Source organism: Xinfangfangia pollutisoli, assembly GCF_020179405.1.
Lineage (GTDB): Bacteria > Pseudomonadota > Alphaproteobacteria > Rhodobacterales > Rhodobacteraceae > Pseudogemmobacter > Pseudogemmobacter pollutisoli.
In genome coordinates, this window is sequence record NZ_JAICBZ010000008.1 from 1 (window position 1) to 55406 (window position 55406).

Genomic DNA, 55406 nt, shown 5'->3' on the forward strand with positions numbered 1-55406 from the left:
GCGCATTGGGCGCGGGTGGACGCCCTGCCGCGCACCAGCGTGGGCAAGCCCGACAAGGCGGCGATGCGGCGGATGCTGGCCGCCGGAGAATTGCAGATCGAACGGACCGGCCAGTCTGCGCCGGCCTGACGCCGCGCCGCCCCGGGGCGGCCGGCTCCACGGGTTTCAAGGGAGGAAAACATGAGTGCCAAGGCAGAGGCGGCGGATGTCGTCACATGCGAAATCCGCGACACGGTCGCCTGGCTGACGATCGACCGGCCGAAGAAGATCAACGCCCTGTCCTCGACCGTGGTCAAGGCGCTGACCGGCCATGTCCAGGCGCTGCAGACCGATGACCGGGTCAAGGTCATCGTGCTGCGCGGGGCGGGGGCGCATTTCTCGGTGGGTTACGACATTGCCGAAGAGGTCGAAGTCGGGTTGGCCCGGCCGGAAGACTGGCATGGCGCGCTGTCGAACAATGTCGGCCTGTCGATGGCGGTCTGGGCCTCGCAAAAGCCCACGATCGCGGCGGTCGATGGCTGGTGCCTGGCCGGCGCCTGCGAGCTGGCCATGGCCTGCGACATGATCATCGCCACCGACCGCGCCCAGTTCGGCGAGCCGGAAATCCGCTTCGGCTCGGGCCCCGTCACCCTGCTGATGCCCTTTGTCCTGGGCCAGAAGAAGACGATGGAACTGCTTCTGACCGGCGACACCATTCCCGCGGCCGAGGCCGAACGTCTGGGCCTGGTGAACCGCACCGTCGCGCCCGAGGCGCTGGACGCCACGGTCGATCAGCTGGCCCAGAAGATCGCGCTGACGCCGCTGATCACCCTGCGCCTGACCAAGATCGCGCTGACCCGCGCCTATGAGGCGATGGGCCTGCGCAACGCGGTGAATGTGAACCTGGATCTCGCCGCCACGCTGAACGCAGCCCAGGCGCCGGAAAAGACCGAATTCGTCACGCGCGTGCGTGAACAGGGCCTGCGCAAGGCGCTGGATTACCGCGACAGCCGCTATGGCGCTTTGACCTGAGGGGGCGGCAATGAAGGATCAGAAAATGGCCGAGACCGCGACCAGCCTGCATATGGGCGACATGCTGACCGAGATGCTGATCGCCTATGGCGTCGAGGTGGTGTTCGGCATGCCGGGCGGGCAGACCTGCGGCCTGTATGAAGGCATCGCCAACCGGCGCGACCGGATCAACCATGTGCTGGTGCGCGACGAGCGCAACGGCGTTTATGCCGCCGATGCCTATGCGCGGCTGACCGGCAAGCCCGGCGTCTGCGACGTGACGGTCGGCCCCGGCGCGACCAAGCTGACCGATGGCTTCGTCGAGGCGCTGAACGCCTCGATCCCGCTGATCGCCATCGTCGGTGAATTGCCGCGCGACTGGCTGCCCTTGAAGGCCAAGGGCGTGGCCAGCCAGGGCTTTGACCAGCTGAGCTATCTGAAGTCGATCTCGAAAGAGGCCTTCCTGGTTCCCACCCCGCAAAGCTTCCCCGAGATCATCCGCACCGCCTGGCGCATCGCCACCTCGCCGCGGCCCGGGCCGGTGGCGATCATCGTGCCGCATGACATCATGGATCACCCCTGGGACCCGGAAACCCAGCCGATCCTGATCGACGACCGCTATATCCGCGCCCCCGCCCATCGCGCCCGCGCGCTGCAGGCCGATCTGGCGGCGGCGGCGGCGGAACTGGCGGCGGCGGAACGGCCGCTGATCGTAGCCGGCGGGGGCGTGCATGCCTCGCTTGCCTATGACGAATTGCGCCAGCTGGCGCAGGTCAGCGGCGCGCGGATCGTCACCTCGCTGTCGGGCAAGGGGGTGATCGACGAACATGACCCGCTGGCCATGGGCGTTTTGAACCCGATGGGGTCGAAGGCCGCGCTGGACATCGCGCCCGAGGCGGATCTGATCTTCTGGTGCGGCTCCAAGGCCAGCCAGAACACCGCCAACAACTGGACGCTGCCGACCGCCAGCCAGGCCACGATCACGCTGGATGACGACCCGCAGGAACATGGCCGCACCTTCCGGCCCACGGTGGCGCTGTTCGGCGACATCCGCGAAACGCTGCGCGATCTGATCCCGATGCTGACGCCGCGCGAAAACCCGGCCTGGGTGGCGCGCTGCAACGAGGTGCGGGCGGCGCAGCAGGCGATCATCCGCGCCGACTGGGAGAATGAATCGACCCCGATCCATCCCGGCCGGGTCCTGCGCAGCGTGGCGCAATTGCTGAAGCCCGAGGATATCGTGATCTCGGATGCCAGCTTCTCGTCCGGCTGGATCGGGCAATATCTGCTGGCCCAGGGCGCGGGGCGGCATTTCCTTTATGCCCGCGGCCAGGGCAGCCTGGGCTATTCGGTTCCGGCCTCGCTGGGGGCTGCGATGACCCGGCCCGAGGCGCGGGTGCTGACCGTGGCGGGCGATGGCGGATCGTCCTTCTATATCGGCGAATTGGCGACCCAGGCGCAGCACAAGATGCGGGTGGTGAACCTGATCTTCAACAATGGCATCATCGCCTGGCTGCAGATGTGGGAGCAGATCTATTACAACGGCACCCGCCTGTCGGTGGATCTGGAATCGAACCATGCCAAACCGTCCTATGCCGCGGCCGCGGCCGGGTTGGGGCTGAAGGGCATTCTGGTGGAACGCCCCGACCAGATCGAGGCGGCGCTGGCCGAGGCCTTCGCCTATGACGGGCCCTCGGTCGTCGAGGTGCGCAGCGATCCGGTGGCGACCCCCATCCACAGCCTGCGCCGCCGGCTGCAGAACCCGGCCAAGGAAATTCGCCGCCCGGGCAGCGTCTACCAGTTGCGGCAATGGAAGGTTTCGCCTTCTCTGGCGAAAAAGCAGGACTGAGACCATGGTGATCAAGAAGGCTATCAACGATCCCGAAAACCTGGTGCGCGAGATCGCCGAGGGCGTGGTCTTCGCCGCGCATGGGCGGGTGCGGCTGCTGGAGGATCTGCCGGTGCTGGTGCGCACGGCGATTGAACCCGGCAAGGTCGGCATCGTGGTCGGCGGCGGCTCGGGGCACGAGCCGATGTATCAGGGGCTGATCGGCCCGGGCTATGCCGATGCGGTGGCCTGCGGCAACATGTTTGCCGCCCCCACGCCCGATGTGATCCTGGCCGCCACCCATGCGGCCGATCAGGGCAAGGGGGTGCTGTATCTGCAGGCCAATTATGCCGGCGACAACATGAATTACGAAATCGCCGCCGAACTGGCCGCCGATGACGGGATCGTCACCCGCACCGTGCGGACGGGCGAGGATGTCTCGATGGCGCCGGAACTGGGGCGCCGCGGGCTGGCGGGGTCGTTCTTCACGCTGAAACTTGCCGGCGCAATCTGCGGCACCGGCGCCGATCTGGACCAGGCGGCCGACCTGGCGCAGCGCGTGGCTGACAATCTGCGCTCGCTTTCCGTGGCCTTCTCGCCCGGCTCCTTGCCCGATACCGGCGAGAAGACCTTCGAGATCGCCGAGGACGAGATCGAGGTCGGCATGGGCGTGCATGGCGAGAAGGGCGTGGCCACGCTGAAGATGGCCAAGGCCGATCCGCTGACCGATCTGATGATCGACAAGCTGGCCGGCGACTACCCGCTGGCCGCGGGCGACCGGGTGGCGCTTCTGGTCAATGACATGGGCGCGACCACGCTGATGGAACTGTATGTCGTCACCCGCCGCGCCCATCAGCGCCTGGCGGAAAAGGGCATCACGGTGGTCGATACCTGGATCGGGCCCTATTGCACCACGCAAGAGATGGCGGGCTTCTCGCTGACGCTGTTACGCCTGGATGCCGAGATGGAGGCGTTGCTGGCGCGGCCGGCGGCGAATGAAAGTTTCCTGCGACCCTGAGCGGGCGCATGAGGGAGGATGGAATGGAAGCGACGCAGAAGGCCGGCTTCAAGGCCGGGCTGGCCGCCGCCGCCGAGGCGGTGGTTGCGGCCAAGGATGTGCTGACCAAGGCCGATCAGGCGATTGGCGATGGCGATCATGGCCTGGGCATGGCGCGCGGCTTTCGCGCCTTTGCCGAGGCGCTGGCGAAACAGGAAGGCGGCGATGCCGCCGCCAGCCTGCAGGCGGGGGGGCGGGCGCTGATGATGTCCAGCGGCGGCGCCTCGGGCGCGATCTTCGGCACCTTCTTTCAGGCCGCCGGCAAGGCCCTGCCGCCGGGCGATCTGCCCGAACCCGCCGCTCTGGCCGCGGCCTTCGCGACCGGGCTGCAGGCGGTCCGCGATCGCGGCAAGGCCAAGGCCGGCGACAAGACCATGATCGACGCCGCCGAACCCGCCATCGCGGCCCTGGCCGCCGGACCGCAGGATCTGGCCCTGGCCCTGACCGGCATGGCCCGGGCGGCGCGATCCGGCATGGATGCCACGCGCGACATGGTGGCGACCACCGGCAAGGCGCGGGCGCTGGGCGAACGCTCGCTGGGCCATCCCGATCCGGGCGCGATGACCTTCACCCTGTGGTGCGAGGCGCTGGCCGCGCGGATGGGCTGACGCCCGGTCCCGCCCAGCGGAACTGCCGCCCATGCTGCGCCTGCGCGCCATGGCATGGGCGGGTCGGGCGCAAGCTGCTATCATGACGCCCGGATGACGGAAGGGGCGCTGCAGTGGATGTATCGGTGAAACCTGAAACCGAAACCGAAGCCAAGCCGGGCGCGCGGGGGCGCGGCCGGCCGAGCTATGATCTGGAAGATCAGGAAGCGGCCGAGAATTTCCGCGCGCTTTGCGCGGGCTTCGTGCTGGACCGCACCGCCCCGGCGCCGCTTTGGGTGCAGCTGAAGAACCAGATCGGTGCGGCGATCCGCGAAGGCAACCTGCCGCCCGAATCCCGCCTGCCCTCGGAACAGGCGCTGTGCAGCCTGCTTGACGTCTCGCGCCCCGTCGTGCGCGCCGCGATCCGGGCGCTGTCAGACGAAGGCAGCGTGGTGAAACTGCCGCGCAAGGGCATGTTCGTCTCGCCCGAACGGCGCCAGACCGACTTTCTGAACGCCAATATCAGCGTTTTCGGCGATATGGCCGCCAAGGGGATCAGCGTTTCCACCGATACGCTGGAATTCTTCCGCGCCCCCGCCAATGCGCGCGAACGCCAGGTCTTCAACCTGCCCGAGGCCGGAACCGTCATCCGCCTGCGCCGGATGTACCGGATGGAAGGCCATCCGATCACGCTCAGCTGGATCTCGCTGCCTGGCCATCGCGTGCCGGACATGGAGAAGCTGGATATGACCAACCGTTCGCTTTACGAAACCCTGCGCACGGTCTTCGGCATCGAGGTCCGCCGCGCCGAACGCTGGTTCACCGCCGAAATGCCCTCGCCCGAGGCGGTGAAGCTGATGAAGGTCGATGCCCATCAGCCGATCATCGTGATCGAATCAATCGCCTATGATCAGGCCGGCGAGCCGGTCGAATTTTACACCGCCTATTACGATTCCAACCATGCGCGGATCCATATTTCCGTTTGACGGAACTTTCCCGTCAGGCGGAACCCTCGGGGGAAGGAAAGCACGCAAAACCGCCTGTTTCTGGTAATAACCAGATTGACTTTTGGGCCCATGCGCCTAACCTCGATCTCAACCGGGAAAACCCGGACGCAGACCCGCCAAGGGCCCGCCCGGTCAGGGCACCCTCAGAACATAACGTCGACGCGCGAACAGGGAGGAGCGCCGAGATGCCGATCGCACCACCGTCGCAGCCGCGGCGCCGATCCTTGATGCCCGCAGAACGGCCAGAAGACCGGCCAGAAGACCAGATCATCGCCGCCTGCCGCGCGATGAATGCCTCGGGTCTGAACCAGGGCATGTCGGGCAATATCAGCCTGCGCCAGGGCGATGGGCTGCTGATCACGCCCACCTCGCTGGACTATGACCGGATGCAGCCCGAAGACATCGTCCGGCTGGATGCCGAAGGCCGCCCGCAGGGCCGCCGCCGGCCGTCAAGCGAATGGCGCTTCCATTACGACATCCTGCGCCAGCGGCCGGATGTGGCGGCCGTGGTGCATGCCCATCCGATCCACGCCACCGCGATCGCGCTGCATGGCAGGCCGATCCCGGCGGTGCATTACATGGTCGCCATCGCCGGCGGCCCCGAGATCCGCTGCGCGCCCTATGCGCGCTTCGGCACCCAGGCACTGTCCGATGCCGCGCTGGCGGCGCTGGACGGGCGCATGGCCTGCCTTCTGGCCCATCACGGGCTGATCGCGCTGGGGCGCGACCTCGATCAGGCGCTGTGGCTGGCGCATGAGGTTGAAACCCTGGCGCGGATGTATCTGGCCAGCCTGGCGATGGGAGAGCCGCCGCGCCTGCCGGATGCGGAAATTGCCGGCGTGCGCGCGGCCATGCAGGGTTACGCGCAGGTCTGAGACAGGGCTGCCGCCCCGCAGGGGGCGCTGGCCACAAAGTTCCGGTCGGAGGAGCCGGGGCGAATGGGGGCGGCCCCCGGGCCGCGAAAACTGGGAGGAATGAATGTCAGGACTGAAGATTCTCGCCTTCGGCGGCGCGGCCTTCGCCGCGATGCTGTCGGCCTCGGTCACCATGGCCGAGGAACTGTCGCTGGAAGGCAAGGTGATCGGCATCACCACCATCCGCTCGGACAACCAGGCCGACCGGCTGTTCTACCAAAGCGCCATCGCCGAGGCCGAACGGCTGGGCGCCGAGGTCATCGCGCTGGACGCCCAGTCGAATGACCAGACCCAGGTCAGCCAGATCCAGACGCTGATCGCGCAGAAACCCGATGCGATCATCGAGATTCTGGGCAATATCGAAGTGCTGAACCCCTGGCTTGCGCGGGTGAAAGAGGCGGGCATCCCGCTGTTCACCATCGACACGACCACGCCTTCGGCCACCAATGTCGTGGCCTCCGACAATTACGGCATCGGCGAACAGCTGGCGCTGAAAATGGTCGCCGACATGAATGCCAAGGGCAATATCCTGGTCTTCAACGGCTTCTACAGCGTGCCGCCCTGCAAGATCCGCTACGACCAGATGAAATACGTCATCTCGAACTTCCCGGATGTGAAGGTGATCGAGCCCGAGATGCGCGACGTCATCCCGAACACCGCCCAGCGCGCCTATGCCGACACGTCGGACATGCTGACCAAATATCCGAACGAGGGTGACATCTCGGCGGTCTGGGCCTGCTGGGACGTGCCGCTGATCGGCGTGACCCAGGCGATCGACGGCGCGGGCCGCACCGGCATCCGCACCTATGGCGTCGACGGCTCGGCCGATTTCATCGCGATGATCGAAGATCCAGCCAGCGCCGCCGGGGCGGTGGTGATCCAGGATCTGGTCGGCATGGGCAAGGCCTCGGTGCAGAATGTCGCGGCCCATCTGGCCGGGCAGAAAGTGCCGCCCTTTACCTATGTGCCGCATCTGATCGTCACCAAGGAAAACGCGGCCGAGGTGATCCCGACCCTGCCCTCGACCGACTGAGCCGCGCAGGCGCACAAGCCGACCGGCCGGGCGGCCCGATTGCCGCCCGGCCCGATCGCATCACCGGGCAGAGGGAGAAACACATGCCGCTGGACACACAGTCCGCGATCATCGAGATGCAGGGCATCTCGAAACGCTTCGGCCCGGTGCGGGCGCTGGAAGAGGCGAGCCTGACCATCCATCGCGGCCGCATCCACGGCCTCGTGGGCGCGAACGGGGCGGGGAAATCCACCATCATCAAGGTTCTGGCGGGCATCCTGCGCCCCGATGCCGGCACGATCCGCATCGACGGGCAAGAGGTCACCCGCCTGACCCCGGCGCTGGTCGAAAAGCTGGGCGTGCATTTCATCCATCAGGACCGGCTTCTGGTGCCGACCGCCACCGTGGCCGAGGCGATCTTTCTGCGGCATGAGCCGCGCATCGGCCCCTTCCTGAACCTGCGCGCCATGCGCCGCCGCTCGGCCGAATTGCTGAAACACTATTTCGATCTGGATCTGCCCGCCGATGCTTTGGTGCAGGATCTGACCACCGCCCAGCAGAAGATCGTGCAGATCACCCGCGCGCTGGCGCAGGAGGCCAAGGTTCTGGTCCTGGACGAACCCACCGCCGCCCTGGTCAAGCGCGAGGTCGACAGCCTGTTCCGCGTGCTGCGCCGGCTGCGCGATGACGGGATCTCGGTCATCTTCATCTCGCATTACATGCAGGAAATCGAAGAGATCTGCGACGAAGTCACCGTGATGCGCAACGGCACCGATGTGGGCGTGGTCGATCCGCGGCAGTCCGGCATCGACGAGATCGTCGCCATGATGATCAACCGCGACATGGGCGAGATGTACCCCGCCCGCAGCGTCGCCATCGGCGCCCCGGTGCTGGAGGTGCAGGGGCTGAGCCGCGATGGCAGTTTCCGCAATGTGTCGCTGACCCTGCGCGCGGGCGAGATCGTCGGGCTGACCGGGCTTCTGGGCTCGGGCGTCAAGGAGTTGGTGCAATGCCTGTTCGGGCTGGACCGGCCCGATGCGGGGCGCGTCGCCATTGACGGGCAAGAGGTGGCCTTGGGCAGCCCGGTGCAGGCCGTGGGCCGGCGCATCGCCCTTCTGCCCGAAGACCGGCGCGCCCATGGCGTGGCGATGGGCCTGTCGATTGCCGACAACATCGCCCTGGCCTCGATGCAGCGCTATGCCAAGGGCGGGCTGGTCTCGGCGGCCAAGGAGGCGGCGATCGTCGACGGGCTGATCCGCGACCTGTCGATCAAGACGCCGCACCGGCACAATCTGGTCAGGAACCTGTCGGGCGGCAACCAGCAGAAAGTGGCCATCGCGAAATGGCTGTCCTGCCAGTCGCGCATCTATGTGCTGGATGAACCCACCGTCGCCGTGGACGTGGGCGCCAAGGTGGAAATCTACAACCTGATGAACCGGCTGGCGGCCGAGGGGGCGGCGATCCTGCTGATGTCCTCGGAACTGGAAGAGCTGGTGGGCATGTGCGACCGCACGCTCGTCATCTACCGGGGCGAGCTGATCGACGAATTCACCCGGGCCGAGGCCGATACCGACAGCTTGCTGGCGGCCGCCTCCGGCGCCGCGCGCAAGACCGCGAGGGAGACCGCATGACGATGACCATAGCCGCAGAAACCGCCGCAAAGCCGGCCCGCGCCCGGGGCGCGCTGCGCCGCCAGGGCACCCTGGTCCTGCGCCTGGGCGCCCTGGCGATGTTCGCGCTGATCATGGCCTGGTTCGCCTTCACCACCCGCGGCTTCGTCTCGCCCGCGAACATCTTCAACGTGATCGAGCAGACCGCCGTCATGGGCGTTCTGTCCTTCGGCATGGCGGTGGTGCTGATCGGCGGCGGCACCGATGTGCAGACCGGCGGGATCGACCTGTCGATTGCCGCCAATACCGGGCTTTGCGCCGCGGTCTATGCCACGCTTCTGGCCGGCGGCTCGGGCGATCTGGCGGCGGCCGCGGCGGCCATCGGCACCGGCATCGCGGTCGGGCTGCTGAACGCCTTCGCCGTGGTGCGGCTGGGCATCCTGCCGCTTCTGGCGACACTTGCGGTGATGAACATCGTCGCGGGGCTGGAGCTGACGGTGACCGAAAACCAGGTGATCGGCGCCAATTCCACGGTCACCCAGCTGATTGCGACCGGCCGTTTCCTGGGCCTGTCGGTGCTGGCCTGGATCTTCATCCTGTTCTCGGCGCTGATGACCTGGGCGATCCATTATTCGCGCATCGGCCTGCGGCTTTACGCCGTGGGCGGCCACCCCGAGGCCGCACGCGCCGCGGGCATCAATGTGGGCGCCTATGTCGCCGGCACCTATGCCTTCTCGGGCTTCTGCGCGGGCTTTGCGGCCATCCTTCTGGTGGCGCGGCTTTCGGCCTCGACCACGGCCACCGGGCAATTGCTGCTGGCCATTCTGGCCGCGGCCCTTCTGGGCACCGTCTTCTCGCGCCGCTTCGTGCCGACGGCCGGGGGCACGATCCTGTCGACCCTGTTCATCGGCTTTCTGGCCAACGGGTTCCAGCTGTCGAACGTGTCCTATTACTGGGTCAACGGCGTGCAGGGCGTGCTGATCCTGATGGTCGTGGCCGTCACCACCTTCGCCAAACCGCAGGGGAAATGAGATGCTGAACCTGTCCACCCCCATGCCCATCGAAGAGCGGCTGAAGGCGATTTCCAACTATGCGGTGATCTTCGCCCTGGTGGTGATCGTCGCGGGCTTTGCCATCGCGGCGCCCAGCTTCCTGACCGGGGCGAACCTGTACAACCTGATCCTGAACAATGTGGTGATGCTGGCCATCGTCGCCATCGCCATGACGATCGTGGTCAGTTCGGGCGGGATCGACCTGTCGGTCGGCGTCTCGGTCGACATGGCCTCGATGGCCTTCATCATGCTGCTGAAAGCGGGCGTCTTCGTCGGCACGGCGCTGTTTGCCGGGATCGGCGCGGCGCTGGTCGTGGGGCTGATCAACGCGATCCTGATCACGCGGCTGCGGATCAGCCCGTTCCTGGCCACGCTGGGCATCCTGTTCATCGGCCAGTCGGTGCAGAAGATCGCCTCGGGCGGCGGCAAGCCGGTCTACCTGGCCAATGCGAAATTCGCCCCCACCTTCAACGCCATCGTGAAATCCGAGGTCTTGGGCATTCCGACGCCGATGCTGATCCTGGCCGCGATCGCGATCGCCGTCTATGTGCTGCTGCACAAATCGGTCTTCGGGCGCTATATCCGTGCGCTGGGCGCGCAGCCGGGCGTGGCCTGGTATTCCGGCATCCGGGTGCCCTTCCACACCTCGCTGGTCTATATCATTGCCGCGGGCCTGTGCGGCGTGACCGGGATCCTTCTGTCCTCGACGGTGAAAAGCTATGTGCCGCTGTCGGGCGACGGCTATCTGCTGGACGCGATCGGCGCCTGTTTCATCGGCACCACGATTTCGGCGCAGCGCCGGCCCAGCGTTCTGGGCACGCTGATCGGCGTGCTGCTGCTGGCCGTCACCCGCAACGGGCTGTTGCTGGTGGGCTGGAACTTCTACTGGCAGCAGGTGGGCATCGGGCTTCTGGTCTTTGCCGTGCTGGCGCTCAGCTTCGGGCTGCGGGGCAGGGGGCATTGATGGCCAGCTTCGACGTCTCTTGCGTGGGCTTCTATGTCGTCGACATCCTGGGCCGGCCGGTGACCCGGATTCCCGAAGGCGGGCGGGCGGATTACATCGAGGAAATCCGCATGACCGTGGCCGGAACCGCCGGCGCCACGGCGCTGGATTGCGCGATCCTGGGGCTGAAGACCCGGGCCGTGTCGCTGGTCGGGCAGGATGCGATGGGCGATTTCCTGGTCTCGACGCTGGAAGGGCGGGGGGTCGATTGCCGCTGCATCGCCCGCACCGACCAGGCCCAGACCTCGGCGACGATCCTGCCGGTCCGGCCGAATGGCGAACGCCCGGCGCTGCATGTGCCGGGCACCGCGGCGCTGTTCAGCCTGACGCCGGCCGATCATCCGGCCGTGCTGGATGCGCGCATCCTGCATCTGGGCGGCACCGGCCTTCTGCGCCGCTTCGACGGCCGCCCTTCGGTCGATCTTCTGGCGGCAGCCAAGGCCAGGGGTCTGGTCACCACCTTCGATCTGATCCAGGCCACGCCCGCCGTGGCGGCGCTGGTGGCGCCGATGCTGCCTTTCGTCGATTGGTTCGTGCCCTCGATCGAAGAAGCGCGCGAGCTGACCGGCCTTTCGGACCCGGCCCAGGTGGCACAGGCGTTGCACGATCAGGGGGCTGCCAATGTGGTGCTGACGCTGGGGGCCGAGGGCGTTTATGCGCGCGCCGCCGATGGCGCGACGCTGCGCCTGCCCGCGCATGACATTCGCGTCGTCGACACCACCGGCTGCGGCGATTGCTTCACCGCCGGGGTGATCACCGGCCTGACCAAGGGCTGGGATCTGGAACAGACCCTGCGCTTCGCCACCGCCGCCTCGGCGCGCGTTGCCATGGCGCTGGGCTCGGAAGGCATGCTCACCTCTTTCGCGGATACCTGGGCGGCGATGGAGATGCTCCCGCTTCGTGCCGCCTAGCCGCGCCGGCGATCGCAGGCGATCCCGGCGGGGCGGGAAAGGGCGGGCCGTGGGAGCCCGCCCTTTTCCTGTCACGAGGCCAGCGCCGTCTCGGCCGCAGCGTCCAGCGCCGGGCCAAAGCGGTGGAACTGCGCCCTGAACCGCTCGACCGCATCGGGCAGCGCATCGGGGCCGGTCATGCGGAACATGATCGCCGTGGTGGCCGAGGCCGCCAGCATCCGTTGCAGCGCCGCATCGCCCACCCCGGCCGGATCGGTGCCGCACAGCCGGGCAAAGCGCAGCGCCATCTCGTTCTGGTCGCGGTAATCACCGAACTGCGCCTCGGCGGTGCAGGCCGCCAGCCCCGCCTCAAGCCGCGCCCGCGACGGGGCCGGGATCGCGCCCGACCAGGCATAGGCGATATAGCGCGCCTGCTGTTCCAGCGGCACCGGATAGGGGCCCTGCTGCGGCCACAGCCCCATCAAGGCCAGCCCCGGCAGATCGGGGTGAAAGGTGAAATCGGCGATGCACAGGCCCTTGGCATCGGCCTGCAGCGTGCGGGCGATCTCGGGCGACAGGAAGGGCAGGTTCAGATCGAAGCCGGTGCCGATGATGATCGCATCGGCTTCAACCGCGCTGCCATCGGTGAAGGTGACCGTCTGGCCCTGAACCCGGGCGATCCATGGCCGCACCGCCAGCCGGTTTTCCGCCACCAGATTCAGGTAGTGCTGGCTGCCGGTGAAGCCGGCCTTGCGGATATCGGGATGCGGCTTCGGCGCGCCATAGCGAGCCGGATCGCCGCCATAGGCCAGCACGAAATCCTGTTGGGCGCGGTCCAGTTCCTCGGCAGTGGCATGGTCGCGCATCAAGGCGCCGCCGCGGGTGAAGGCGTAATATTCCAACGGCACACCGCGCACCATCTTGGGCATCACATAGCGTTGCCGCCGCTGCGACAGCACCACCGCGCGGCTGCCCAGCATCGCCAGGTCCGAGGCGATCTCCAGCGCCGAGATCGACCCGCCCGCCACAACGACGCGCTTGCCGCGGAACGCCTCGGGCGATTTGTAATGAAAGGCGTGGCGGGCGCCCAATTCGCCGGTAAAGCCCGCAAGCCCCGGAATCGCCGGGATGTTCGGCTTGTTGTAGCGCCCCGAGGCGATCACCACCCGCGGCACGGTGATCTCTTCGATCCCGTCCCTGCTTTCCAGCCGCAGCCTGTAGCCCCCCGGCACCTGATCCAGCGCCTGCAGCCTGCTGCCCAGCCGTGCCCCGTCCAGCAGGCCGAACATCTGCGCATAGCGGCGCAGATAGGCCAGAACCTCTTGATTGCGGGGGAAAACCGCCACATCGGCCGGATAATCCAGATCCGAGAATGAGGTGGTGATCCGCGCCGTATTCGTCCGCATCTCGGGCCAGACGCCCGACAGCGGATTGCTGCCATCCCATTGCCCGCCGATCCCGTCATGCGCCTCGATCAGCACCGGCCTCAGCCCGCGCTGCTTCAGCCAGCGCGCCGCCGCCAGCCCGGCCGGCCCCGCCCCGATCACTGCAACCTGTTCCGTCATGTCCCCTCCCTCTTTGCGCAAAAGATGCCGGCTCCTCTTCCGGCCCCGATCCTTGGCCCGCCTTCGGGCCTTGGGATGACTGTTCCCGAGCCGGCTCTGCCGGTCAAATGAATTCTGAGTATAATCAGAAATTGCACGAGGCGCGACCGCCGCCCCCCGGCACATCGCCGATGCAATCGCGCCGCGCGCCGCCTAGGATGACGCCGTACCCAGCGGAGATCCCGATGACAGCCGATCCGATCCTGCCCTTCGTCCAGATGGCCCGCAACAATGCCTGGGCGAATGAAACCCTGCATGCCGCCCTTCGCGGCCTTGACCCGGCCGCCTTTGCCGCGCCGCGGCCCGGCTTCTTTCCCACGCTCGGCCAGACGCTGAACCACATTCTGGAAGTCGACCGCTACTATCTGGCCGCGCTGGAAGGCCGCCCGCAGCCCTATGCGCAGATCGCGCGGCCCGAAATCACCGACCCCGCCGCGCTTGCCGCCGCCCAGGCGGCCGAGGATCGCCGCTTTCTGGCGCTGTGCAAGGCGCTGACCCCGGCGGCCCTGGCCGAACCCCGCAGCACGATCCGCCGCGACGGGCCGGTGGAGGAGCGGGTCGACCATCTGCTGCTGCATCTGGTGCAGCATCAGATCCACCATCGCGGCCAGGCGCATGTGCAGCTGCACAGTGCCGGCATCGCGCCGCCGCAGCTGGACGATTTCTATCTGGAGTTCGGCCGCGTGCCGCGCGCCCGGGCCTGGCTGGAGACCTAGGCCCTATTCAGGCCGCAGCGCCACGCGCCCGGTCTCGGTCAGCAGAAAGGCCTCGCGCCCCTCGATCACCACAGCGCTCAGCGGGCCGCCATAGGCGGCCGAACTGTCGATGTTCAGCCGGTTGCCATGGTGATGCGGCGCGGGAATGGCGGTATGGCCATGCACGACCAGAAAGCCATGGTCGCGCATGTCTTCCAGAAACGGCTGGCGGATCCAGACCAGATCGTCCTCGACCTGATCCTCCATCGCCACGCCGGGCCTTATGCCCGCATGCACGAAGACCACATCGCCGATCCGGTGCCAGCAGGGCCGCGCCGCCAGAAAGGCCTGATGCGGCTCGGGCACCTTCTTCAGCGCCTCGTCATGCACCGGCGCCACCGGCCGGTCGCCGGCATGGCGCACCCCGTAGGAGACCAGCGTCTCGGCGCCGCCCAGCCGCGGATGCAGCCAGGAATATTCCGAACGCAGGCCCGGCTCGGGCTCGGTCGGGTCGCGCAGGAAGCGGCTGAACATCCGGTCGTGATTGCCCTTCAGCACCACCCAGTCGCGCCCGTCCTCGATTCCCTGCCGCAGATGCTCGACCACGCCGCGGCTGTCGGGGCCGCGATCGACCAGATCGCCGACATGGATCACCGGGCCCGGCCCATGGATCGCCATATCCGCCGCGATCCGCGCATGGGCCGCCTGAAGAAGGTCAAGATGACCGTGGATATCGCCGATGGCATAGCAGTGCATGCCGCCTGCTTAGGCCCGTGCCGATGCGGTGACAAGCGCGAAGCGGCGGTTCAGCCCGGCGCCCGCCTGTGCTATGTCAGCGCAAACAGTCGGAAAGGATGCGGCGATGGAACCTGCCCGGATCGGCCTGATCGGCCTTGGCACCATGGGCGCCGCCTTGGCGCTGAACATCGCGGAAAAGGGCCACCGCATCGCGGTCTGGAACCGCACCGCCCAGGTCACGCGCGATTTCCACGCCGCGGCCGGCGCACTGGCCGACCGCATCCTGCCCACCGATTCGCTTCCGGCGCTGGTCGCCGCCATCGCGCCGCCGCGCGCGATCATCCTGATGGTGCCCGCCGGCCCCGTGGTCGACAGCCAGATCGCCGCGTTGCGCCCTCTTCTGGCGCCGGATGACCTGATCATCGACGCCGGCAACGCCAATTTCCACGACACCGAACGCCGCAGCGCCGAGGCGCAGGCCAAGGGGCAGGCCTTTCTGGGCATGGGCGTGTCGGGCGGGGAAGAGGGCGCGCGCCACGGCCCCTCGATCATGGGCGGCGGCCCGCGGGCGGCCTGGGACCGGGTGGCTCCGGTGCTGGAAACCATCGCGGCCCGGCATGACGGCACGCCCTGCGCGACCTGGATGGGCCCGGGCGGGGCGGGGCATTTCGTCAAGACCGTGCATAACGGCATCGAATATGCCGATATGCAGATGATCGCCGAGGCCTACGGGCTGATGCGCGATGGGCTGGGCCTAACCTCTGCCCAGATCGCGCCGGTCTTTGCCGGCTGGAACGCGGGCCCGCTGAAATCCTACCTGATTGAGATTTCCGCCGCCGTCGCCGCCGCGACCGACCCCGAAACCGGCGCCGCGATGCTGGATGTGATCGTGGATGCCGCCGGCCAGAAGGGCACCGGCCGCTGGACCGCGATCGAGGCCCAGCACCTGGCCGCCCCGATCCCGGTGATCGAGGCGGCGGTCTCGGCCCGCAACGTCTCGGCCCGCCGTGCCGAACGGGCGCAGGGCCAGGCCGAATTCGGCGCTGGCCCTCAGCCGCTGGACCTGCCGCTTGCGGATCTGGAAGGCGCGCTGATCGCGGGCAAGATCCTGTGCTACGCGCAGGGCTTCACCATGCTGGCGGCGGCGTCCGAAAGCTTCGGCTGGGGCGTGCCCCTGCCCGAATGCGCGAAAGTCTGGCGCGCCGGCTGCATCATCCGCTCGGCCATGCTGGACGACATGGCCCGGGCGCTGGCCGAAACCCCCGACCGCAACCTGATCCTCGCGCCTGCCTTCGCGGCGCTGCTACACCAGCACCATGGCGCGCTGCGCCGGGTGGTGGCAGCGGCGGCGCTCCATGGCCATGCCCTGCCGGCCCTGTCGGCGGGCCTGGCCTGGTTCGACGCGATGCGCACCGCGCGCGGCACGGCGAACATGATCCAGGGCCAGCGCGATTTCTTCGGCGCCCATGGCTTCGACCGGCTGGACGGCAAACCCGTCCATCACGGCCCCTGGGGCGACCACGGCTAAGGGGCTTCGGGGGGCGCTTCCGGGTCGGGCAGCATCGTGTAGGACTGAAAGTTCACATCGCCCGACCAGCGCCAGGCCGCCAGCAGCCCCTGCGGCCCGGCCTGGAACGCATGCGGCATCCCTGACGGGTGGTGGATCATCTCGCCCGGCCCCCGCCGGCGCTTGTCCGCGCCCGCCCGCCACACGGCCCCGCCGGCCAGGATCACATAGGTCTCGTCGGCATCGTGATTGTGAAGCGCGTAATAGCTGCCGGGCCGCTGCCAGAACAACCCGACCAGCAGATCCTCGCAGCGGATCGGATCGCCTGGCCCCAGCAGAGTGGCCGAAGCGGTGGCCGCCGCCGCCTCGGCGCTTAACTTGCCATCCGCCGGATTGGTCCCCCAGGGCAGGCAAGGCTGCGCCGCCGCGACCAAAGCCGCCGCCGGATGCGCGCCCGGCGCGGATGCCGTGGCGAAAAGCTCGGCCTCAAACCCGCAGTTCGGCTGTGCCGCCCAAAGATCGCCGCCCATCGCCCCGCGCAGCAGCGCCGCCGACCGTAAGGCCGCCTCCCGCCCCTCGCCCGCAAAAATCCCGGCCAGGGCCGCCAGCAAAGCATCCATATCCGCGTTGCGCATGCTCACCCCTGCGATGCCCGCCGCAGCCTCCCGCAACCCGGCGCAAAAGAAAAGGGCCAGGAAAATCCCCTGGCCCCTTCCTCTCTGCAAAAATATCCCACGGGGGCCCGGGGGTGTGAAACCCCCGGCGCTTGCCGCCCCTCAAGCCCCTTCGAAATGCAGGGGCTTCACCTGCTGGAACATCCCCGTCGCGTTCAGCGTCTCGACCACTTTCGGGTCGATCTGCTGGTCCAGATACAGGATCGCGATCGCATCCTGCCCCACGCCCGACCGGCCCAGGGTAAAGTTCGCGATGTTCACCCCGTTCTTGCCCATGGTCATGCCCAGAAGCCCGATGATCCCCGGCACGTCCTCATTGGTGGTGTACAGCATATGCTCGCCCACCTCGGCGTCGATATTGATGCCCTTGATCTGGATGAAGCGCGGCTTGCCATCCGAGAAACAGGTCCCCGCGACCGAACGCTCGCGCTTGTCGGTCACCATCGTCACCTTGATATAGGCGTCGAAGACCCCGGTCTTGTCCTGCCGCGTGGTCGAGATCTGGATGCCCTTGTCCTTGGCCACGACCGGGGCCGAGACCAGGTTCACATCCGGGTTCTGCGCCTTCAGCACCCCCGCGATCACCGCCTGGTTCAGCGCGGCAATGTTCATGTCGGCGACCTTGCCGTCATAAAGGATGTTGATCGCGCGGATCGGCTCGTCCGTCATCTGGCCGATGAAGCTGCCCAGATGGCCCGCAAGCTTGATCCAGGGGCCCATGACGGCCGCCTCTTCCGCTGTCACATTCGGCATGTTCAGCGCGTTTTGCACCGCACCCGTCAGCAGGTAATCCGACATCTGCTCGGCCACCTGCAGCGCCACATTCTCCTGCGCTTCGGTGGTGGACGCACCCAGATGCGGGGTGACGACGACATTCGGCAGCCCGAACAGCGGGCTTTCCGTCGCCGGCTCCACCTCGAACACGTCGAAGGCCGCGCCCGCGACATGGCCCGATTTCAGCGCCTCGGCCAGGGCCTTCTCGTCGACCAGCCCGCCCCGCGCGCAGTTGATGATCCGCACGCCCTTCTTGGTCTTGGCCAGGTTTTCCGCATTCAGGATGCCGCGGGTCTTGTCGGTCAGCGGCACATGCAGGGTGATGAAATCGGCCCGCGTCAGCAGCTCGTCCAGCTCTACCTTCTGCACGCCCAACTGCTTGGCGCGCTCTTCCGACAGGAAGGGATCATAGGCCACCACCTTCATGTGCAGCCCCACCGCGCGGTCGCAGACGATGCCGCCGATATTGCCCGCGCCGATCACGCCGAGCGTCTTGTTGAACAGCTCGACCCCCATGAATTTCGACTTCTCCCATTTCCCGGCATGGGTGGAAGTCGAGGCTTCGGGCAATTGCCGCGCCACCGCGAACATCATCGCGATGGCATGTTCGGCCGTCGTCACCGAATTGCCGAACGGCGTGTTCATCACGATCACGCCCTTCTTCGAGGCCGCCGGAATATCGACATTGTCGACGCCGATCCCGGCGCGGCCGACAACCTTCAGCTTGGTCGCGCCTTCCAGCAGCTTTTCGGTCACCTTGGTCGCCGAGCGGATCGCCAGGCCATCATATTGGCCGATGATTTCAGCCAGCTTTTCCTTGTCCTTGCCAAGTTTCGGCATGTAATCGACCTCGACGCCACGGTCGCGGAAGATCTGCACGGCGGTTTCGCTCAATTCGTCGGAAACGAGAACGCGAGGGCGGGCCATCATGGGGCTCCTGTATGGGGGAATTGGGGGGGGGTAGGGGGCGGGGATCACCCCGCCGCCCGCAAATCAGGCCGCTTGCGACAGCGCCGCGATCTCGGCGTTGAAGGCGTATTCGACCCAGGGCATCAGCGCCTGCACGTCCGAAGTCTCGACCGTCGCACCACACCAGATCCGCAGACCGGGGGGGGCGTCGCGATAGGCGCCGGCATCCAGCGCCACGCCGTCCTTCTCCAGCCGCTTGGCCACGGCCTTGGCGAAGGCCGCCCCGTCGGTGATGCGCGGATCGGTGAACTTCAGGCACACGCTGGTGCAAGACGCCGTCGCCGGATCCACCGCCAGATTGGCGATCCAACCCTTGCCCTTGATGAAATCGGCAATCGCCTTGGCATTGGCTTCCGACCGGGCAATCAGCCCCTTCAGCCCGCCAATCGTCTTGGCCCATTTCAGCGCGACCAGATAGTCTTCCACGCACAGCATCGAGGGCGTGTTGATCGTCTCGCCGACGAAGATCCCTTCGGAAATCTTGCCCTTCGAGGTCATGCGGAAGATCTTCGGCAGCGGCCAGGCGGGCGTATAGGTTTCAAGCCGTTCCACCGCGCGCGGCGACAGGATCAGGACGCCATGCCCGCCCTCGCCACCCAGCACCTTCTGCCAGCTGAAGGTCACAACATCCAGCTTGGCCCAGTCCATGTCCATGGCAAAGGCCGCGCTGGTCGCATCGCAGATCGTCAGGCCCTGGCGATCGGCCGGGATCGCATCGGCATTGGGCAGCCGCACGCCCGAGGTCGTGCCGTTCCAGGTGAAGACCACATCCTTGTCGAAATCGACCGTCGCGAAATCGACGATCTCGCCATAGGGGGCCTTCTTCACGGTGGCATCCAGCTTCAGCTGCTTGACCACATCGGTCACCCAGCCTTCGCCGAACGATTCCCAGGCCAGCATTTCCACCGGGCGCGCGCCCAGCAGGCTCCACAGCGCCATCTCGACGGCGCCGGTATCCGAGGCGGGCACGATGCCGATGCGGTATTCCGCCGGCACGCCCAGAATGTCACGGGTAAGGTCGATCGCCTCTTTCAGCTTGGCCTTGCCGATGGCGGCACGGTGCGAACGCCCAAGGGGCGCATCAGCCAGCATGTCGAGCGAGAAACCGGGGATCTTCGCGCAAGGGCCCGAAGAGAAACGCGGATTGGCCGGGCGCGTTGCCGGGGCGGTCAGTGCCATGTCTGGTATCCTTCCAGATATATGCCCTTCGTTGGGGAAGGGTGTCCCGCCGCCGGGACTATCCGCCCTGAGAAAAGACTGCAAGGAAAAAAGGAAGCTGCGCGAATATGGGGGAACGTCCGTGCAGATCGACGCGGAACGATGCACGAAGCGCCGCGGGCAAGCCGCGGAAGATCCGCAAAACGGCCTGCGTGGCTTCCGGGATGGCCTTGGCCGGTTCCACCTCGCGGTCGCGGCTTTCCTCCGCTGTCCCAAGCGCGTGCGGGTGCGCCTCTTGCGGCGGCGCGGGCTGCGAGCGTTGTGGTGGCACCGGTGTCGGGCGGCGGGACGTGCAGGCGGAACGGCTGGCGTTCTAACCGCCGGGCTTCTCGAAGCGCAGCTGCACGCGGGTGATCTGCTCGCCTTCGCGCGGGCCGGGTCGCAGGACTTTGGCGCGCGGGCGCAGGTCTTCGGGCAGGGTGGAAAGCCGCAAAGTGCCGGTGCGGCCGGATTGGGTAACCAGGCCGGCGGCCTGTGTCGGGTCGATCCCGAACCGCGCGAGCGCCATCGCCAGCGTCGGAAACCGAGTTCCAGGCGGCAGCGCGGCAAGCGCCGCCTCGCGTGCCCGGGCATCGGCGGGCAGCAGGGCAAGCGTCTCGGGCGCGGCGAGGTAAAGTTCAACCAACCCCTCGACATCCTGCACCCGTACCTGCCAGCTCTGCCCGGCCCAATCCATCGCGAAGGGGGTGCCGTCAAGCCGCGGCCGTCCGGGCAGCGGCGCGGGGCTGGCCATCGCATCGCCGACCAGCCCGCGGAGCCGATCCGTCAGCGCATCCTGCGCGGCGCGGTCGTGGAGGTCGGTGGTGAGGCGCGAGAGAAGGCGCAGGGAAGTCTGGCTGCGGGATTGCAGGGCGAGGGTGATCGCGGCGAGGAGGAGGAGAAGGGCGAGAGTGGGGAGGAGAGCGAAGCCGTGTCGGTTTGAAGGCTCCGACGGACCATTGCCGATTTCCAAAAAATGGAATGACCCATTTTGACTTGATTTAGGTGACTTTATAGAATCGCGCAAGTCTGTCAATAGAAAGTCGGTACAAGCATCGCAACTCCTCCATGTGACAAGAGCTCGAAGTCCCCGAAGCCGGTATTATGGATCAACCTCCCGCCCATCCACGTAGCGATGAACAGATTGCCACCGCGGCTCCCCCAAGAAATTCCTCAAAAGTCGCTCTGTATTATCATGAACTTTATTCCTGTCATGAATTTTAAATACAACAGCGAGCGTCCACACGCGGAACACAGACGCCTCACCCTCAAATTTCACCCGTATCGTTGAGAGAAGATCTCTTCCTGATTTCTCATGACAACTCAAGCCTGGCGCCTCCCCATACGCCTCGCATGTCATATTACTCTTTTCAAGATAATTTTTTAGGTCGGACGATATGGTGTAAGCAGAAGCGCCCGCCCCGAATTCTGAAATTGGTACGGTTAACAACGTCTCGAAGCTCTGCTGGGTACAAGCAGAAACGCCCAACATTAAGGCAATTATCGCAATGCACCATTTTTTCATCATAAGTGCACCCTTCGGAATGGCTCAAACAAGCCATAATCTATGGCGATTCGAACGGCAATCATGCTATGCCGGTATCCCGGACGCCATGAGCTGCCTGGACGCATGTGCATCAAAGTGGTGTTCTTCAAAACGCCACCGATTGCTGGTGTAGTTGTCAATGGATATCCAACTACTGCGTAATTCTGGACGTCGATAACAGGGTCGAAGACTCGTCTGGCCGTACGCAGGGAAGTGATAAGTGATTCTCCTGCGCTATTGTGCAATTTTGCCTCTCTGTAAGGTCCGTAACTCAATCCCCATACTGCCGCCTGAGCGAGCCCCCCTCCTAGAGAATGGCCGGTGAATGAGAGGTCGCCCCCCTGATTATAAACGGCTTTTGCTACTCTTCTACCAAGATTTACTGCTTGAACGTACTGCTCGGATGCCCCTGAGAGCTCTTTTCCATTTTGGCGCCAATCAGTACAGGAGAGGCAGCCCTCAGTTCCGGCGAAAGCGAGTGTATATTCCCCAGTTTCAGTATTCTGATACAGTCTAGCCTTCAGTCCAGTTTCCTCATCGACAAACTGGTCCGGATTTAGGCCCATCTCTTTAAGCCCCAACCATCGATAACTCCGAAACCTTCTGGTGCGTCAGTGTCGTTGTCATAGACATCTTCTAAGAGCTTCGCCCCGTCCTTGTACGTAAGGTTCCCACCCGGATCCATCTTATTAACCGGATCATTGTGGGAATACGCATACCTGTTTGTCCCGACGCCTGGCATGGTCACTTCAAACCAGTCGGGCTGGACGAACATGCCCAGCACCGGATCATAATACCTGGCGTTCAGATACTGCAGCCCGGCATCGGCGTCGTAGCGCTCGCCGATCCAGCCCTTGGTCTCGGGTGCGGTCTGGCCGGGCGAGAGCCATTCTGACTGCGCGCCGAAGGGCATGTAGACCGCCTTCTCGATGACCTCGGCCGCGGGCGTGGTGATCGCGCGGACCGAGCCCAGGTGGTCGCGGTGCAGATAGGTCGCCTCGGCCGGGGTCCTGCCGTTCACCAGTTTCACATTCGGATGCGGGTAGGTGATCACATGTTCGGTGGCCAGCTTCCAGTCCCGGATCTCGACCACGCCAAAATAGACCGTCGCTGGGGCGCTGGCCGGGATCGTCGCGCAATCCTGCGTGGTCGCAAGATTGTCGATCTTCTTCAGCCGTTTGCCGTCGGCGCCATAGACATAGCAGGTCTTCTTGCCGGCGAATGTCACCGACAGCGGCCGGTTCTCGCCATCATAGGTTATCACCTTGCCGCCCAGCCCGGTCAGCATGTTGCCATTGGCGTCATAGGTGAAGTCACAAGCGCTCGCGCTGTCGCCCCAGGTGTCCTGCCGCTTGATCCGCCCAGTGGCGGACCGGGAAAAGCCCACGCCATAGAAGGCGGTCGTGGTGCCGGGCCGCAACCCTGCGATCTGATTGATCCAGCCTCTGCCTGCGGCGTATTGAATGCTTTCCGTGACCCGATTGGCGTAGGGGGGCAGGGGGGCCGCTTCCTTGCGGAGGCGGAATCACGCCGCGCGCGGTTGATGAGCGGGTCCTTGACCCTCGTCTCCTGACCCTGCCGCGCCTTCTGGTCTTCGCCGCGGTTTGGGCGGCCGTGCCGGCCGCCCCTCTGCCTGTGATCGGCGTCTCGCCGCTGCCGGAAGGCCCGTTACTGGACCTGGGCGATTTCCGCATCCATCCGCGCGCGCGCCTTCTTCGGCAGCTTGGCGGTCTGTGCGGCATCAAGATTGGCCGGCGCATCGCCGACCTGGATCAGCGCCACCATGCCCATCGCGAAATGCGGCGTGCATTTCACCCCGTACAGCCCGGCCTCGGTCACGGTCAGCGTGTATTCCTCGTTGATATTGCTTTTGAACGGCTCGACGCCCGCGGGCAGGATCTCTTTGATCGCCTCGACATTGTGGCTCTTGTCGGTCGGGATGAAATGGATCGTGTCGCCGGGTTCCGCCTTCACGAAGGCCGGCTCGAACACCATGGCGCCCGCCTGGCCCTTGTTCAGCATGTGAACTTCATGTTCGGCGGCAAATCCGGCCCCGGCCAGGGCAAGCACAAGGGCAGGAGCGGCGAGAAGGGTGGCAAGTTTCATGTCTGATCTCCGATGATGCGGATCGTGGCTTTGATCCGTTGCAGGCATCTCTAGGCCAAAGTCGCGGCCCTGACTTTGCGCGAACGCAAAGACCAGGAAACATCTTTGCCCGTCCAGGGGCGCGGCCGCGGCAACGGCAGGGGGCGCTAGCCCTGTGGATCGGCGATCCTGGCCAGGCCCGCGGCATCGATCACGGTCAGCTTCTGCCGCCCGCCCTCGACCAGCCCCTGACCCTCCCAGGCCGAAAGCAGCCGCGAGACGGTGTGCAGGGTGGTGCCGGTCATTTCCGCAATGTCCTGCCGGGTGATCGGAAAGTCGATGCGCGTACCCGCGGCCTCGACCCGGCCCGCCTTCTCGGCAAGCCGCAAGACGGCATGGGCGACGCGGCGCTCGACCTCTTGGGTCGACATCTCGCGCAGGCGGGTATGCGCCTCGTCCAGCCGCTGGCCGATGGTCTGCATCGCGTTGATCGCAAGGCGGGGATTGGTCTCGACCACCGCATCCCAATCGGCCATTGGCCAGGAAATCACCAGCGATTCCACCGCAGCCTTGGCCGTGCCCGGATAATCGGGCCGGGCCAGCGCGCGGGCAAAACCGAACAGATCGCCGGGATGGACGACCCGCACCATCACCTGCTGACCATCGGCCGTGACCTGGCTGACCTTCAGCCTTCCATGCAGCAGCAGATAGAAGGCCACCGCCTGGCTGCCCTGCTCGAACACCGTATCGCCCTGCAAAACCCGGACCGGCGTGGCACGCGCCATCAGACGCGCCAGCGCCGCCGGCTCCATCTGGCGGAACAGCGGAAGATTTCGCACCAGGGAGATGTCGATCGCCACGCTTTGCGCTTTCACTCAGGCCCTTCCCTTCGGTGCCGCAAAACGGGGCAGAATCAAAGCATTGATATTCATCCCGGCGCAAATACGCGCGCCAGGGTGTTCTTATGGCGCCCTGGGGGGGGCGAAAGGCGGCCGGGCAGGTCCTAGCCCCGCGCGCGAACCAGCCGAAACCCCAGATTGGCGGGCGGCACGCCCACCGAGCAGCCGCCCGATTTCGGATCGCGGACAAAGTCGATCATCGCGGCGCGGTGCAGCCCCTCGGCGATATAGATGCCGCAGCTTTCCGCTTCGCGCAGGATGCGGCCTTCCGCGTCGATCTCGCCCCGGCGCAGGCAGGTCGAGGTCCATTCCCAGACCGCGCCGCCAATGTCATGCACGCCCAAAGCGTTGACATTCAACCGGCCCACCGGCCGCAATGCGCGGTCCAGATCGCGCGACCGCGCCGATTCGCGCTGATATTCCGCCAGCCAGCGTGTGGCCGGGTTCGCGGGGTCGCTTTCGACGCCCAGCGCATCGTCGCGGAACAGATCGGCCGCCGCATAGGCCCATTCCACATCGGTGGGCAGCCGCCAGGTCTGGCCGGTGCGGTCCGACAGCCAGGCCGCATAGGCCTGCGCATCATACCAGTTCACCGCGGTGACCGGCAGATCGGGATCGGCCGCGATCTGGCCCGGGGCCGCGCAGGCGCCATCGGCCACGCAGGCCATCCAGTCGCCATGGCTGACCGGCAGGGCCATGATATCGACCGGCGCCGGGATCGAGACGACAACCCGCGGCGCATCCGCCGGCAGCCCGTCCCTTTTCCATTCGCCGTCAAGACGATGCTCGAACGGGGTGGGATCAAGCCGCACCACTTGCGGCGCCAGCGGCCCGCCAGCCGGCGGCGCGTCGGCCCAACCGGGCAGCTCAATCTGCACCAGTCCCGCCAGCGCCGCAACGACGACCGAGACGAAAACAAGGCCGGTCTGCATGGCCGATCTCCGGTGAAAATCGCCCGCTGCGCGGAACGGCCCGCGCAGCGGTAAGGGTCAATCGCGGATCTGATCAGATCGGGCTGGGCGCCAGGACCTGCATCATCAGATCGTCATTCCAGTCGCCCTCGACCACCACATGCGCGGCGGCGCCAAGTTCGAACGCCTCGATCAGATTGTGGTTCACATAGGCGTAGATGCCAGGCTGTTCGAAGGTGTAGACCATCAGGCCCGCCGTGCCGCCGGGGATGAACCAGGTTTCCAGACCGCGCTCGGGCGGGTTGTTGAACTTGCCCGTCGCCCAGACGTAATTGCCATGCCCGCCGATCAGGTGGGGGCGCGTGTCGCGGTTCGCCTGGCCATGGATGAAGGCCACCGTCTCGCCGACCTTCGCCTTCATCGCATTGTCGCCGGTCAGCGCCCCCACCGCGCCGTTGAACACGACATGGCTCGGCGTCAGCGTCCGCATCACCGCCAGCACATCTTCATAGCTTTCGCCGGGGCTGTCATATTGCTTCCAGTTGCCCGCCTCGTCGCGCGGCACGTAGAAATCCTGCTCGCCGATGTAGAAGACCTTGTCATAGGTCACCGGCTCGCCCTCGGGGCCTTTCAGCCCGTCGCGCGGCAGCACCATGATCACGCCATTCATCCCCGAGACGACATGCCAGGCCACCATGCCCGGAGGGGCGCAGTGATAGACGAAGACGCCCGGTTTCGTGGCCTTGAAACGCAGCACCGTCTTTTCGCCCGGATTGATCTGGGTCAGCGCCCCGCCGCCAAGCGCCCCGGTCGAGGCGTGGAAGTCGATGTTGTGCATCAATTCGTTGGTGTCGGGGTTGATCAGCGTCAGTTCGACATAATCCCCCTCATGCACCACCATCAGCGGGCCGGGCACCGTGCCATTGAAGGTCGAGGCCCAATAGGTGGCGCCGCTGTCGTCGAGGGTGATCTTCTTCTCGACGATCGTCATCTCGAATTCGACGACTTTCGGGCCGCCGGTGGCCACCTGTTCATGCTCATGCACGAAGGGCGGATCGACCAGCTTCACCTTCACGCGCGGCAGGCTGGAGATATCGGTCGCGGCGGCCGGGGTCAGAACCCCTTTGGTTTCCGCGGCGGCCTGGCGGATCTGGGTCATCGCGCCGGCAATGGCGGCGCCGGCAAGCAAGGTACGACGGCTGACGGGCAGGGTGGTCATGGCAGGGTCCTTTCGCTGATCTTTCTGAAGCGGGTCCGGTTGCGATCCGGTTAACGCAACCATGGCCGAACCCGGCGCCTGCTTCGTTGCGCAAGATCAAACGCGGGGGGGCGAAAGGCCCCGTTGCTTGCGGCAGCACAAAGAGCGGGGCGATTTCCGCACTAGCTGTGGGGGGAAAGCTGACATCGCACAGAAAGAGTCCCAGCCATGACCTTCTCCAAACGTCCCCGTATTCCGCGCGGCCTGAACCAGCAGGGGCCGGCGCTGTGGTCCTATGGGTTCCGGCCGTTTTTCCTGGGCGGTGCGGTCTGGGCGGTGGTGACCATGCTGCTGTGGATCCTGGCGCTGGCGCGCGGCCTGCCCCTGGGCGGCGATTTCGGCGCCGCGCTGTGGCATGCGCATGAGATGGTGTTCGGCTTCGCGCCGGCGGTTCTGGCCGGGTTCCTTCTGACCGCGATTCCGAACTGGACCGGCAGCCTGCCGGTGTCGGGGCGGCCGCTGATCGGGCTGGTGGCGCTGTGGCTGGCCGGCCGGCTTGCCATGGCCGCGGCCGGGGCGATGGGCACGGTCCTGGCCTCGGTCCTGGATGCGGCCTTCCTGCCCGTGCTTCTGGGTCTTTGCGCGCGTGAGATCGTGCGGGGCCGCAAATGGAAGGATCTGAAAGTGCTGGCCGGGCTGCTTGCCATCAGCCTTGGCAATCTGGGCTTTCATCTGGCCCTGCATCTGGGCGGCGCGCCGCATCTGTGGCTTCGGGCGGCGGTGGCGGGCTATGTGGCGCTGATCCTGATCATCGGCGGCCGCATCCTGCCCAGTTTCACCCGCAACTGGCTGAGCCAGCGCGGCGCCGCGCGGCTGCCTGTCGCCTATAACCGCTTCGACATGGGGGTGATCGTGGTATCGGCGGGCGCGCTGGCGGCCTGGGTCGCCGCACCCGAGGCGCGGCTGATCGCGGCCCCGGCGCTGGTCGCGGCGGCGCTGAACGTCGCAAGGCTGGCGCGCTGGTGCGGGGCCTTGGTCACCGGGGAAGGACTGCTCTTGGTCCTGCATCTGGCCTATGCCTTTGTCCCGCTTGGCTTTCTTGCCATCGCCCTGGCCGCGCTTGGGCTGGTCCAGCCGGTCTCGGCGCTGCATGTGCTGACCGTGGGGGTGATCGCCACGATGATGCTGGCGGTGATGACGCGGGCGACGCGGGGCCATACCGGCCGGGCGCTGACCGCCTCGGCCCTGACCATTCTGGCCTATTTCTGCCTGTTCGCGGCGGCGCTGGCGCGGCCCCTGGCCGATCTGACCGGCGTGCCGGGGCTGATGGAGGCGTCAGGGGCGCTGTGGATCCTGGCCTTCGGGCTGTTCCTGCTGGAATATGGCCCGATGCTGGTCCGGGATCGGCGCAAGCCGCGGGCCGCGGCGGGCTAACCGGCGCCATGGGCCCAATCGCATGAAACAGGCCCGCATCTGCGGGCCTGTTCCGGTTCAGAAGGCCTGCGCCTCCATCCGGTCTGGCGTCCAGGGCGGATCCCAGGTCAGACAGACCTCGGCCCGGTCGATCCCCGGCACCGCCAGCACGGCGGCCTCGACGCCCTGGCGCAGCATCTCGGTCAGGGGGCAGCCGCGGCTGGTGGTGGTCATGGTGACCTGCGCGAAGCCGCCCGAAAGCCGCGCCTCGTAGATCATACCCATCGCCATCAGGTCGCGCCCGGTTTCCGGGTCGACCACCCCGCGCAGCGCCTGCAGCAGTCCGTCGCGCGGATCAGTCATCCTGCGCCCCCGCCCGCACCATCAGCCGGTAAGTCTGCCCGTCGCCCGCATAATTCCCCGCCCATTCATGGCCGCGCTGCGCCAGTTCGGGAAACAGGAACATCGGCTCGCGGTCGAGAAGGGCAAACAGCACCGCGCCGGGCGGCAGCAGGCTGATCTCTTCCAAGATCCGCACCATCGGCTGCGGCGGTTCCAGCCCCAGCAGGTCCAGCTCCAGCACCGGATCGGGCCAGAACCCCGCCCCGGGGGCCGAGCCGGGCGCCATGCCCAGATCCGCCAGCCCCGCGCCCTGCGGCGTGAAGGTCACCTCCCAGACCCCATCCGCGCGCTGTCGGTCGGCGCAGTCAAAGCCGCGATTGGCCATGACGTTGAACAGCGGCGCCGGGCGGAAGGGCGCCAGCATCCGCAGCGCCTGGCCGCGGCGCAGCCCATCGACCGCCGCCATGATGGCGCCGAACGGCTCTTCGCCGCGGGCCAGCAGGGGGCGGACATCAAGTTCAAAAGGCGGGTGTGTTGTCATCTCTGGGTCTCAGTCTGAAGCGAGGGTTTCAGGAAAACGGGAAGGATCAGGGGCGGCAGACGGGCCGGCCGTTCGGATTTGGGCAGATGCGACAGGCTGCGGATCGCCACCAGCTCGGACAGGATCAGCAGCGCAGCGATCAGCAAGCCGCCCAGCGCCAGACGAAAGCCGACATGCGCCCCCGCCAGCAGGCACAGCGCGGCCGCGCCGGCAGACAGGCTCCACAGCGCCAGCGCCCAGGCGGCGCGGCGCGGCTGGGTCAGCTGCTGCACCAGCGGTACTTTGCGCCGACCGATCAGCGGCGCGAACACCTGGATCCAGGTCAGGAAGGCGGTGATGCGGATCATCTGCGACAAGGTCAGCGTCGACAGCCAGCCGACCAGCGCGGCAAATACGCCCGCCTCGGCCAGCGCGCCGCCCTGCAGCACCGCCAGCGGCATCAGCAGCACCGCCAGCGCCAGAAAGCCCAGCGCCACCCGGCTCCAGGCCATGTTCACCTCGGGCACCGGGCGCCGCCTTGCGCGCCAAAGCCGCCGCACATCGTGCAGATACAGCCCGCAGCCCGCCACCGACACTGCCGAGACGCCGATCAGCACCGGCATCACGCGGCCCCCCGCCGCCAGCAGCGCCAGACCGCCAAGCAGCAGCCCCGCCATCAGCGCCGCCAGGGCAAAGACGGCATGGCGCTGCCAGCTGGCGCCTTCGGGGGCGATCAGGAACATCGCGAACAGCTTGTAGCTGACCCCGAAGGCCGCCACGGTCAGAAAGCCGCCGATGCCGAACAGCAGATGCAGCGGCAAAGCCTGGCTCAGATCGACGACGACGCCGCTGCCTTCCAGCGTCAGCACCATTGCGACGCCGCTCAGCCACAGGCCCGCCAGCCCGACCAGCGCCAGCATCACCATCCGCACTTCGGCCAGCCGCAGGGTCTGCCGGGTGACCAGGGTTGCAAGGATCATGACCGTCAGCATGGCAAAGCCCGCGCCCAGAAGCGCCGGCCCCAGCAGAAAGAACGGCCGCAGGGTCGCCAGCCCGTTCAGGCCAAGAAACCCGCCCGCCAGGGCCAGCGTGCCGCAAGAAACCGCCAGCAGGGCTGGCAAGGCAAGCCGCGCATGGGCCAAAGGCCGGGCCGCCAGCACCGGCACGAATTGCACCAGCGCCCCCAGCATCACCTGCGCCAGCCAGCCCAGGGCGAAAAGATGCACGACGGCCAGCGCCTCGGGCCGGTCAAAGCCGCCGGGGCCAATATCCAGCGCCAGCGCCAGCACCAGGGCCAGCACAAGCGCGATCATGGCGCTGCCAAACCAGCTGAGCGTCCAGGGCGAAAGCGTTTTTCCCGGCATCCTCATCCCTCGGAAATCCGGTCTTGAAGATACAGCGATGCGAAATCCTGTCCTTGTTCCGCATCAAATATCGGCGCACCCGGCCGGACCGATTTGCAAGGGGGCCACGCGGATCTTCGCAAGCAGATCCGCCCGAGTCGCGATCAGGGTTAACGAATGCCCTGCGCCGCGCGCGTAGAGACGGAAGGAAGACCGAAGGAAGACGCGAAAAAGACCCGTCCACCCCGGCATATCCCGCGGATTAACCCAGCGTTCCCAAGCGTTTGACGGGCTCAGCCCGCGCGTCCCGCCCGCACCACCTCATGGACGAAGCCAAGCTTCGCGATCACCGGCTCGGTCAGGGCGAAAGGATACAGATCGGGCTGGCCCATGGATCGGTTCATCGTGTTCAGCGCCACGGTCAGCGGCGGCCAGGCATGGATCAGCCGCCCCATCCGCCGCACCCGGTAGGGGTCGAAATCCACCTCGGTGGTCAATTCGCCCTCATCGTCGATGCCCGGGTCGATCTTCATCCCCAGGGCCGCCGCCGTCTCCAGCGTGTCGACCATATGCAGGTAATGCGCCCAGGTCTCGGCCCAGTCCTCCCACGGGTGCATCGTCGCATAGGACGACACGTGATCGGCCTGCCAGCCGGGCGGCGGGCCTTCGGTGTAATGGCGCTGCAGAGCGGCCGAATAATCGGCGGTCTCGTCGCCGAACAGGCCGCGGAACTGCGCCAGCCGGTCATGGCCGCTTACCAGCAAGTCCCAGTAATAATGGCCGATTTCATGCCGGAAATGGCCCAGAAGCGTGCGATAGGCCTCGCCCATGTCGGCGCGCATCTTCTCGCGCACGGCATCGTCGGCCTCGGTCAGCGAGATGGTCACCACGCCATCGGCATGGCCGGTCAGCACCCGCTCGGCCCGGCCCGGATCGTCGGCCAGAAAGTCGAAGACCAGCGGTTCGGGATGGCCGGTGCCGGGCAGGGGCAGCGGCAGGGCCAGGGCGCGCAGCGTGTAGATCAGCCGGCGCTTCGCTGCCTCGATCTTCTGCCAGCGGGCATGGTTTTCCGGGGCCGACAGATCGGGAACGGTGCGGTTATGCGCGCAGGCCGGGCAGAAATCGGCCCCGGCATTTTCATGCGGAATCAGCCAGTTGCAGGCCGACAGCTCCCAGTTTCGGCAAAACCGCCAGCGGCCGGGCCCCTCGGCCCCGCCCTGGGGCTGCGCGCGATACCAGGCCGCGCCCTCGGCCTCGACGGCGATCATCTCGGCCGTCTCGGGCAGATAGCCGATCGTCCGCCCGCAGCGCAGGCAGACCGTGTTTTCGAAATGCAGGACTTGCCCGCAGCATTGGCACTGGAACAGTTTCATCGCGGCCTCGGCTTTGCGGGGGCAGAACGCGCCCGCATCCTTTCCGTTCCCGGCCCGCTTGACCAGCACGATCCGCACTCTGGCGCTTGGCCGGCAAATTCCGTATCCCTGCGCGGCATTGACGAAGGGGTTTGCCATGTTCGCCGTCACGCTTCTGACCAATCCCGAAACCCCGGTGCTGGACCGCGCCACGGTCGATGCGCTGTGCCGCGATTGGGGCGGGCAGGGGCTGCGCTGGCTTGAGGCCGGGGTGGCGGCCGAATTCCTTGTGGACGCGCTGCCCCAGACCCAGGCGCAGGCCTGGCAGGATCTGCAGGCGCGGCGGATCGACCTGGCGGTGCAGAAGGCCGAAGGGCGGCGCAAGCGGCTGCTGATCGCCGATATGGATTCGACGATGATCCGGCAGGAATGCATTGACGAATTGGCCGATGAGGCCGGGGTCGGTGCCCATGTCGCGGGGATCACCGCGCGGGCGATGAATGGCGAGCTGGATTTCGAAGCCGCGCTGCGCGAACGGGTCAACCTGTTGAAAGGTCTGCCGGAAAACGTGATCGACCGGGTCTTGCGCGACCGCATCACCCTGATGCCGGGCGGGCCGGTCCTGCTGGCCACGATGCGGGCGCAGGGTGCCTATGCCGCGCTGGTCTCGGGCGGGTTCACCGCCTTCACCGCGGCCATCGCGGCGCGGCTGGGCTTTCACGAGAACCGCGCCAACACGCTTCTGGTCGAGGGCGGCGTGCTGACCGGCACCGTGGCCGATCCGATCCTGGGCAAAGAGGCCAAGCTGCAGGCGCTGGAAGAGATCACCGCCCGGCTGGGCATCACGCCCGAGGATGCGGTGGCGGTGGGCGACGGGGCGAACGATCTGCCGATGCTGCAGCGCGCCGGCATGGGCGTGGCGCTGCATGCCAAGCCGCGGGTGCAGGCCGATTGCGACATCAGGGTGAATCACGGCGATCTGACCGCGCTGCTGTACCTGCAGGGCTATGCGCGCGAAGAGTTCGCGGCATGATCCTGCGCCCCGCCCGCCCCGAAGATGCGCCCGCGATGGCGGCGCTGCTGAACCAGATCATCCGCATCGGCGGCACGACCGCGCATCAGCGCGAAAAACCCGCCGCGCAGGTCCGCGGCGATTACATCGACGGGCCCGGGACGCTGTGCTGCCATGTCGCCGAAGATCAGGGCGATCTGATCGGCTTCCAGGCGCTGGGCCGGAACGCGGCCCTGCCCGAGGATTGGGGCGATATCGGCACTTTCGTGCGCCCGGGCCTGCAGGCGCGCGGCACGGGTGCGGCGCTGTTTCAGGCGACGCTGGCGGCGGCCCGCGCGGCGGGGCTGCGGGCGATCAACGCCACGATCCGCGCCGACAATGTGCCGGGCCTAGCCTATTACGCGCGGCTGGGTTTTGTCGATTACGCCCATGATCCCGACTGGGCGCTGGGCGACGGCACCGTCACCGGCCGCATCAGCCGCCGCTTCGATCTGTAACCGATGTTCGAGCTTGCCGGTCATCTGGTGCTGCTGCTGGTTCTGGCGGCGTTTCTGGCGGGCTTCGTCGATTCCATCGCCGGCGGCGGCGGGCTGATCACGCTGCCGGCGCTGCTTCTGGTGGGGGTCGATCCGGTGCAGGCCCTGGCCACCAACAAGCTGCAGGGCAGTTTCGGCTCGGGCACGGCGGCGCTGGCCTATGCGCGGGCCGGCCAGGTGCGCCCGCGCGAGCAGCTGGTGATGGCGCTGATCGCAGGCCTGGCGGGCGGGCTGGGCTCGGCGCTGGCCTATCTGATCCCGCCTCAGATCTTCCGCGCCGCGATGCCGATCCTGTTGATCGCCGTCGCCGGCTTTTTCGCCCTGCGCCCCGGCCTGACCGATCAGGACCGCGCCCGCCGCCTGTCGCCCGGTCTGTTCGCCGTCACGCTGGTGCCGGCGGTGGCGCTGTATGACGGGCTGTTCGGGCCGGGCACGGGCAGTTTCTTCATGCTGGGCTTCGTTCTTCTGGCCGGGCAGGGGCTGCTGAAGGCCACCGCGCATACGAAACTGCTGAACTTCGCCTCGAATCTGGGCTCGGTCCTGGTCTTTGCCAGTTCGGGCGCAGTGCTTTGGGCGGTGGCGCTGGCCATGTCGGTCGGTCAGGTCGCCGGCGCCGCCCTGGGCGCGCGGCTGGCCATGCGGGTGGGCGCCCGGGTGATCCGGCCGCTGCTGATCGTCAGTTCCACCGCGATGGCGCTACGGCTGATCTGGCAAAGCTGGGGCTGAGCCCTCGGCCTCGGCGCGGCCCCAATCCGCCCCCTGCATCTCGCGCAGGCGGCTGGCGGTCCGCTCGAATTCGAAGGCGCCCTCGCCTTCGACATACAGCCGCTCCGGCTCATCCGCGGCCGAGCAGATCAGCCGCACCTTCGCCTCATACAGCGCGTCGATCAGGGTGACGAAGCGCTTGGCCACGTTGAAGTTCGACGAGGAAAGCTGCGGGATTTCCTCAAGGATCAGCACCCGCACCGCCTGGGCGATGGCCAGAAAATCGGCCGGCCCCAAGGGTTTGGCACACAGTTCCCAAAAGCTTGCCCGACCCACGCCATTGGCGAAGCGCGGCAGAACCACATCGCGCCCGTTCACCGGCAGATGCAGCGGCCGGCCCGCATCGGCGCCGGTCAGATCATCCCAGATCGACTGGATCGCGCCGCGCGCCTTGCCCGCGGGGTGGAAATAGACCTGCGCGCCCTGCAGCCGGTGCTGGCGATAATCGTTCGGGCTTTCCAGCGCCACCACCTGCAGCCGCTCGCGCAGCGTGGCGATGAAGGGCAGGAACAGCGCCCGGTTCAGCCCGTTCTTGTACAGATCCTCGGGCGGCCGGTTCGAGGTGGTCACGATCACCACGCCCCCCGCCAGCAGCTTTTCGAACAGCCGGCCCACGATCATCGCATCGGTGATGTCGGTGATCTGCATCTCGTCAAAGGCCAGCAGCCGCACCTCGCGGATCACGGCGGCCGCTACGGGTTCAAGCGCATCCTCGACGCCTGTCTTGCGCGCCTCATGCATGCCGTGGTGGATTTCCTGCATGAAGGCATGGAAATGCACCCGGCGCCTGGCCACGCCGTCCAGCGCGCCCACGAACAGATCCATCAGCATCGACTTGCCGCGCCCGACGCCACCCCACAGATACAGGCCCTTGGGCGGCTGCACCGGCCGGGCGAACAGCCCCGCGAACAGGCCGGTGCGGCGGGTGGGATTGGCCTCAAGCCACAGCCGCAGCGCCTCCAGCACCGGCAGCACGGCATGTTGCGCGGGGTCGGCCCGCAACTGGCCCGCGGCCACCCGGGCCTCGTAAATCTCGGAGAGTGTCTGTCGCATACTGTCGTATACCGCTGGCCGCGCCCGGTGGAAAGCCGACCCGCTGCAGAGGGAATCGTGCGGAATCGAACGAATTCGGCCCGGCGCTAACGGAATCTACACGCGGCGGGCCCAGTCTGCGGCAACCCGTGCCATCCATGAGGCCATCATGTCGCGTCTCCGCTCGCTTAAACTTGCCACCAAACTTTCGCTGATCTCCATTGCCATGTTCGTGGTGATCGGCCTTGCCGGCTCTCTCGTGGCCGACCACTTCATCGCGAAATTCGCAACGGAACAGTACAGGTCGCAACTCTTCGGTGCGGCCCGGGTCTCTGCGGAAGTGATGAAAGATCGATATCCGCAGATGGAATTCGCCTTTTCCCATGAAGGCGATCTCGACATTGTCAAGTTCGAACAGCTGCCGGACAACGTGCCGCAGGACGTGTCCGACTATATTCTCGAAATCTCCGAACAGGACTTCACGCTGTTCAAATACGATCCCTCGGTCGAAGATTTCGTCCGCACGGCCACGTCGATCCGCCATCCCAACGGCGATCCGATCCTCGGCACCCATCTCGGCAAGGACCATCCTGGCTACCCGCATCTGATCAAGGGCGAATCCTATGTTGGCCCCGCCATGGTCGACGGCATCCCGCATGAACTGGACATGACGGTCGTCAAGAACAACGAGGGCCAGATCATCGGCGCCTTCGCCTCGGCCGTGTCGCATGAACAGCTTTATGCCAGCCTCAATTCGGCCCGCATGGCCTTTGCCGGCGTCATTCTGACGGTCTCGCTGATTGGCGGGCTTATTCTCTATGTGACAAACGGCCGGTTCCTGAAGCCCCTGGTCGGGCTGACCGCGGTGATCGAAAAGGTGCGGACCGGCGATACCAGCGGCGCGGTGCCGGGTTTGGGGCGCAAGGACGAAATCGGCGAATTTGCCGGCGGTGTGCAGGCCTGGCGCGAATCGATCGAAGAGGCGAAGCGGCTTGCCGCCGACGCCCAGGCGCGCGAGGCGGAACAGACGCGGGTCGTGCGCGACATTTCCACCGGGCTTGCCGCGCTGGCCGGGCTGGATCTGACGGCCAAGATCGAAAGCCCGAAATCCGATCCCTTCCCGCAGCGCTATGAAGAACTGCGGCAGAATTTCAACGATGTGGTCGATACGCTGGCCGAGACGATGCGCATGGTGCGCGAAATCGCCCAGTCGATCGACGATGGCGCCGCGGCGTTCAACGGCATTGCGCAGGACATGTCGAACCGCACCGAAACCCAGGCCGCGACGCTGGAGGAAACCGCCGCCGCGCTGGATGAGCTGACGGCCAGCGTGCAATCCACGGCCGAGAATGCCGCCAATGCCGATCGCCAGATGGCCGAGAATGGCCGCCAGGCCGAAGAAAGCGGCCAGGTGGTGCGGCGCGCGATCTCGGCCATGGAACAGATCGAGCAATCCTCGCGCCAGATCACCCGGATCACCGATGTGATCGACGACATCGCCTTCCAGACCAACCTTCTGGCCCTGAATGCCGGGGTCGAGGCCGCGCGGGCGGGCGAGGCGGGCAAGGGCTTTGCCGTCGTCGCCTCGGAAGTCCGCTCGCTCGCGCAGCGCGCCTCGGAATCCGCGAAAGAGATCAAGCGGCTGATCAACCAGTCCTCGGTCCAGGTCGAAGCGGGCAGCGCGCTGGTGCATGAAACGGGTGATGCGCTGAACAAGATGATCGAAAGGATCGCCGGGGTCACCGCGATGATCGGCGACATTGCCGGATCGGCCAAGGAACAGTCGCTGGGCCTGTCCGAGATCAACTCGGGCGTGAAGCAGCTGGATGAGGTGACCCAGCGCAACGCTGCCGTGGTGGTGCAATCGACGACATCGGCCGATTCGCTGCACGGCGATGCCGGGCGGTTGACCGAAAGCCTGGCGCGCTTCACCGTATCCGGCCTTGGCGGGGGGCGCAGTGCTGCCGCGCCGCGCCCGGCCGAGGCGCATCGTCCGCCGCCAGCCGCTGCGGCTGGGCTGGATTTCCAGCCCATGCCGGCCCAGGTGCCCGCCCGCGCGACCGGCACCGATGGCGCCGCCGGTTGGGAAGATTTCTGACCTGCGGCCCGGCTTGCGGCCGGGCCGGGCCGCGACGCGGCCCCCGCCCCCGGGCCCGCCCCATGGCGCGGCGTCGCTGGGTGGGTCCTTCGCTCAGACGGGCGGCAGCAATGCCGCCAGTCGCTGCCGCAGCGGATCCGGCCAGGGTTCGGGCCCGCCGGGGAAACCTGCAAAGACCACGGTCTTTTCCAGGGTGAAGCGGTGTTCGCCCGCGCCATGCGCCTCGATCCGCAGCGCCAGCGAACTGCGGCCCAGCCGCTCGGGCCAGAGCCGCCAGTCCAGCATCTCGCCCAGCCGCGACGGGCGCAGATAGCTGGCCTGCAGGGCGGCGGTGGGAATGCCGCGGCCTTCGGCCATCATCGCGGCATAGGAACTGTCCAGGATGTCGTGGAAAAAGCTTTCGGTGACCGCGCTCGCCATTTCGATATAGCGCGGATAAAAGACGATCCCCGCCGGATCGCAATGGTTCATCTCTACCCGGATCTCGCGCCGATAGACCGCATCCCGCACGGCAAACTCCTGCCCTTTTCGCCGCATCTGGCGGCATCCGCGGAAGAAGACCCCGGGCGCCGCGGCAAGACAAGGGCCGAAACCGAGGCGGCCCAAGCCTGGCGCGAGGCATCGCGGTCGCGGCCGGCCCGCTGCAACCCGGCCGTGAAGCCGCGTGCTTCCAGGCCGCGGCGGTCTCGGTCACCGGCCCTTGCGGTTGCGCGCGGCTGCCCTGGCGGGCGACCTGCCTGTGGCCTGGGCAAAGCCCGGGTGTCGCGGACCACCCGCCGCCTGGGCCCGGGTTCGGTCGGGTCTGGACGTTTGGTCCCCCCGCGGCGGAAGTGTTGTTTCTGCCCGCGCGGCGGGGGCTGCCGTCGAACTGGGTCGCGGGATGACCGGCAGAGCGGCGCCTGGCGAGGAAACACCGCCGCGATCATCGTCTTCGCGCCCCTGGCCTGTCGCCGGTACAGCCACCAGCCCCGACCCATCGCACCGGCCGCCACCCCGCCCCGGCGCCGAGGCGTTCCGTCCGGCCGTGGCGGCAAGGCCGGAGGGTCTGCCGGATGCTTAGCCGCGCTGCCAGTCGGGCAGATATTCGACCCGGTCGCAGCCGGCAAAGCGGGCCAGCCGCTGCAACTCGGCCTCCAGCCGGCGCAGCCGCCCTGTGCCGAACCCGACGCCCGGCTCGGGCCAAAGGCCGCGCACCCGCAGCGCCCCGGCATCGCGATGCGCCTTGACGTCCAGCCGCCCGATGAGGCGGTCGCCTTCCAGAAGCGGGAAGACGTAATAGCCATATTGCCGCTTCGGCTCGGGCACGAAGACCTCGATCCGGTAAAAGAAGCCGAACAGATGTTCGGCCCGCTTGCGATCGCGCAGCGCCGGGTCAAAGGGCGACAGGATCCGCAGCCGCGTGCCGGGTTCGGGCGGGGTCTCGTCCAGCAGGCCGGGCCGGCAGAAGACGCGCCGCCGCGCCCCGGTCCAGCCTTCGACCTCGGCCTCGACCAGATTGCCCCGGGCCAGCGCCGCCCGGCACCAGTCTTTCGCCGCCTCGGGGCCGATCAGCGCCCAATAGCCGGCGATTTCGCCCGAGGTCGCAAATCCCAGCCGGTCCAGCGCCGAACCACAGGCCCAGTCCAGCGTTTCCTCGGCCGCATGTGCCGCGCCGCGCGCGGCTTCGGGGATCACCCGTTCGGTCAGGTCATAGACCTTCTTGAACCCGTCGCGCCGTGTGACGGCCAAATCCCCCACCCGCCACAGATATTCCAGCGCGGCCTTCGACGGGTGCCAGTCCCACCAGCCGCCCTTGCCGCGGGTTTCGCCTTCGCCCACATCGCCGCTGCTGACCGGCCCGCCCTCTTGCACGCGCTTCAGCACCTCGTCGAACTTGTGATGAAACCCGTCGCGCTGCCAGCCGGTCCAGCGTTCGACCAGCCGGTCGCGGTCGCGGGCGAACCGGTGTTTCCAATGCCCATAGACCGAGACCGGCAGGATCGAGGCGTCATGCGTCCAGTGTTCCCAGACCAGCCGGTCCTGGTCATGCAGCCGTTTCAGCGCCGCCGGACGGTAGCTTTGCCGCCGTGACCACAGGATCATCTGATGCGCCCGTTCGACCGTGTTGATGCTGTCGACCTGCACGAAGCCGATCCGGTCGATCAACTCGGCCAGCGCGGCCCCCTTCGCCTCGCCCTGGGGCGCTTCGGCCAGGGCATGGCGGTCAAGGAACAGGCGGCGGGCGGTTTGGTTGGGGATCAGCGTCAGCATCTGCTTAGAACGGGGGTTTCGCGGGGAAAGATCAAGAGGCAGGCTCTGGCATGGCGCCGGGCAAAGGCGCTAGGGCCGGGCTGCAAGGATCGGAAGGACACGGGCATGCAGGCCTTGGAACGGCGGTTGCAGGCGCTGCGGGCGCCCGGGGTGGCGGCGCTTTTGCTGGCGGTCACGCTGCTGGCCTATTTGCCGGGCTTCTTCAGCCTGCCGCCGGTCGACCGCGACGAGACGCGCTTTGCCCAGACCACGCGGCAGATGCTGCAGACCGGCGATCTGATCGACCTGCGCTTCCAGGACGGGGTGCGCTATCGCAAGCCCGTGGGGATCTACTGGATGCAGGCCGCCGCCGTGGCCGCCACGGGGGAGACCGAGGGCGCGGCGATCTGGCGCTATCGGCTGCCCTCGCTCGCGGCGGCGATTGCGTCGGTCCTGCTGATGGCGGGGCTGATGCGGCGGCTGGGGGCGCCGCAGGCGGCGCTGGCGGCGGGGCTGCTGATGGCGACGGTGTTCATTCTGGGCGCGCAGGCGCGGCTGGCCAAGACCGATGCGGTGGTGCTGCTGACGGTGGTGCTGGCGATGGGGCCGCTGATCTCGGCCTTTCGCGATGACAAGGTCTCGACCGCGCGGGCGCTGCTGTTCTGGGCGGCGCTGGGCGTGTCGCTGCTGGTCAAGGGGCCGATCGGCCCGATGGTGCCGGTGCTGGCGATCCCGCTGCTGGCCTTGCCACGGCGCGGCTTTGGCTGGCTGGCGGCGTTACAGCCGTGGCGGGGGCTGTTGCTGCTGCTGGCGATCGTGCTGCCCTGGTATGTGGCGATCACGATCAAATCGGGCGGGGCCTTCTGGTCCGAGGCGCTGGCGCGCGATCTGATCGGCAAGGTGCAAGAGGTGCAGGAGGGCCATGGCGCCCCGCCGGGTTTCTACCTGTTGACGCTCTGGTTCAGCTTCTTTCCGGCCTCGGCGGCGCTGGCGCTGGCGCTGCCGCAGCTTTGGGCCAGCCGCAGGACGCAGGTCTTCCTGATCGCACTGGCCTGCGCCCTGCCGGGCTGGCTGATCTTCGAGCTGACGCCGACCAAGCTGATCCATTACACGCTGCCCTTCTACCCGGCGCTGGCGATCGCGCTGGCGGCGGTCTGGGCCCAGGCCGTGGCCCAGCCGCGACGCTGGGCCATGGCCCTGGCGGGGCTGGTGCTGCTGTTGCCGCTGGCGCTGGTGATCGCCATCGCGGTCAAGGCGGGCGAATTGGGCCCGCACCCTTGGGAGCCGCTGCTGCTGGCCTTTGCGCTGCTGCTGGCGGGTACGGCGCTGGCGCTGCGGGCCCTGCGAGCGCATCTGCCGCTGGTCACGCTGCTGGCCCTGTGCCTGTCGGGGATCGGGCTGCAGGTGGCGCTGTTTCCCACCGCCGCGGCCACGCCGGCCTTGTGGCTGACCCGCGATCTGGCCCGGGCGATCCCGGTGACCGAAGCCTGCCCGACCCCCACGCTTTACGCCGTGGGGATCCGCGAAGCCTCGATGGTGTTCGAATCGCCCGGGCGGGTGGTCTGGGCCTCTCCGGACGAGGCCGCGCGCGCCCTGGTCGAAGACGCCTGCGCCGTCGCAGCCGTCAGCGCGGCCGAAACCTTCGTGGCGCCGCCGGGCGTGGTGGCGCTGCGGCCCCTTGCCGGAATGAACCTGGGCACCGGCAAACGGATGGAGCTGGTGCTGTGGGGCCGGGCGCCGGGTTAAAGCCCGGCTTCCGCCGCGATCTCGGCGCGCGATTTGCGGGCGCGTTCGGTGGCCGATTTCAGCTGGCCGCAGGCCGCCATGATATCCTCGCCACGCGGGGTGCGGATGGGCGAGGCATAACCGGCCTTGTAGACGATGTCGGCGAAAGCCTCGATCCGCTCCCAGTCGCTGCGCTGATAGGGGCTGCCGGGCCATTCGTTGAACGGGATCAGGTTGATCTTGGCCGGAATGCCGGCGATCAGCTTGACCAGACGGCGCGCATCGGCATCGCTGTCATTCACGCCTTTCAGCATGACATATTCAAAGGTGATGCGTTCGCTGTTCGACAGGCGCGGGTAGTCGCGCAGCGTGTCCAGCAGCGTCTGGATGTTCCAGCGCTTGTTGATCGGCACCAGAACGTCGCGCACCGCATCGGTGGTGGCGTGGAAGCTGATCGCCAATTGGCAGCCGATCTCGGTCGCGGCGCGGGCGATTTCCGGCACCACGCCACTGGTCGACAGGGTGATCCGGCGGCGGCCCAGCGCAATGCCTTCGCCATCCATCACGATCTTCATCGCATCGCGCACGGCATCGAAATTGTACAAGGGCTCGCCCATGCCCATCAGCACGATGTTCGACACCAGCCGCCCCGCCTCGGCGCCTTCGCCCGGTTGCGGCCATTCGTTCAGGTCGTCGCGCGCCAGCATCACCTGGCCGACGATCTCGCCGGCGGTCAGGTTGCGCACCAGTTTCTGCGTGCCGGTATGGCAGAAGGAACAGGTCAGCGTGCAGCCCACCTGAGAAGACACGCACAGCGTGCCGCGCCCGTCTTCGGGGATATAGACCACCTCGACTTCATGCCCCCCGGCGATGCGCACCAGGTATTTGCGCGTGCCGTCGGCGCTGATCTTGCGGGTCACCACCTGGGGAAGGGCGATCTCGAACCTCTCGGCCAGCAGGGCGCGGAAATCCTTGGCCAGGTTGGTCATCGCCGCGAAATCGCGCACGCCCCAGTAATAGACCCATTGCCAGATCTGCCCGACCCGCATCTTGGCCTGCTTTTCCGGCGTGCCGGCCTCGATCAGCGCGGCGCGCAGCGCCTCGCGCGTCAGGCCGACAATGTTGATCCGCCCGGTCTCGGGCAGCTTGCGCGGCACGGTCAGGACGTCGGGCGTGACGGGCGCCGCAGAGGCAGGGGCATTGAAAGCGGGCGCCGGGGCGGCGGTGGGACGGTCGGTCATGGCAGATCCTTGGGTCGGGCCTTGCTACAGGCGATCTGAGTATCCGGCGGATATAGACGATCCCGCCGCAAAAGAAAACGCCCCCCGAAGGGGGCGCCGGGTCGCGCGGCAGCGGCGCTTACTTGCAGCGCTTGCCCGCGTCTTCCATCGCTGCAGTAAAGCCGCGCAGCGAGAAGGTGTCCTTGGTCTGGGTGCCCTTGCCCGAGCGCGCGGTGATGACCGCATCGGCCCCGGCCTTCAGCGCCGCCAGCAAAGCGCCGTCATCGCCCGGCCAGGCCCATTCGCCATCGGTGAACAATTCGAAGGTCTGCCCGCCGACCTCGACCTTGACGGTCGAGCCCGCGGCGAAAGGATAGCCGCCGGTGAAGCTGACCTCGCCGGGCTTGCCCGGGCGGAAGGTGACGAACAGAAGGATGTCGCCGCGGCGCACCGAGACCGGCTTGCCATCGCGCGAATTCACCGTCTCTTTCGGCTTCGAGACGCCCCAGCATTCCTTGGGATTCTCTTCGACAAAGACATTCCAGTCGGTGATCGTATTGACCCGATTGGTCGATTCCTGTGCGGATGCGGTGCTGGCGGCTGTGGCCACGATCGCGGCAGCCCAAAGGGCGCGGCGGAAGAAGGAAGTCATGTCAGACGCAGCCTCCAAGCTGTCTTTTGCCTCTGCGCCTTCGCCCGGCAGGTCCGCCCTGTCGGCGGCATTTTTTCGGCTGGCGGGGGCGCTCTGAACCCGATACTCCAGCTTTACGCAAAAACGCCATTCTGCGAAAGCCCTCTGGGCAGAAAATCGCACATCTGTGAGGGGGGCACGCATGGCCAGAGTCGATGCAGGCGCGGTTCCGGTGGCTGAACTGTGGCGCGGGGGCGTGCTGGAAAGCACCCATCTGGGCCATGCGGTCATCTGCGATGCCAAGGGGATCGTGGCGCAATGGGGCAACCCGCAGGCGGTGATCTTCCCGCGATCGTCCTGCAAGATGATCCAGGCCCTGCCGCTGATCGAGACCGGCGCGGCCGATGCGCGCGGCCTGTCCGAGGCGCATCTGGCGCTGGCCTGCGCCAGCCATCAGGGCGCCGACCTGCATGTGGAAATGGCGGGGCGCTGGATCACGGATCTGGGGCTCAGTGAAAGCGATCTGCGCTGCGGCGCGCATGAGCCGCTGGATCACGAAGAACGCGACCGGCTGATCCAGGCCGGAAAATCGCCCTGCCAGCTGCACAACAACTGCTCGGGCAAGCATTCCGGTTTCCTGACCGTGACCCAGCATCTGCGCGCCGGCCCCGAATATGTCGAGATCGACCATCCCTTGCAGCGCGCCATCCGCGCCGCGACCGAAGAGGTGACGGACGAGACGATTGCCGGCTGGGGCGTCGATGGCTGCTCGGCGCCGAATTTCGCCATGTCTCTGGCGGGGCTGGCCGGCGCGATGGCGAAATTCGCCACGGCGCGCGAAGGCCAGGGCGCGCGGCAGGATGCGATGGCGCGGCTGGCGCGCGCGATGGCCACCTATCCCGAACTGGTCGCGGGCGAGGGCCGGGCCTGTACCGAGCTGATGCGCGCGATGGGCGGCAAGGTGGCGATCAAGACCGGGGCCGAGGCGGTTTTCGTGGCGATCCTGCCGGAAAAGGGCCTGGGCATCGCGCTGAAGGTGCTGGACGGCAATTCCCGCGCCTCGGAAGCGGCGATCACCGCGCTTCTGGTGCGGCTGGGCGTGCTGGAGGCGGGCCATCCGGCCACGGTGAAGCGGCTGCATCCGGTGCAGACCAACTGGCGCGGCATCGAGACGGGCGAGGTCCGACTGGCCGAAGGCTTCGGCGCCGGTCTGTAACGGCGGTGTTACGCCGCGCTTGATTTGCCGGGCGTTCCACGGCACGATTCTGCCATGAATATGGAAGCGCCTGTTCCCATTCAGGCGGGGCAGGGGGCCGCCGATCCGGTGGCCTTCGACCGCCGAGAGTTGTCGGTGATCCTGCGGCTGTACGGCCAGATGGTCGCGGCCGGCGAATGGCGGGATTACGGCCTGTCGCATGGCCGCGAGGCCGCGGTGTTCGCCGTGTTCCGCCGCACCGCCGAGGTGCCGCTGTACCGGATCGAAAAGCGCCCCAAGCTGCGCGCCAAGCAGGGCATCTATGCGGTGATCGGCGCCGCGGGTCAGGTGCTGCGCCGCGGCCATGATCTGGCCGCCGTGCTGAAGGTGCTGGAACGCAAGCTGATCCGCCCGATCGACTGATCGCCGCCAACGGACTTGTGCCGGCCGGACTTGCCCCCCACCGGGCTTGCGCAGGCGGGCAAATCGGCCTCTGATCGCGGGGCCGTGGTGCCCTGAGGGGGAGCGTTCCTTGTCTTACGATGATGTGCCGGCGCAGTGCTTCTGGGGCAAATGCCAGCGCGATGCCGATTTCCTGCTGGATCGGCTTTATGCCCCGCAGATCGCGCTGACGCCGCAGACCCGGATCGCCACGGCGGGCAGTTGTTTCGCGCAGAAGATCGGCGGCGCGCTGAAGGCCACCAACGCAACCCTGCTGGATCTGGAGCCGCTGCCCCTGGGCATGCGCCCCGCGACCGGGCAGCGCTATGGCTATGGGCTGTATTCGGCGCGCTACGGCAATATCTACACCAGCGCGCAATTGCTGCAGCTGGCCGAAGATGCCTTTGCCGCCCGGCTGCGCGACGAGGCGATCTGGCAGGCCGATGGGGCCTGGATCGACGGTCTGCGCCCGCGGATCGAGCCGCTGGGCTTTGCCAGCCGCGCGATCCTGGAAGAGGCGCGGCTGTCGCATCTGCGCAAGGTGCGCGAGATCTTCTGCACCGCCGATCTGCTGATCTTCACCCTGGGCCTGACCGAGCGCTGGCAGCACCGCCAGACCGGAACGGTGTTTCCGATCTGGCCCGGCGCGCTGTCCCCGCCCCATCGCGATCCTGCGCATGTGTTTGAAAACGCGCGCGTTATGACTGTGGTGGATGAGCTGGACCGCTTCCTTCGCCTGGTGCGCGGTCCCAATCCGGGCCTGCAAGTGCTGTTCACCGTCTCGCCCGTGCCGCTGATTGCCACAGCGACCGGCGGCCATGTTCTGGCCGCGACCCAGCGGTCGAAAGCGGTGCTGCGCGCGGCGGTGGACGAGATCCTGCATCTGCATCCGGGCTGCGACTACTTTCCGTCCTACGAGATCGTGACCGCCAATCCCCGCGCGCGGTCGGCCTTTCTGGGCGACGAGCGCGAGGTCCGCCCCGAGATCGTCGCCCGGATCATGGATCTGTTTCTGGCGGCCCACCCCACGCTGCAGCGGCAGACACCGGACGCGGCGGCCGAAGCGCTGGATCCGGTCTGCGAGGAAGTGCTTCTGCAGGCGGCCCGGACATGAGGCTGCTGGTCATCGGCAATTCCCATGCCGCCTGCCTGATCGAGGCCTGGCGCGGCGCCGACGGGGCCCATGGTGCGACCGAGGTCGATTTCTTCGCCCGCGCCGGCACGGCCCTGGGCGAATTCGCGATCGAGGGCCGCAGGCTTTACGCGCCCACTGCCGAAGGTCGGGCCTTTCAGGCCCAGCTGGGGCAGAAGGCGGAATTCGATCTGGCCGGTTACGATGCGATCCTGGTCGTTGGCCATGAGCTGAGCGGCTTTCGGCTGGTGCGCATCCTGAACCGCAATCACGTTCTGGGCTGGCCCTATCGCAACCGGCTGGACATTCCGGTGATCACCGAGCCCTGCCTGCGCGACGCGCTGGACGATTCGCTGGAAGACATCACCGCGACGCGCCTTCTGCGCCAGATCGCGCCCGCGCTGTCGGCCGACCGGCAAAGGCTGATCGCGCTGCCGCAGCCCTATCCGTCGCAGATCATCCTGCAGGGCAAGGCCAAGTCGGTGGGTTTCGTGCGGCTGTGCCGGGCGCAGGTCGGCGCGCAGTGCCGGGCCCTGTTCGAAACGGTGGCGCAGGCGCATCTGGCCGGCATCGGCGCGGCGTTTCTTCCTCAACCCGACGAGACGGTGGTGGAAGGCCTGCTGACCGGGCAGGACTATACGCTGGGGGCGCGGCGTCTGTCGGATCTCAGCCAGACCCAGCCGCCGCAGGACGAATTGCATGCCAATGCCCGCTATGGCGCATTGATCTGGGCGCAGGTTCTAGCCGAGCTGGGCGCGGCCTAAGCCTTTAGCGCCGATCGCTCTTCCGGCAGCAGCAGGCCCGCGCCATTGCGGCGCAGCGCCGCGGCCAACTCGGGCCCGGGTTCGCGATCGGTGACCAGCGACAGGTCGCTGTGCCAGCCGGTCAGCAGCACCAGCGCGCGCTTTTCGAACTTGCTGTGATCGGCCAGCACATAGGACCGCCCCGCGCTGGCCAGCATGGCGGAATACACCTCGCCCACGCCCAGCATCGCTTCGCTGATCCCGTCGCGGTTCACCCCCGAGGCGCCGATCAGCACGACCGGCGCGCGATAGCGTTCGACCGCGCGGATGGTTTCGGGGCCGCAGACCATGCGCTCTTGCGGCTCGAAACTGCCGGGCAGCAGCACGATCTCGATCAGCGGATTCGACGAAAGCTCTAGCGCGATCGGATAGGTGGGGGTGATCACCGTGATGCGGCGGGTGATCTCGCGCAGGGCGCGGGCGAATTGCAGCATCGTCGCGCCGCCGCCCAGCAGCAGCGCCTCTTCCCCCGCCACCTCGTCCAGCGCCCGGCGCGCGATGGCCTGCCGCTCGGCCACGTTCAGGTTGATGCGGTCATTCAGCAGCGGCTCGAAGCGGTTCTTCGCCACCACCGCGCCGCCATAGGTGCGGCTCAGCCGGCCCGCCTGATCCAGTTCGGCCAGATCCCGGCGGATCGTCTCGGTCGAGACGTCCAGCTGTTCGGCAAGCTGGTTCACCCGCAGCGCCGGGTTGCCCTCCAGCGCGCCGAGGATGCTGTCCTGGCGCTGCTCCTTGCGGGATTTCATCGGTTTCACTGGCAACACCTTCCGATCTGACGACCCGTATTTGTGTGGAGTCCTGCATCATTGCAACCCGGATGACAAAGTTCAAACGCAAGAAATGACCATCTGCCAACATTTATTTGTTGCCAGATGCAGAATCAGATGACAATCTCCGGTCAAACGGAGGTGCGGCGTGTTCAACTACGGATACTTCAGCTTCGAGTCGAAGGCCGAGCTTCTTGCGAAGTCGATCGAATACTGGAACCCGGGCAAGACGAAGTTCTGGCAGGATGCCGGCATCGACATGGTGATCGACCGGCGCGAGGGATATTACCTTTACGACATGTCCGGCCGCCGGCTGATCGACCTGCATCTCAATGGCGGGACTTACAATTTCGGCCATCGCAACGCGGAACTGGTGGCCACGCTGAAATCCGCGCTCGACTATTTCGACATGGGCAACCACTGGTTCCCCTCGGTCGCCCGTGCCGCCTTTTCCGAGAAGCTGGTGAAGACCGCCGCGCATATGCAATACGCCATCTTCGGCGCCGGCGGGGCCGAGGCTGTGGAAATCGCGCTGAAGACTGCCCGATATACCACAAAACGCCGCAAGATCGTGTCGATCATCAAGGGCTATCACGGCCATTCCGGCCTGTCGGTCGCGACCGGCGACGATCGGTTCTCGAAGATCTTCCTGGCCGACAAGCCCGAAGAGTTCATTCAGGTGCCGTTCAACGACATCGACGCGCTGGACCGCGCGCTTCGCGGCCGCGACGTGGCCTGTTTCATCATCGAGACCATCCCCGCCACCTATGGCTTTCCGCTGCCCGATGACGGCTATCTGCAGGCCTGTCAGGATCTTTGCCGCCGCTACGGCACGCTTTACATCGCCGACGAGGTGCAGACCGGCCTGATGCGCTGCGGCACGATGTGGGGCTGGCAAAGCTACGGGCTGGAGCCGGACATGTTCGTGACCGGCAAGGGGCTGGGCGGCGGCATCTATCCGATCTCGGCCTGTGTGGTGACCGAGAAATGCGGCGGCTGGCTGCATGAAGACGGGGCCGCGCATATTTCGACCTCGGGCGGGTCGGAACTGGGCTGCATCGTCGGCCATCAGGTGATCGACATCCTGCAACGCCCCGAAGTCATTGCGAATGTGCATTCGGTTGCCGATTTCTTCCGCCGCGCCCTGACGCAGATGATGGCGGCCCACAGCGACATTTTCGTAGGCATCCGCCAGCGCGGCGTGATCCTGGGTCTGGAATATGACCACCCCGAAGGCGCGGTGGCGGTGTCGCGCGCGCTGTATGAACACGGGGTCTGGGCGATCTTCTCGTCGCTGGACAAGCGGGTGCTGCAGTTCAAGCCGGGCGTGCTGCTGGATGTGGCGACCTGCCAGGAGATCATCGACCGGATGGAGGCCGCGATGCCGCGTGCCCGTGCTTTGCTGCGCGACATGCGCCGCGCGGCCTGAGGGGGAAAGCCGATGCCGATGCAGCTTCACCAGGACGCGCCGCGCCTGCAGGTTCCAGACCGGGCCGAAGAGACGGCGAAGATGAAGATCGACCGCGCCACCTGGGCGGGGCAGGCCTTTGCCCGATATGACCGGGCGGCGGTGATGCGGATCGCGCGCGCCGTGGCCGAAGCCGGGCATGCCGCGGCCACGCAATTCGCCGAGGCGGCGGTGGCGGAAACCGGCATGGGCGTGGTGGCCGACAAGGTGCTGAAGAACCAGCTTTCGGCGCATCCGCTTGTCGATTTCTACGAAAACCTCGATCTGGTCAGCCCGAAGGTCGATGCCGAGCGCCGGATGATCGAACTGCCGCGTCCGGCCGGCGTGGTGCTGGCGCTGACGCCGGCGACCAACCCGGTCTCGACCCTGTATTACAAGACGATCCTGGCGATCCTGTCGCGCAATGCGATCCTGTTCAGCCCGCATCCGATGGCCAGACGCTGCTGCAACGCGGCCGCGGCCCGGCTGGCGGCGGCGGCCGAGGCGGCGGGCGCGCCCTCGGGCCTGATCCAGTGCATCGAAGAGCCCTCGGTGCCACTGGTGCAGGCGCTGATGGGGTCGGCCAAGGTGCAGGTGATCCTGGCGACGGGCGGCGGGCCGATGGTGCGGGCGGCCTATTCCTCGGGCAATCCGGCCATCGGCGTGGGCCCCGGCAATGCGCCGGTCTATGTCGATCCGGGCACCGACCAGACGGTCGCGGCGCGGCGCATCATCGACAGCAAGGCCTTCGACAATTCGGTCCTGTGCACCAATGAAAGCGTGCTGATCTCGCAAGAGCGGGATCGCAGCCGGCTGGAACGCGCGCTGCGGGCCGGGGGCGCCCATATCTGCTCCGAGGCCGACGTTGCCAAACTGCGCGACTGGCTGTTCCCCGGCGGGCATCTGAACACGGCCGCGGTCGGCAAATCGGCGGTCTGGATCGCGGGCCAGGCCGGGCTGCGCGTGGTGGGCACGACGCGGGTGCTGGTGGCGCCGGTGGCGCTGGTGGGCATTGACGAGCCGCTGACCCGGGAAAAGCTGTGCCCGGTGCTGGGCTGGGCGCTGGTCAGCAGCGCCGCCCATGCCGCCAGCATGGCGCAGATGATCCTGCGGATGACCGGCGCGGGCCATTCCGCCGCGATCCATACCGACGATCCGCAGCTGGCGCTGGATTTTGCAAGCGCGCTGTCGGTCTATCGGGTGGTGGTCAATGCGCCCTGTTCGCAGGGGGCCGCCGGGTTCGCCACCCATCTGGCGCCGTCCTTCATGATCGGCACCGGCTATTTCGGCCGGTCCTCGGTGGGCGAGAATATCGGGCCGCAGCATCTGGTTCACTGGACCCGGCTGGCCTGGAATTCCGACCCCTCGGTCAGGCCCGGCGATCTGGACGGGCTGCGGGCGCCCTTCGCGGGGCCCGAGGCCGCGCCCGCAGTCCCGCTGCCCTTCAGCGCGCCGGCCAGCCGGCCCGTGGGCGAGGGCGGGGTCGATCGCGACCTGCTGCGCGAGCTTATTCTTCAGGAACTCCGTGATCTGACCAGGGGCAAGTCGTGACCGATCTCCGCGCCTTCATCTTCATCGACCAGCTGCAGCCGCAGACCCTGGCCTATACCTCGACCTGGATGCGCGGAACGCTGCCGCGCGCGCGGATGGCGGCGCAGATCATCGAGATCGCGCCGGGGCTGGATGTCGAGGCGCTGACCGATACGGTGCTGAAAAGCGCCGAGGTGCGGGCGGGGTTTCTGGTGGTTGAACGCCAGTTCGGCACGCTGCAGTTCCATGCCCGCTCGACCGCCGAGGTGCAGGCCGGGGCGGCGGCGGCGCTGACGGCCATGGGCAAGCGCCGCGAAGATGCCGAAAAGCCGAAGATCATGGCCTCGAAGATCGTGACGCGGGTTGATGACCAGCATGCCTTCCTGATGAACCGCAACAAGACCGGCTCGATGGTGCTGGCGGGGGAAAGTGTCTACCTGCTGGAATGCCAGCCCGCGGCCTATGCCATCCTGGCCTGCAACGAGGCCGAGAAAGAGGCGGACATCAAGGTCATCGACATGCGGATGATCGGGGCGAATGGCCGGCTGTATCTGGCCGGGACCGAAGCCGATGTCAGGAATGCCCGCGACGCGGCCGAGCGGGCGCTGCGCGAGGCGGGGGCGGTGGATGCGAGGGCGGGCGGATGAGCGATCTGCGCGCCCTGATCCGCGAACTGCTGTCGGAAGAGATCGCCAGCCTGCGCGCCGAAATCCTGGGCGGGGCGGCGGTCGCGGCCGAGCCTGTCCAGGTGTCGACCGAGGCGCAGCTGACGGAATTCGCCCTGACCATCGCGCGCCGCGCGCAGGCGCCGGGCTTTCTGGCCGGGCTGGAAGCGGGGCGGATCCGCTTTGCGCCGCAGGGCATGGCCGCCATGCCGGGTCCCGCCCCGGTCGCCGCCGCCGTGCCCGCCCCTGCCCCCGCCGGGGCGCCGGTGGCGCGGCTGGTCACCACCGTTCCGGCGGGCATTCCCGAATTGCGCAAATCCCTGGTGACCGAGCGCGACATTGCCGCGATCGGCACCGACCAGACGCGGCTGCGGATCACCAAACAGGCGCGGCTGACACCCCTGGCGGGCGACGAGGCCCGCCGCCGCGGCATCAGGATCGAAAGGACATTGGCATGATACGGGCGCGCGTCAGCGGCAGGCTTTGGTCCACCCGCCATATCGGCACGCTTCCCACCGGGGCGCTTCTGGAGGTGGAAACCGAGACCGGCGCGAAACTGATCGCCTTCGATCCGCTCGGCTGCGCCGAGGGCGAGGCGGTGCTGATCACCCAGGGCTCGGTCGCAGCTGCCTGGTTCACCGAACGCACGGCGCCGATTGACGCGCTGATCATCGGTTCCATCGACGACGCATCTGCCGGGAAGCCGGCCGCGAAACGCAAGTAAGGAGGTTTTCAAATGGCTAATCTTGCAATCGGAATGATCGAAACCAAGGGCTATGTCCCCGCGCTGGCGGCGGCGGATGCCATGGTGAAGGCGGCAAATGTCGAGATCGTCGCCCGCAACGAAGTGGGCGGCGGGCTGGTCTCGGTCGTGGTGCGCGGCGATGTGGGGGCGGTGAAGGCCGCCACCGAAGCCGGCGCCGAAGCCGCGGCCCAGATCGGCGATGTCACCGCCGTGCATGTGATTCCGCGCCCGCATGCCGATCTGGCAAAGCATTTCGACGCGCTGAAGGCCTGAGCCGGCACCGCCGGTTCCCGCATGCAGGACAAGGATCAAGGGCATGACAGAGCTTCGCGTCTATCTTCCCATCGAGGATCTGCAGCCTCAGTTCGCGGCCTATCTGTCCTCGCCCACCCGGGCGAGGGGATATCCGCCCTTCCGGGGCCAGCATTCGCTGATCATCGAGGTGGCCCCCGCCTTGGCGATCCACCGGGTCACCGATCTGGCGCTGAAGGCCGCGCCCGAGATGGAGCCGGGGATCCTGTACACCGAACGCCAGTTCGGCCTGCTGGAGCTGCATTCCGACCGGATGGCGGATCTGACCGCCGCCGGCCAGGCGATCCTGGCCGGGATCGGCGCGGCGCCGGCCGATCAGATGCGCCCGCAGATCCTGTATCACGACATCATCGAGGATCTGTCGGATCAGCATGCGATCATCCTCAACCGCGCGCGCGATGCCTCGATCCTGGTGCCGGGCGTTGCGCTGCTGATCTATGAAATGGCGCCGGCGCTTTTCGCCTGCGTCGCGGCCAATGAGGCCGAGAAGGCCGCGCCCAATGCCGTGATCAACGATGTGCAGATGATGGGCGCGACCGGCCGGCTGTTCATGTCGGGCACCCCCGCCGAAATGCGGATCGCGCGCGACACGATCACCGCGAAACTGGAGGCGATCACCGGACGATAGACGACGGGGCCGCAGGGCCCCCTTCACGCCCGAGAGGTGGATCAACCATCCGAGAGGCAAAACCAACAAGGGAGAAAGACGATGATCACGAGACGTCAGTTCTCGCTGGGCGCGGCCGGTCTGGCCGGTCTGTCGGCGTTTTCGATGCCGGGCCGGGCGCTTGCCGAGCGCAGCAATCAGCTGAATATCCTGTGCTGGGAGGGCTACAATTCCGACACGGTGCTGAACCCCTATCGCGCGGCCCATCCCGGGGCGACGATCCGGGCCGAAAGCGGCACCTCGGACCCCGAGATGATCAACCGGCTGCGCGCGGGCGAGATCGGCACCTGGGATCTGATCAATGTGAACCAGCCCTGGGCGCGCGGAGAGCTGATCCGCGATGCCCTGATCCGGCCCCTGAACAAAGAGCGCTTCCTGCCCTGGTTCGACAAGATGACGCCGGAATTCGCCAAGCCCTATGCGCTGGCCTTCGCCGACAATGGCGATCTGCTGGGCATGCCGCAGCGCTATGGGCCGTTCTCGTTCGTGGTGAACACCGACAGGATCAGCCAGGATAGCGCCGAAGAGCAGGGCTGGAACCTGTTCCTCGATCCGGCGATGAAGGGCCGCTACGGGCTGCTGACCTATGACAACTGGAACGTGATCCATCTGTGTCTTGCGGCCGGGCTGGACCCGTTCAAGCCGGTCGAGGGCGCCGATGCCGACCGCTTCGCCGAAACCTGCCGGCAGATCGTGGCCGGCGCGCGGCTGATGACCGACGATCTGGTGGCGATGAACACCGCGCTGATCAATGGCGAGATCGACGCCTATTTCACCGGCGGCACCTATACCGCCTCGCCCGCGCGCTATGACGGCGCGACCTTCGTGCGCGCGATCACGCCGCGGTCGGGGCCGGTCGGCGGCAAGGGCGGCGTGGTCTGGGTGGAACTGACCTCGGCGGTGAACAACCCCGATCCTTCCGGCCTGGCCGAGGATTTTCTGGAATTCGTGCAGAAGCCCGAGATCTGCAAGGCGGTGGCCTTCTCGGAAGGCACCTACAACCCGATCGCGCAGATGGGCAATCCCGAGGTGATGGCGCTGTTCGACGCCGAGATGCTGGAGGCGATCCAGTTCGATTCGCTGGAAGCCGAGCTGTCGCGCTGTCTGGAATTCGATGTCGTGCCTTCCTACGACGCCCTGCTTGCGGCCTATGTCGCCGCGCGGCGCGGCTAGGGCCTTTGGCTGTGACAGGCTGCCGGGCGCCCTGCGGCCCGGCGGCCCCCTTTTCCCCTTTTGCCTGGAATGGACGATGGTTGCCCAACCCTTCGTGCGGATCGAGAATGTCACCAAGCGTTTCGGCCGCTTCACCGCCCTGGACCGGATCAGCCTGGATATTGCCGAGGGCGAATTCCTGACCATCGTCGGCCCCTCGGGCAGCGGCAAATCCACGCTGATCCGGCTGCTGGTCGGGATTGACGACGTCACCGAGGGCACGATCCGCCTGAACGGCACCCGCATCGACACCATGCCCGCCAACAAGCGGCCCACCTGCATGGTGTTCCAGTCGCTGGCGCTGTTTCCGCATATGAGCGTCGGGCGGAACATCGAATTTCCCCAGAAGCTGAAGAAGATCGCGCCCGCTGCGCGCAAGGCCCGCGCGCTGGAACTGCTGCGGCTGCTGCGGCTGCCCGAAGACTATTACGGCAAGATGATCGGCCAGCTGTCGGGCGGCGAGCGGCAGCGGGTGGCGCTGGCCCGCGCGCTGGCCTTCGATCCGCAGATCATCGTCTTCGATGAACCCCTGTCGGCGCTGGATTACCGGTTGCGCAAGACGTTGGAGAAAGAGCTGAAGGATCTGCATGCCCGCACCGGCAAGACCTTCGTCTACATCACCCATTCGCTGGAAGAGGCGATGGTGATGTCGGACCGGATCGCCATCATGAAACGCGGCCGGTTCGAACAGATCGACGTTGCCGAGGCGATCTATTCCCGCCCGGTCAGCCGCTTCGTCGCCAGCTTCATGGGCGAGGTCAATCTGTTCGAGGCGGCGGAAGAACAGGGCAAGGCGCGCTGGGGCGACGCCGGGATCAGGGCGCTGTCGGGCGGGCTTGCGCTGCCCGCGGGCTGGCGCGGCGCGCTGATGGTGCGGCCCGAGCTTCTGCGCTTTGTTGCCGAAGGGCAGGGCGCGGATTTCACCGTGCAGGGCCGGGTGGTGGCGGAATATGCGCTGGGATCGCGCATCCAATATGCGATCGACACCCTGGCCGGCACGCGGATCACCGTCGAGCGGCCGTTTGAACAGCGCCTTGCCGCGGGCAGCGACGCGCCGGTCACCCTGGGCTGGGATCGCGACGCGGTCCACCCGATCGCCGAGGAGCCCCGCCATGCAACGGCTTGAAAGCCGCCTGGGCTTCCTGTCCGGGCTGCCGATCCTGATCCTGCTGCTTCTGGCCTTCATCATGCCGCTGTTCGTGGTGGCAGGGTTCGCCATCATGCCGCAGAAAGTGTTCGAGCTGACCCATCTGCCGGATTTCTCGTCCTTCGCGGTGATCTGGGAACAGGGCTATTACCGCTCGCTTCTGCGCTCGCTGGGGCTGGCCTTCCTGACCACGGTCATCCTGTTCATCGTCTGCTGGCCGCTGGCTTACGGCATGGCTAAGGTCTTCGGCCGCTTCACCATTGTCATCACGCTTGCCGTGGTGCTGATCCTGTTCGTGTCGGAAAACATCCGCCTGTTCGGCTGGAGCCTGTCGCTGATGAAAGGCGGGCTGATCGAGGGCTATCTGCGGTCCTGGAC

54 protein-coding genes (1 of these 54 running past the window's edge) are annotated in these 55406 nt (G+C 67.0%); 33 read left to right on the forward strand and 21 right to left on the reverse strand.

The window, feature by feature from the left end; all coding sequences use genetic code 11:
* Window positions 1–180: 180 nt before the first annotated feature.
* The 11 genes from K1Y73_RS04845 to K1Y73_RS04895 all read left to right on the forward strand — a co-directional run bounded on the left by K1Y73_RS04845 (window position 181) and on the right by K1Y73_RS04895 (window position 11971).
* Entirely contained in the window at window positions 181–1011 is an 831-nt protein-coding gene (locus K1Y73_RS04845; protein ID WP_225026873.1) for an enoyl-CoA hydratase/isomerase family protein, read from the forward strand.
* Between the two features lie 10 nt (window positions 1012–1021).
* Window positions 1022–2839 (forward strand): thiamine pyrophosphate-binding protein, encoded by a 1818-nt coding sequence (locus K1Y73_RS04850; protein WP_225026874.1) that lies wholly within the window; start codon window positions 1022–1024, stop codon window positions 2837–2839.
* 4 nt (window positions 2840–2843) lie between these two features.
* On the forward strand, window positions 2844–3836 hold the full coding sequence (locus K1Y73_RS04855) for a dihydroxyacetone kinase subunit DhaK (protein ID WP_225026876.1): 993 nt from the start codon (window positions 2844–2846) through the stop codon (window positions 3834–3836).
* 23 nt (window positions 3837–3859) lie between these two features.
* Entirely contained in the window at window positions 3860–4483 is a 624-nt protein-coding gene (gene dhaL, locus K1Y73_RS04860) for a dihydroxyacetone kinase subunit DhaL (RefSeq protein ID WP_225026877.1), read from the forward strand.
* Window positions 4484–4608: 125 nt separating this feature from the next.
* Entirely contained in the window at window positions 4609–5448 is an 840-nt protein-coding gene (locus K1Y73_RS04865) for a GntR family transcriptional regulator (protein ID WP_225026878.1), read from the forward strand.
* 248 nt (window positions 5449–5696) lie between these two features.
* Window positions 5697–6344 carry a class II aldolase/adducin family protein gene (locus K1Y73_RS04870; RefSeq protein WP_225026979.1) on the forward strand — a complete coding sequence of 216 codons (648 nt, stop codon included), beginning with the start codon at window positions 5697–5699 and terminating at the stop codon, window positions 6342–6344.
* A 103-nt stretch (window positions 6345–6447) separates the two neighbouring features.
* A complete protein-coding gene (locus K1Y73_RS04875; protein WP_225026879.1) occupies window positions 6448–7416 on the forward strand; it encodes a sugar ABC transporter substrate-binding protein in 969 nt (322 codons plus the stop codon).
* Between the two features lie 83 nt (window positions 7417–7499).
* Window positions 7500–9026: a sugar ABC transporter ATP-binding protein gene (locus K1Y73_RS04880; RefSeq protein ID WP_225026880.1), complete on the forward strand. Its 1527-nt coding sequence runs from the start codon at window positions 7500–7502 to the stop codon at window positions 9024–9026.
* Window positions 9023–10036, forward strand: a complete 1014-nt coding sequence (locus K1Y73_RS04885; protein ID WP_225026881.1) for an ABC transporter permease — start codon at window positions 9023–9025, stop codon at window positions 10034–10036. Before K1Y73_RS04880 ends, K1Y73_RS04885 begins: the two co-directional genes overlap by 4 nt.
* A 1-nt stretch (window position 10037) precedes the next feature.
* Window positions 10038–11021 carry an ABC transporter permease gene (locus tag K1Y73_RS04890; protein ID WP_225026882.1) on the forward strand — a complete coding sequence of 328 codons (984 nt, stop codon included), beginning with the start codon at window positions 10038–10040 and terminating at the stop codon, window positions 11019–11021.
* On the forward strand, window positions 11021–11971 hold the full coding sequence (locus K1Y73_RS04895) for a carbohydrate kinase family protein (protein ID WP_225026884.1): 951 nt from the start codon (window positions 11021–11023) through the stop codon (window positions 11969–11971). The genes K1Y73_RS04890 and K1Y73_RS04895 overlap by 1 nt, the downstream gene beginning before the upstream one ends.
* Window positions 11972–12042: 71 nt before the next feature.
* Here K1Y73_RS04895 and K1Y73_RS04900 read toward each other — a convergent pair whose 3' ends face one another.
* Window positions 12043–13515 (reverse strand): flavin-containing monooxygenase, encoded by a 1473-nt coding sequence (locus K1Y73_RS04900; RefSeq protein WP_225026885.1) that lies wholly within the window; start codon window positions 13513–13515, stop codon window positions 12043–12045.
* Between the two features lie 224 nt (window positions 13516–13739).
* On the opposite strand from K1Y73_RS04900, the gene K1Y73_RS04905 reads away from it, so the two are divergent.
* Window positions 13740–14270, forward strand: a complete 531-nt coding sequence (locus K1Y73_RS04905) for a DinB family protein (RefSeq protein ID WP_225026887.1) — start codon at window positions 13740–13742, stop codon at window positions 14268–14270.
* 3 nt (window positions 14271–14273) lie between these two features.
* Here the strand turns inward: K1Y73_RS04905 and K1Y73_RS04910 are convergent, their stop codons facing one another.
* Window positions 14274–15005 carry a metallophosphoesterase family protein gene (locus K1Y73_RS04910; RefSeq protein ID WP_225026888.1) on the reverse strand — a complete coding sequence of 244 codons (732 nt, stop codon included), beginning with the start codon at window positions 15003–15005 and terminating at the stop codon, window positions 14274–14276.
* A gap of 106 nt (window positions 15006–15111) precedes the next feature.
* Here K1Y73_RS04910 and gndA point away from each other — a divergent pair, with 106 nt between their 5' ends.
* Window positions 15112–16515: an NADP-dependent phosphogluconate dehydrogenase gene (gndA, locus tag K1Y73_RS04915; RefSeq protein WP_225026889.1), complete on the forward strand. Its 1404-nt coding sequence runs from the start codon at window positions 15112–15114 to the stop codon at window positions 16513–16515.
* Here the strand turns inward: gndA and K1Y73_RS04920 are convergent.
* The 9 genes from K1Y73_RS04920 to nirK all read right to left on the reverse strand — a co-directional run bounded on the left by K1Y73_RS04920 (window position 16512) and on the right by nirK (window position 26768).
* Window positions 16512–17129: a dimethylsulfonioproprionate lyase family protein gene (locus K1Y73_RS04920; protein ID WP_225026890.1), complete on the reverse strand. Its 618-nt coding sequence runs from the start codon at window positions 17127–17129 to the stop codon at window positions 16512–16514. The two genes, gndA and K1Y73_RS04920, sit on opposite strands and share 4 nt — an antisense overlap.
* 141 nt (window positions 17130–17270) lie before the next feature.
* Window positions 17271–18869 (reverse strand): phosphoglycerate dehydrogenase, encoded by a 1599-nt coding sequence (gene serA / locus K1Y73_RS04925; protein WP_225026891.1) that lies wholly within the window; start codon window positions 18867–18869, stop codon window positions 17271–17273.
* A gap of 66 nt (window positions 18870–18935) precedes the next feature.
* Complete coding sequence (locus K1Y73_RS04930) at window positions 18936–20090, reverse strand: phosphoserine transaminase (RefSeq protein WP_225026892.1); 1155 nt, start codon at window positions 20088–20090, stop codon at window positions 18936–18938.
* 352 nt (window positions 20091–20442) lie between these two features.
* Entirely contained in the window at window positions 20443–21081 is a 639-nt protein-coding gene (locus K1Y73_RS04935; protein ID WP_225026893.1) for a hypothetical protein, read from the reverse strand.
* 1129 nt (window positions 21082–22210) lie between these two features.
* On the reverse strand, window positions 22211–23074 hold the full coding sequence (locus K1Y73_RS04940) for an RHS repeat-associated core domain-containing protein (protein WP_225026895.1): 864 nt from the start codon (window positions 23072–23074) through the stop codon (window positions 22211–22213).
* Between the two features lie 248 nt (window positions 23075–23322).
* Window positions 23323–23760: a pseudoazurin gene (locus K1Y73_RS04945; RefSeq protein ID WP_225026897.1), complete on the reverse strand. Its 438-nt coding sequence runs from the start codon at window positions 23758–23760 to the stop codon at window positions 23323–23325.
* Between the two features lie 146 nt (window positions 23761–23906).
* Window positions 23907–24614 carry a Crp/Fnr family transcriptional regulator gene (locus tag K1Y73_RS04950; protein WP_225026898.1) on the reverse strand — a complete coding sequence of 236 codons (708 nt, stop codon included), beginning with the start codon at window positions 24612–24614 and terminating at the stop codon, window positions 23907–23909.
* Between the two features lie 128 nt (window positions 24615–24742).
* The gene (locus K1Y73_RS04955; protein ID WP_225026900.1) at window positions 24743–25570 is read right to left on the reverse strand and encodes an SUMF1/EgtB/PvdO family nonheme iron enzyme; all 828 of its coding nucleotides are present in this window, start codon (window positions 25568–25570) and stop codon (window positions 24743–24745) included.
* 73 nt (window positions 25571–25643) lie between these two features.
* Window positions 25644–26768 carry a copper-containing nitrite reductase gene (gene nirK / locus K1Y73_RS04960; protein ID WP_225026901.1) on the reverse strand — a complete coding sequence of 375 codons (1125 nt, stop codon included), beginning with the start codon at window positions 26766–26768 and terminating at the stop codon, window positions 25644–25646.
* 207 nt (window positions 26769–26975) lie between these two features.
* Between nirK and K1Y73_RS04965 the strand changes: the two genes are divergently transcribed.
* Window positions 26976–28181 (forward strand): NnrS family protein, encoded by a 1206-nt coding sequence (locus K1Y73_RS04965; protein ID WP_225026902.1) that lies wholly within the window; start codon window positions 26976–26978, stop codon window positions 28179–28181.
* Window positions 28182–28238: 57 nt separating this feature from the next.
* Here K1Y73_RS04965 and K1Y73_RS04970 read toward each other — a convergent pair whose 3' ends face one another.
* The 4 genes from K1Y73_RS04970 to K1Y73_RS04985 form a co-directional block, all read right to left on the reverse strand.
* Entirely contained in the window at window positions 28239–28523 is a 285-nt protein-coding gene (locus K1Y73_RS04970) for a metal-sulfur cluster assembly factor (RefSeq protein ID WP_225026903.1), read from the reverse strand.
* On the reverse strand, window positions 28516–29043 hold the full coding sequence (locus tag K1Y73_RS04975; protein WP_225026905.1) for a DUF2249 domain-containing protein: 528 nt from the start codon (window positions 29041–29043) through the stop codon (window positions 28516–28518). Before K1Y73_RS04975 ends, K1Y73_RS04970 begins: the two co-directional genes overlap by 8 nt.
* Complete coding sequence (locus K1Y73_RS04980) at window positions 29040–30386, reverse strand: hypothetical protein (protein WP_225026907.1); 1347 nt, start codon at window positions 30384–30386, stop codon at window positions 29040–29042. The genes K1Y73_RS04975 and K1Y73_RS04980 overlap by 4 nt, the downstream gene beginning before the upstream one ends.
* 272 nt (window positions 30387–30658) lie before the next feature.
* Window positions 30659–31738 (reverse strand): zinc-binding metallopeptidase family protein, encoded by a 1080-nt coding sequence (locus tag K1Y73_RS04985; protein WP_225026909.1) that lies wholly within the window; start codon window positions 31736–31738, stop codon window positions 30659–30661.
* A gap of 136 nt (window positions 31739–31874) precedes the next feature.
* On the opposite strand from K1Y73_RS04985, the gene serB reads away from it, so the two are divergent.
* Genes serB through K1Y73_RS05000 form a run of 3 tightly spaced genes read left to right on the forward strand, consistent with a single transcriptional unit; the run spans window position 31875 to window position 33991 of the window.
* The gene (serB, locus tag K1Y73_RS04990; protein ID WP_225026911.1) at window positions 31875–32750 is read left to right on the forward strand and encodes a phosphoserine phosphatase SerB; all 876 of its coding nucleotides are present in this window, start codon (window positions 31875–31877) and stop codon (window positions 32748–32750) included.
* Window positions 32747–33226: a GNAT family N-acetyltransferase gene (locus K1Y73_RS04995; RefSeq protein WP_225026913.1), complete on the forward strand. Its 480-nt coding sequence runs from the start codon at window positions 32747–32749 to the stop codon at window positions 33224–33226. Before serB ends, K1Y73_RS04995 begins: the two co-directional genes overlap by 4 nt.
* Before the next feature lie 3 nt (window positions 33227–33229).
* Window positions 33230–33991, forward strand: coding sequence for a TSUP family transporter (locus K1Y73_RS05000; protein ID WP_225026914.1), 762 nt, complete (start codon window positions 33230–33232; stop codon window positions 33989–33991).
* Here K1Y73_RS05000 and zapE read toward each other — a convergent pair.
* On the reverse strand, window positions 33962–35083 hold the full coding sequence (gene zapE, locus K1Y73_RS05005) for a cell division protein ZapE (RefSeq protein ID WP_225026916.1): 1122 nt from the start codon (window positions 35081–35083) through the stop codon (window positions 33962–33964). The two genes, K1Y73_RS05000 and zapE, sit on opposite strands and share 30 nt — an antisense overlap.
* A 148-nt stretch (window positions 35084–35231) precedes the next feature.
* On the opposite strand from zapE, the gene K1Y73_RS05010 reads away from it, so the two are divergent.
* Window positions 35232–37160: a methyl-accepting chemotaxis protein gene (locus K1Y73_RS05010; protein ID WP_225026918.1), complete on the forward strand. Its 1929-nt coding sequence runs from the start codon at window positions 35232–35234 to the stop codon at window positions 37158–37160.
* A 93-nt stretch (window positions 37161–37253) separates the two neighbouring features.
* Here the strand turns inward: K1Y73_RS05010 and K1Y73_RS05015 are convergent, their stop codons facing one another.
* Together K1Y73_RS05015 and K1Y73_RS05020 are read right to left on the reverse strand one after the other, a co-directional pair.
* A complete protein-coding gene (locus K1Y73_RS05015; protein ID WP_225026919.1) occupies window positions 37254–37670 on the reverse strand; it encodes an acyl-CoA thioesterase in 417 nt (138 codons plus the stop codon).
* Window positions 37671–38216: 546 nt separating this feature from the next.
* The gene (locus K1Y73_RS05020; protein WP_225026921.1) at window positions 38217–39410 is read right to left on the reverse strand and encodes a winged helix-turn-helix domain-containing protein; all 1194 of its coding nucleotides are present in this window, start codon (window positions 39408–39410) and stop codon (window positions 38217–38219) included.
* 105 nt (window positions 39411–39515) lie between these two features.
* On the opposite strand from K1Y73_RS05020, the gene K1Y73_RS21980 reads away from it, so the two are divergent.
* A complete protein-coding gene (locus K1Y73_RS21980; RefSeq protein ID WP_263626517.1) occupies window positions 39516–41135 on the forward strand; it encodes an ArnT family glycosyltransferase in 1620 nt (539 codons plus the stop codon).
* Here the strand turns inward: K1Y73_RS21980 and rlmN are convergent.
* A complete protein-coding gene (gene rlmN, locus K1Y73_RS05035; protein ID WP_225026922.1) occupies window positions 41132–42355 on the reverse strand; it encodes a 23S rRNA (adenine(2503)-C(2))-methyltransferase RlmN in 1224 nt (407 codons plus the stop codon). The two genes, K1Y73_RS21980 and rlmN, sit on opposite strands and share 4 nt — an antisense overlap.
* A 118-nt stretch (window positions 42356–42473) precedes the next feature.
* Window positions 42474–42986, reverse strand: a complete 513-nt coding sequence (locus K1Y73_RS05040) for an invasion associated locus B family protein (RefSeq protein WP_225026924.1) — start codon at window positions 42984–42986, stop codon at window positions 42474–42476.
* Window positions 42987–43167: 181 nt separating this feature from the next.
* Here K1Y73_RS05040 and K1Y73_RS05045 point away from each other — a divergent pair, with 181 nt between their 5' ends.
* The 4 genes from K1Y73_RS05045 (at window position 43168) to K1Y73_RS05060 (ending at window position 46497) form a co-directional block, all read left to right on the forward strand.
* A complete protein-coding gene (locus K1Y73_RS05045) occupies window positions 43168–44181 on the forward strand; it encodes an asparaginase (protein ID WP_225026925.1) in 1014 nt (337 codons plus the stop codon).
* 54 nt (window positions 44182–44235) lie between these two features.
* A complete protein-coding gene (locus tag K1Y73_RS05050) occupies window positions 44236–44583 on the forward strand; it encodes a DUF2794 domain-containing protein (protein WP_225026926.1) in 348 nt (115 codons plus the stop codon).
* Window positions 44584–44692: 109 nt separating this feature from the next.
* Window positions 44693–45715 carry a GSCFA domain-containing protein gene (locus tag K1Y73_RS05055; RefSeq protein ID WP_225026927.1) on the forward strand — a complete coding sequence of 341 codons (1023 nt, stop codon included), beginning with the start codon at window positions 44693–44695 and terminating at the stop codon, window positions 45713–45715.
* On the forward strand, window positions 45712–46497 hold the full coding sequence (locus tag K1Y73_RS05060) for a hypothetical protein (protein ID WP_225026929.1): 786 nt from the start codon (window positions 45712–45714) through the stop codon (window positions 46495–46497). The genes K1Y73_RS05055 and K1Y73_RS05060 overlap by 4 nt, the downstream gene beginning before the upstream one ends.
* On the opposite strand, the gene K1Y73_RS05065 is transcribed toward K1Y73_RS05060, so the two are convergent.
* A complete protein-coding gene (locus K1Y73_RS05065) occupies window positions 46494–47282 on the reverse strand; it encodes a DeoR/GlpR family DNA-binding transcription regulator (protein ID WP_225026931.1) in 789 nt (262 codons plus the stop codon). The two genes, K1Y73_RS05060 and K1Y73_RS05065, sit on opposite strands and share 4 nt — an antisense overlap.
* A 169-nt stretch (window positions 47283–47451) precedes the next feature.
* Here K1Y73_RS05065 and K1Y73_RS05070 point away from each other — a divergent pair, with 169 nt between their 5' ends.
* The 10 genes from K1Y73_RS05070 to K1Y73_RS05115 form a co-directional block, all read left to right on the forward strand.
* Complete coding sequence (locus K1Y73_RS05070; RefSeq protein ID WP_225026933.1) at window positions 47452–48732, forward strand: class-III pyridoxal-phosphate-dependent aminotransferase; 1281 nt, start codon at window positions 47452–47454, stop codon at window positions 48730–48732.
* Between the two features lie 12 nt (window positions 48733–48744).
* Window positions 48745–50301 carry an aldehyde dehydrogenase family protein gene (locus K1Y73_RS05075; protein ID WP_225026935.1) on the forward strand — a complete coding sequence of 519 codons (1557 nt, stop codon included), beginning with the start codon at window positions 48745–48747 and terminating at the stop codon, window positions 50299–50301.
* Window positions 50298–50927 carry a BMC domain-containing protein gene (locus tag K1Y73_RS22100; protein WP_225026937.1) on the forward strand — a complete coding sequence of 210 codons (630 nt, stop codon included), beginning with the start codon at window positions 50298–50300 and terminating at the stop codon, window positions 50925–50927. The genes K1Y73_RS05075 and K1Y73_RS22100 overlap by 4 nt, the downstream gene beginning before the upstream one ends.
* Window positions 50924–51403, forward strand: a complete 480-nt coding sequence (locus K1Y73_RS05085) for a hypothetical protein (protein WP_225026939.1) — start codon at window positions 50924–50926, stop codon at window positions 51401–51403. Before K1Y73_RS22100 ends, K1Y73_RS05085 begins: the two co-directional genes overlap by 4 nt.
* Window positions 51400–51669 (forward strand): EutN/CcmL family microcompartment protein, encoded by a 270-nt coding sequence (locus K1Y73_RS05090; RefSeq protein WP_225026940.1) that lies wholly within the window; start codon window positions 51400–51402, stop codon window positions 51667–51669. The genes K1Y73_RS05085 and K1Y73_RS05090 overlap by 4 nt, the downstream gene beginning before the upstream one ends.
* Before the next feature lie 12 nt (window positions 51670–51681).
* On the forward strand, window positions 51682–51963 hold the full coding sequence (locus tag K1Y73_RS05095) for a BMC domain-containing protein (RefSeq protein ID WP_225026942.1): 282 nt from the start codon (window positions 51682–51684) through the stop codon (window positions 51961–51963).
* A gap of 43 nt (window positions 51964–52006) precedes the next feature.
* On the forward strand, window positions 52007–52630 hold the full coding sequence (locus tag K1Y73_RS05100) for a hypothetical protein (RefSeq protein WP_225026944.1): 624 nt from the start codon (window positions 52007–52009) through the stop codon (window positions 52628–52630).
* Between the two features lie 81 nt (window positions 52631–52711).
* Window positions 52712–53842, forward strand: a complete 1131-nt coding sequence (locus K1Y73_RS05105; RefSeq protein ID WP_225026946.1) for an ABC transporter substrate-binding protein — start codon at window positions 52712–52714, stop codon at window positions 53840–53842.
* 76 nt (window positions 53843–53918) lie between these two features.
* Window positions 53919–55007: an ABC transporter ATP-binding protein gene (locus tag K1Y73_RS05110; protein ID WP_225026947.1), complete on the forward strand. Its 1089-nt coding sequence runs from the start codon at window positions 53919–53921 to the stop codon at window positions 55005–55007.
* On the forward strand, window positions 54994–55406 hold the start of the coding sequence (locus tag K1Y73_RS05115; RefSeq protein WP_225026948.1) for an ABC transporter permease. It continues 442 nt past the right edge of the window; the window shows 413 of its 855 coding nt (coding positions 1–413); it begins with the start codon at window positions 54994–54996; its stop codon lies off the right edge, out of view. Before K1Y73_RS05110 ends, K1Y73_RS05115 begins: the two co-directional genes overlap by 14 nt.

What these genes read in the sequence shown, in the direction of transcription:
- K1Y73_RS04845 (WP_225026873.1), top strand. Translation starts at nt 181, where the DNA reads ATGAGTGCCAAGGCAGAGGCGGCGGATGTCGTCACATGCGAAATCCGC.
- K1Y73_RS04850 (WP_225026874.1), top strand. Translation starts at nt 1,022, where the DNA reads ATGAAGGATCAGAAAATGGCCGAGACCGCGACCAGCCTGCATATGGGC.
- K1Y73_RS04855 (WP_225026876.1), top strand. Translation starts at nt 2,844, where the DNA reads ATGGTGATCAAGAAGGCTATCAACGATCCCGAAAACCTGGTGCGCGAG.
- dhaL (WP_225026877.1), top strand. Translation starts at nt 3,860, where the DNA reads ATGGAAGCGACGCAGAAGGCCGGCTTCAAGGCCGGGCTGGCCGCCGCC.
- K1Y73_RS04870 (WP_225026979.1), top strand. Translation starts at nt 5,697, where the DNA reads ATGCCCGCAGAACGGCCAGAAGACCGGCCAGAAGACCAGATCATCGCC.
- K1Y73_RS04875 (WP_225026879.1), top strand. Translation starts at nt 6,448, where the DNA reads ATGTCAGGACTGAAGATTCTCGCCTTCGGCGGCGCGGCCTTCGCCGCG.
- K1Y73_RS04880 (WP_225026880.1), top strand. Translation starts at nt 7,500, where the DNA reads ATGCCGCTGGACACACAGTCCGCGATCATCGAGATGCAGGGCATCTCG.
- K1Y73_RS04885 (WP_225026881.1), top strand. Translation starts at nt 9,023, where the DNA reads ATGACGATGACCATAGCCGCAGAAACCGCCGCAAAGCCGGCCCGCGCC.
- K1Y73_RS04890 (WP_225026882.1), top strand. Translation starts at nt 10,038, where the DNA reads ATGCTGAACCTGTCCACCCCCATGCCCATCGAAGAGCGGCTGAAGGCG.
- K1Y73_RS04895 (WP_225026884.1), top strand. Translation starts at nt 11,021, where the DNA reads ATGGCCAGCTTCGACGTCTCTTGCGTGGGCTTCTATGTCGTCGACATC.
- K1Y73_RS04900 (WP_225026885.1), bottom strand. Translation starts at nt 13,515, where the DNA reads ATGACGGAACAGGTTGCAGTGATCGGGGCGGGGCCGGCCGGGCTGGCG.
- K1Y73_RS04905 (WP_225026887.1), top strand. Translation starts at nt 13,740, where the DNA reads ATGACAGCCGATCCGATCCTGCCCTTCGTCCAGATGGCCCGCAACAAT.
- K1Y73_RS04910 (WP_225026888.1), bottom strand. Translation starts at nt 15,005, where the DNA reads ATGCACTGCTATGCCATCGGCGATATCCACGGTCATCTTGACCTTCTT.
- gndA (WP_225026889.1), top strand. Translation starts at nt 15,112, where the DNA reads ATGGAACCTGCCCGGATCGGCCTGATCGGCCTTGGCACCATGGGCGCC.
- K1Y73_RS04920 (WP_225026890.1), bottom strand. Translation starts at nt 17,129, where the DNA reads ATGCGCAACGCGGATATGGATGCTTTGCTGGCGGCCCTGGCCGGGATT.
- serA (WP_225026891.1), bottom strand. Translation starts at nt 18,869, where the DNA reads ATGGCCCGCCCTCGCGTTCTCGTTTCCGACGAATTGAGCGAAACCGCC.
- K1Y73_RS04930 (WP_225026892.1), bottom strand. Translation starts at nt 20,090, where the DNA reads ATGGCACTGACCGCCCCGGCAACGCGCCCGGCCAATCCGCGTTTCTCT.
- K1Y73_RS04945 (WP_225026897.1), bottom strand. Translation starts at nt 23,760, where the DNA reads ATGAAACTTGCCACCCTTCTCGCCGCTCCTGCCCTTGTGCTTGCCCTG.
- K1Y73_RS04955 (WP_225026900.1), bottom strand. Translation starts at nt 25,570, where the DNA reads ATGCAGACCGGCCTTGTTTTCGTCTCGGTCGTCGTTGCGGCGCTGGCG.
- nirK (WP_225026901.1), bottom strand. Translation starts at nt 26,768, where the DNA reads ATGACCACCCTGCCCGTCAGCCGTCGTACCTTGCTTGCCGGCGCCGCC.
- K1Y73_RS04965 (WP_225026902.1), top strand. Translation starts at nt 26,976, where the DNA reads ATGACCTTCTCCAAACGTCCCCGTATTCCGCGCGGCCTGAACCAGCAG.
- K1Y73_RS04970 (WP_225026903.1), bottom strand. Translation starts at nt 28,523, where the DNA reads ATGACTGATCCGCGCGACGGACTGCTGCAGGCGCTGCGCGGGGTGGTC.
- K1Y73_RS04975 (WP_225026905.1), bottom strand. Translation starts at nt 29,043, where the DNA reads ATGACAACACACCCGCCTTTTGAACTTGATGTCCGCCCCCTGCTGGCC.
- K1Y73_RS04980 (WP_225026907.1), bottom strand. Translation starts at nt 30,386, where the DNA reads ATGCCGGGAAAAACGCTTTCGCCCTGGACGCTCAGCTGGTTTGGCAGC.
- K1Y73_RS04985 (WP_225026909.1), bottom strand. Translation starts at nt 31,738, where the DNA reads ATGAAACTGTTCCAGTGCCAATGCTGCGGGCAAGTCCTGCATTTCGAA.
- serB (WP_225026911.1), top strand. Translation starts at nt 31,875, where the DNA reads ATGTTCGCCGTCACGCTTCTGACCAATCCCGAAACCCCGGTGCTGGAC.
- K1Y73_RS04995 (WP_225026913.1), top strand. Translation starts at nt 32,747, where the DNA reads ATGATCCTGCGCCCCGCCCGCCCCGAAGATGCGCCCGCGATGGCGGCG.
- K1Y73_RS05000 (WP_225026914.1), top strand. Translation starts at nt 33,230, where the DNA reads ATGTTCGAGCTTGCCGGTCATCTGGTGCTGCTGCTGGTTCTGGCGGCG.
- zapE (WP_225026916.1), bottom strand. Translation starts at nt 35,083, where the DNA reads ATGCGACAGACACTCTCCGAGATTTACGAGGCCCGGGTGGCCGCGGGC.
- K1Y73_RS05010 (WP_225026918.1), top strand. Translation starts at nt 35,232, where the DNA reads ATGTCGCGTCTCCGCTCGCTTAAACTTGCCACCAAACTTTCGCTGATC.
- K1Y73_RS05020 (WP_225026921.1), bottom strand. Translation starts at nt 39,410, where the DNA reads ATGCTGACGCTGATCCCCAACCAAACCGCCCGCCGCCTGTTCCTTGAC.
- K1Y73_RS21980 (WP_263626517.1), top strand. Translation starts at nt 39,516, where the DNA reads ATGCAGGCCTTGGAACGGCGGTTGCAGGCGCTGCGGGCGCCCGGGGTG.
- rlmN (WP_225026922.1), bottom strand. Translation starts at nt 42,355, where the DNA reads ATGACCGACCGTCCCACCGCCGCCCCGGCGCCCGCTTTCAATGCCCCT.
- K1Y73_RS05040 (WP_225026924.1), bottom strand. Translation starts at nt 42,986, where the DNA reads ATGACTTCCTTCTTCCGCCGCGCCCTTTGGGCTGCCGCGATCGTGGCC.
- K1Y73_RS05045 (WP_225026925.1), top strand. Translation starts at nt 43,168, where the DNA reads ATGGCCAGAGTCGATGCAGGCGCGGTTCCGGTGGCTGAACTGTGGCGC.
- K1Y73_RS05050 (WP_225026926.1), top strand. Translation starts at nt 44,236, where the DNA reads ATGAATATGGAAGCGCCTGTTCCCATTCAGGCGGGGCAGGGGGCCGCC.
- K1Y73_RS05060 (WP_225026929.1), top strand. Translation starts at nt 45,712, where the DNA reads ATGAGGCTGCTGGTCATCGGCAATTCCCATGCCGCCTGCCTGATCGAG.
- K1Y73_RS05065 (WP_225026931.1), bottom strand. Translation starts at nt 47,282, where the DNA reads ATGAAATCCCGCAAGGAGCAGCGCCAGGACAGCATCCTCGGCGCGCTG.
- K1Y73_RS05075 (WP_225026935.1), top strand. Translation starts at nt 48,745, where the DNA reads ATGCCGATGCAGCTTCACCAGGACGCGCCGCGCCTGCAGGTTCCAGAC.
- K1Y73_RS05085 (WP_225026939.1), top strand. Translation starts at nt 50,924, where the DNA reads ATGAGCGATCTGCGCGCCCTGATCCGCGAACTGCTGTCGGAAGAGATC.
- K1Y73_RS05090 (WP_225026940.1), top strand. Translation starts at nt 51,400, where the DNA reads ATGATACGGGCGCGCGTCAGCGGCAGGCTTTGGTCCACCCGCCATATC.
- K1Y73_RS05095 (WP_225026942.1), top strand. Translation starts at nt 51,682, where the DNA reads ATGGCTAATCTTGCAATCGGAATGATCGAAACCAAGGGCTATGTCCCC.
- K1Y73_RS05100 (WP_225026944.1), top strand. Translation starts at nt 52,007, where the DNA reads ATGACAGAGCTTCGCGTCTATCTTCCCATCGAGGATCTGCAGCCTCAG.
- K1Y73_RS05105 (WP_225026946.1), top strand. Translation starts at nt 52,712, where the DNA reads ATGATCACGAGACGTCAGTTCTCGCTGGGCGCGGCCGGTCTGGCCGGT.
- K1Y73_RS05110 (WP_225026947.1), top strand. Translation starts at nt 53,919, where the DNA reads ATGGTTGCCCAACCCTTCGTGCGGATCGAGAATGTCACCAAGCGTTTC.